The organism is Streptomyces sp. NRRL WC-3605 (assembly GCF_001509795.1).
GTDB classification, from domain to species: domain Bacteria; phylum Actinomycetota; class Actinomycetes; order Streptomycetales; family Streptomycetaceae; genus Streptomyces; species Streptomyces viridochromogenes.
The window spans coordinates 1-55,763 of the sequence record NZ_LLZN01000058.1 but is presented as its reverse complement, the minus strand read 5'-3'; the positions used below and the strand labels follow the sequence as shown (position 1 = coordinate 55,763).

Sequence of the window (55,763 nt, the reverse complement as noted above, 5' to 3'; positions counted from 1 at the left end):
TGCCGAGGGTGGGCTACCGGGGCTGCGTCAGCGGCGCGTACGTGCGCCGGCACAACCCCTGGGTGAACTTCACCAGCCTGCCGGCGTCCGTCAACCGGCCCTTCACGGACTTCCCGGAGGACTACTCCGAGCTGCCGACGGTGTCCTTCGTGGTGCCGAACCTCGACAACGACATGCACGACGGGAGCGTCCGCCGGGCCGACACCTGGCTGCGGGACAACCTCGGGGACTACGCCCGCTGGGCGATGACCCACAACAGCCTGCTCGTCGTCACCTGGGACGAGGACGAGGGCGGCGGCGACGAGGACAACCACATCCCGACGGTCGTGGCCGGCGAGCCGGTCCGCCCCGGCGACCACGACCAGCCGAACAACCTGTACGGCCTGTTGCGTACCCTCCTGGACGCCTACGGCCTCGAACCGCTCGGGCACAGCGCCGACGCGAAGCCCCTCGACATCTGGAAGGACTGACGCCCGCGACGGCGTGTCAGGCGTCCTGGAAGCGGATGACCCGTTTCGCGGTCTCCCGCAGCGCGTGCTCGGCGGCGGAGAGCGGCAGCCGCTCCCGGAAGCAGAGGGGGGTGGCGAGGCTCCGCGCCCCGAAGTTCGCCTTGTAGCGGGCCAGCGAGGACCCGGGTGCGGAGTCGCCCATGTCGTACCGGTCGCAGCCCGCCGCGCACGCCTCCTCGATCGCCAGGTGGTGCAGCAGGGCGTTGGCGCGGCAGGGGTGGGCGAGCTCGCGGTCCATGGCGCCCCGCCAGTACTTGGCGTGCCCGGCGTGCCGCAGTACGACGATCGACGCGCAGGGCATCCCCTGGTACCAGGCCACCCAGATGGCGCAGGACTCCCCGAACCGTTCGGCGACGGTGTCGAGCCGGCTGCTGGGGAAGTCGTGCCGTCTGCGCAGCCGGGCCAGCGCCAGTGGTTCGTGCTGCCGGCCGGCCCAGCGTTCGATCGACTTCTCGTACAGGCCGTAGAACACGGGCGCGAGGCGGCCGGTGCGGTCCACCTCCACCTCGACGTCCGTACGCTCGGCCCGGCGCACGTCCCGCCGCACCTGCGTGTGGTAGCCCCGCCGTACGGCCTCGATCCCGCCGGCGAGGTCCACCACCTGGGTCGTCCGCGGCTCGACGCGGAACGCCGCGGGGGCCGCCGCCGCCCACAACTCGCCGTCGCCGGGGCGCAGTCGCAGGCCCACCCGGAGCGCGGGCCGCCGCAGGAGGTCGTGGAGGACGGCCCGCGCCTTCTCCGGTCCGGCGTCCCCCTGCACGACGGGCCCGCCGATCCCCCATCCGGCCGGCCAGGACTCCGTCGCGTCGAGCCGACCGGGCCGGTGCCGGCCGGCGAGCGGGACCACGATCCGGGTGCCGTCGCCGAACTCGTAGAGCCGGCCGGCGTCGCGGTGGTGTCCGGTGGCGCACAGGCAGTCGAGCCAGGTGGGCGTCTGCGTGACACGGCAGTGCGGGTCCTGTGCCGCCACCTCCCACCAGACGTCCCGGGGGACGGGGGTGATGATACGGGCCGGGCCGGCACGGACGCCGGAGTGGGTGGGCACGTCGGCCTCCTCGGGGACGGACGTCGTGGTCAGGGCGCCGGGCGGGCTGCCACCTCGTCGAGCACGGGCACCACGTTGTCGGCGACCCAGCGGTGGCTGCGGCCGTAGCGGGCCGACTTGCGGGCGTTGCCGGCGACGTGCCAGAGCCAGGTGAGCAGGGTGAGCGCGACCTGCCCGCGCGGGTCCGGGCCGAGCGCGCCGGCCTCGGAGAGCAGCAGGCGGTCCCCGGGCGGCAGGGTGCCGGCTCGGACGACGTCGGCGACGAGGTGCCCGAACTGCCGGCGCTCCCGCTGGTGCCGCAGGGTGAGGACGAAGGTGTGGCAGTCGAGCACGCAGGGGCCGTCCGGGTCGGCGCCCGCCCAGTCGATCAGCCCGCGCACCGCACCGGCGCCGTCCGTCAGCACGTTGCCGGGGTGGAAGTCGCCGTGGGTCCATCCGACGAGCAGCCGACGGCCGGCGAGGTCGTGGGCCAGGCGCTCCCGCAGCGCGCCGAGGGCCGCCGCGCCCGGCCCCCGGCGGCACCAGGGGATCTCGTCGGCGAGCACGGCCACCCGGGTGTCGACCCAGTCGCCGCCCCAATCCGCCGCCCGGGCGCCGCGCCCGGTGGCGCGGTGCAGCCGGCGGATCTCGGCGAGCGCGGACAGGGCGACCGCGCGGCCCAGGTGCGGGGAGCGGCGCAGCAGCGTGTCGGCGGGGACGCCGGGGAGGCGGCTCTCCACGACGAGGGAGGGACGCGGCCCCTCCAGGCGGCACAGTTCGAGGGCGGGGAGCAGTCGCCGCCAGTCGCCGAGACGCTCGTCCGCGGCGAGGCGCCGCACGGTGGCGCACTCGTCCGTGAGGGAGTCCACCGCCCGCGCGCTGCGCGGGTGTTTCACCAGGGCGGGCGGGTCGCCGTCGAGCTCGAACACGAGGAGGTCGGAGAAGGTCCGGCGGGCGCCTCGGGGGTGCCCCGCGCCGAGCGAGTCGGCGAGGGCGAGCGCCGTCCGGGTGTCGGCCGGGCGCGTCAGGAGTCCGGCGGGCCGCAGGGGCAGCACGCCCCGCAGTGCCCGGGTGAGCGTCATCCGGCCCCCTTCCGGCCGGTCGGCGGGCCTCTCCTACGGGCGCCGGGACGGGCGCAGCGTGTCGCTGAACGGCGTCTCGGGCCGCTGGAGGCGTTCGCCGTCCAGGGTGATGTCGACGGCCTCGTTGTAGAACGCGAGCAGTCCCTTCACGGGGGCCACGGCCGCCAGTGGCGCGTCGTAGCTCCAGAGGACGTTCGCGGGGACCTCGCCCTCGCCGTGCCAGGTCCAGTACCGGGCCGTGCCCTTGTACGGGCATCCCGTGCTGTGGTCGGTGGGCTCGAAGAGGTCCAGGCGGACGTCCTCGCGGGGCAGGTAGTAGCGGGTGGGCAGCCCGGTCTCGAAGAGCAGCACGGGGCGCCGGCTGTCGGCGACGACGGTCCCCTCGATCTCGACGCGGACGTGGCGGCCGCTGGGCAGGGCGTCGACGCGTTTGTGCGGGTCGCGCGGGTGGATGAAGATCTCTTCCTCCTCCTCGAACCAGTGGTCGAGTCCGGTGCCCCGGCGCCGGAACCACTCGAAGGAGATGTGCCCCGCGAGGTCGGCGGCCGGGAACGTCCAGGCCGCGTTCTCCAGGACGTCACCGCCGGCCAGGAGGTCGTAGAAGACCTGCGATCCCGTGTGCCGGCCCGGTGTGGGGGCGCTCGCGGGGCGCAGGAGGTCCGTGCGGACCTCCTCGCGCGGGAAGGAATAGCAGGGGACGGGGACATCGGGTTCCCAGACGAGGACCGGGTGCCTGCTGTCGACGACCGTGACGTCGGCCTTGAGGCCGCGGACCCAGCGCTCGCTCGGCTCCCACAGGAGGCCCTCCGGGGTCGTCCGCACGGACCGCTCGGTCGGGAACAGAGGCATGCCCACTCTCCTTCGGCTCCTCTTCGGAGCGTACTCCCGGCCCGCCCGGTCAGCAGGGCGGGCCGGGCGCGCGGCCGGAGGGTCACTTCGCGAACGGCCCCTCCAGCGCCGCCCATTGCAGCAGCATGATCGTCTTGGCGTCGGCGATCTCCCCGGTGCGGATCATCTTCAGGGCCCGGCGGAAGGGCAGTTCGACGATCTCGATGTCCTCGCCCTCCTCCTCCAGTCCCCCGCCCTCGTGGGTGCGGGTCGACGGCCCGTACTCGGCGGCGTAGAAGCTGACGCGTTCGGTGACCGAGCCGGGGCTCATGTAGACGTCGAAGACGTGCTGGACCGCGCCGATGGTGTGCCCGGTCTCCTCGACCACCTCGCGGCGCACGGCGATCTCCGGGTGCTCGTCGTCCTCGTCGAGCAGTCCGCCCGGGGTCTCGACCAGCATGCCGTCGGGGTGCCCGTTGACGTAGACGGGGAAGCGGAACTGGCGGGTGAGCAGGACGGTCTCGCGCCCGGTGTCGTACAGCAGCATGGTGGCCCCGTTGCCCCGGTCGTGGGTCTCGCGCTGCTGGGTGCTCCAGGTGCCGTCGGCGTGCCGGAAGTCGAAGGTGGTGGTGCGTTCGACGTACCAGTGGCTGGACAGCAGCTGCACGTCGCGGACCCGGACCCGGGGGTTGCCGGTGAGGTCCCGGCCGGCCCGGTCGAGCCCGGTGCGGCCGCGGCGGTCGGGGGTGTCGATGCCGGCGGTCATCGGGCACCGGCCGGGTGGCTGAGCGAGTTGGTCATGGGGCGATTCCACCATCCCGGCCGGGCCCGCGCGGGTCACCCGACGAGGTCCACGTCCTCCGGGCCCGGTTCGGTGCCGGCGGCTCCGGCGGCCCGGCGGCGGGCGTCCGGGTCGGTCCGGGCGTCGTAGCGCGTCAGGCCCGGCAGTGCGGCGGCGAGCAGGCCCACGGCGGCGACGCAGGCGAGCCCGCCGCCCCAGATCGCCGGACGGGCACCGGTCCAGCCGGCCATCGCGCCCGCGCGCACCTGGCCCAGCTGGGGGCCGACGCTGTACGAGAGGACCTCGATCCCGGCGAGCCGGCCGCGCAGCCGGTCGGGGATGGTCTGGTTCCAGATGGTCGAGCGGCCCAGGCCGCTGAGCATGTCGCCCGCTCCCGCGAGGGCCAGGAACACCAGAACCAGCCACACGTTCGACGTCCAGCCGGCCGCCGTCATGGCCAGCCCCCAGCCGGCGGCGCCGAACACCACCAGCAGGCCGTGCCGGGAGCTGCGGGAGACCCAGCCGCTGGTCAGGCTGAGCAGCAGCGACCCGACGGCGCCCGCGGAGTACATCAGGCCCAGCGCCCACTCGGCGTCGAGCTCGTCCGCGAGGAAGGGGAAGATCGTGTTGGGGAAGGCGAAGACCATCGCGGCCAGGTCCACCGTGTAGGTGCCCAGCAGGACCGGCCGGGACCACGCGTACCGCGCCCCTTCGGCGATGCCGCGCAGCGACGGCCTCGCCGCGTGCTCGGCGGGCGGCACCGGTGAGAGCAGCCGGCACATCAGCACGGAGAGCAGGAAGCAGCCGACCGTGGTCGCGTAGGCCGGGACGTTGCCCGCGTAGGCCACCACCAGGCCGGCCAGGGCGGGTCCGGCGATCGCGCCGGCCTGCCAGCGCAGGGCGTTCAGCGCGGCCGCGGCGGCGAGCTGGTCGTGCGGGACGATCCTGGCCAGCAGCGAGTCGAGCGCGGGGCGCTGGAGTCCGGCGAGTGCCGCGACTCCGGCGGCCACCAGGTACAGCGGCCACAGCATGGGGTGCGGCAGCAGCGCGTTGGCCAGCAGTACGACGGCGAGCAGGCCCAGCCCCGCCTCGGTCAGCACGATGACCTTGCGGCGGTCCACGGCGTCCGCGAGCGCCCCGCCGTACAGGCCGAACACGACCAGGGGAACGAGTTCGACGGCGCCCATCGCGCCGACCGCGAGCGGTGAGCCGGTCAGTTCCTTGATCTGCAGCGGCAGCGCGATCAGCGCCATGACGCTGCCGAGGTAGGTGACCAGCCCCTGCACCCACAGCAGGCGGAAGTCCCGGGAGGAACGCCAGGGAGCCAGGTCGGGCAGCACCGCGAGAAGTCTTGCGATCATGACCGGCGGCTCGCCGGCGTCCGCTCCGGCTGCCCGGACATGGTGTCCCCCCAGGAATGATCAAAGGCCGCTTCCGGACGAGTCCGAAACCGGCCTTTGTCTGCGACTCTCACGAGTCGGGACGACAGGATTTGAACCTGCGACCCCTTGACCCCCAGTCAAGTGCGCTACCAAGCTGCGCCACGTCCCGGTGCCTGCCGCGCGGAGCACCGCGCGCTCGGGCGGACAGCACTTTACCCCACGGGGTCCCCCGCGCCGAAGCGGGCGCCCGTGTCGGACGGGCGGGGAGGGACAATCGGGCGCATGGGCAGCACATCACCGGAACGAGGACAGGCAGCGGCGCGGGACCGGGACGCCGAGGGCCGGGCACGGAACGCACGGCCCCGGGACGGGCTGGGGCGGCCGCTGCCGTACGGCGCCGACGGGGTGGCCCGGCAGCCGGAGGGGGTCGTGCGCACGCCCGCGGAGACGGTCGCCGAGGCGCAGGAGCTGCTGGACGCGGGGAAGCCGTTCCACGCGCACGAGGTGTTCGAGGACGCCTGGAAGTCGGGGCCCGAGGACGAGCGGGCTCTGTGGCGGGGGCTGGCGCAGCTCGCCGTGGGGCTCACGCACGCGGCCCGCGGAAACGTGACCGGCGGGGCGCGGCTGCTGCGGCGCGGGGCCGGGGCCGTGGAGGAGTGGGCGGCGCGCGCCAGGATGGAGCGGACGCACGGACTGGACCCGGCGGCCCTCGCGGTGTGGGCGCGGGAGCTCGCGGACGACGTGGAGCGGGACGGCCGCCCCGTGGACGCGCGGGAGCGGGCGCCGAGGCTGCGGGGAGCGGCGTGAGGTGCGGACCGGACGCGGTGCCGGGGCTGCGGGGAGCGGCGTGAAGGGCGGGCCGGACGCGGTGCCGGGGCTGCGGGGAGCGGCGTGAAGGGCGGGCCGGACGCGGTGTCGGGGCTGCCGGCGGTGTGCGGCAGACTCGGGGCGTGCGAACCATTCATGTGATCGGCATCGGCGCGGGTGACCCCGAGCAGCTGACGCTCCAGGCGGTCAGGGCGCTGCGGGACACGGACGTGTTCTTCATCCTCGACAAGGGCGAGGTGAAGTCGGACCTCACGGGGCTGCGCAGGGACCTGCTGGACGCGCATGTCCCGGAGGGAACGTACCGGGTCGTCGAGGCGCGGGACCCCGAGCGGGACCGCTCGGCCGGCGGCGCCGCGTACTCCCCCGCGGTCGGCGACTGGCGCAGCGCGCGGGCCGGGATCTACGCGCGGCTGATCGCCGAGGAGCTGGACGAGGACGAGACGGGCGCCTTCCTGGTGTGGGGCGATCCCGCGCTGTACGACAGCACGCTCGCGATCCTGGAGGAGGTGCTGGCCTCGGGGGCGGTCGACTTCGCGTACGACGTCGTGCCCGGCATCAGCAGTGTCTCCTCGCTGGCCGCCCGGCACCGCACGGGCCTGAACCGGGTCGCGCGGCCGGTGCAGATCACCACCGGGCGGCGGCTGGCCGAGGGGTTCCCGCAGGGCGTGGACGACGTGGTGGTGATGCTCGACGCGCACCAGGGCTTCCGGCGGTACGCCGGTGAGGACATCGACATCTTCTGGGGCGCCTATCTGGGCACGCCCGACGAGATCCTGGTCTCGGGCCCGATCGCCGAGGCCGCGCCCGAGATCGAGCGGCTGCGGGCGGAGGCCCGGGAGCGCAAGGGCTGGATCATGGACACCTATCTGCTGCGCAGGAACCCGCGGGAGCGGTAGAGCACCCGGCGCGTGTGCGGTCAGTCCCATGATCGATACTCTCCCGTCGTCGGTTCGGGGAGGGGCTCGGGGAGGGGACGGTCATGGAGCACGGCAGCGGGCGCGGGCGACGGGTCGCGGGAGGGATCGCGGGGGTGGTGGCGGTCGCCGTCCTGATGGTCGGCTGCTCGTCCGACGACTCCGGCGACACCGGCGACACCGGCGGGTCCGAGTTCGACCGGGCGTGGCAGGAGAACTACTGCCGGCAGCTGGGAGCCTGGCAGCGCGTCAGGAACTCCGCCGAGCACGGAGCCGGCTCCGACGCCGCCGAGGAGGCCGGGGATGCGGTGGTCACCGCCGCGCGGCGGCTGTCCAGCGCCTCGTACGAGGGGGCCGGTGACGGCGCGACCATGCTCGACGTCACCGTCGCGGCGCTGCGCGGCGACGGCGCCGCCGAGGGCCGGGCGGTGGAGTACTGCGCCACGGCCGGTTTCGAGACGCTGACCCGCTGACGGTCACCCGGTCCGGCCGCCCAGCCCGAGCCGTTCCAGGACTCCCCGCACGTCCGGTACAGCCTCCACCCCCTCCGGGAGCACGGGGCGGCGTACGACCACCACGGGGAGGCCGAGCCGGCGGGCCGCCGTGAGTTTGGGCGCGGTCGCCGAGCCACCGCTGTCCTTGGTGACGAGCACGTCGACGCGGTGGTCGCGCAGCAGGTCCGTCTCGCCGGACACGGTGAACGGGCCGCGGGCCAGCAGTACTTCGGTGTGCGCGGGCAGGGGCGGCCCGGGCGGTTCGACGCAGCGGACGACGAAGCGCAGGCCGTCCAGGTGGGCGAAGGCGGCCAGGCCCAGGCGGCCGGTGGTCAGCAGCACCCGGGGGCCGAGGTCCGGCAGGAGCGCGGCGGCCCCGGCGAGCGAGGCGGCCTCGTGCCAGCGGTCGCCGGGCTCAGGGCGCCAGCCGGGGCGGCGCAGCACCACGGCCGGGACTCCGGTGGCGCGGGCGGCGCGCATCGCGTTGTCGGTGATCGACACGGCGAAGGGGTGGGTGGCGTCGACGACGGTGTCGACGTGTTCGGCGCGCAGCCAGGCGGCCAGGCCGTCGGCGCCGCCGAAGCCCCCGACGCGTACGTCCCCCGCGACCGCGCCGGGGCGGGACACACGTCCGGCGAGCGAGGTGGTCACGCGCACGCCGGGGTGCGCCGCGAGGGCGGCGGCGAGTTCGCGGGCCTCGGTGGTTCCGCCGAGGACCAGGATGTGGCGGGGGGACATGGGGCGAGCGTACGAGGTGGGCGGCCGGGGCCGGTCGGCGCCCTGACGCCGGACGAACACTATGAACACAACGGCCGGACCGTGGTGGGCGCGCCCGCCCGCTCCCTAGCATCGCCGCGCACGCCTGGACGAGGCGTCGTGGACGAGGGCGAGGGAGCAGCGTCGTGGACTGGACGAGAACCCAGGCAGTGATCCGCAGATCGGTCCCGGTGGCGGCGGCCCGGCGCACGACGCTCGCCGCCGTGCTGGCGGGGACCCTCGCCGCCGGACTGCTGGCGGGAGCCTCCCAGGCGCGCGGGGAGACCGCCGGGCCGGTACGCGCCGCGTGCCCGGACGAACTCGCCGGGCGGGCCGACTGCTACACCGGCCAGGACGCGAACGGCGCCTACTACGCGCTCGCGGTGCCCACCGACTGGAACGGTTCACTGGTGGTGCACGCGCACGGCGGGCCCGACCTCGGCGCCGAGTCGGACCCGGCGCGCAGTCTGGACGACCTGGGCCGCTGGTCGGTGATGGTGAAGGAGGGGTACGCCTGGGCGGGCTCGTCGTACCGGCGGGGCGGGTACGGGACGCGGATGGCGGCCGCCGACACGGAGAGCGCGCGCCGGGTGTTCGTCGGCGCGTTCGGCAGACCCCGGCGCACCTTCGTGCACGGCCAGTCGTGGGGCGGCGACGTCGCCGCGAAGGTCGTGGAGAGGTACGGCCGCCGGGGCGGGGCGTACGACGGGGCGCTGCTCACCAACGGGGTGCTCGGCGGCGGGTCGCGCGGCTACGACTACCGGGTCGACCTGCGCGTCGTCCATCAGTACTACTGCGGCAACCACCCGCGCCCGAGCGAGCCGCAGTACCCGCTGTGGCAGGGGCTGCGGGCCGGGTCGACCATGACGTCGGCGGGGCTGCGCGCCCGGCTCCAGGAGTGCACCGGGTACGCCTCCGCGCCGGCCGAGCGCACGGCCCTCCAGCAGCGCAACCTCGACGACATCCTGGCGGTCACCGGCATCCCGGAGCGCACGCTGGAGTCCCATCTGCGGTTCGCCACCTTCACGTTCCGCGACATCGTGCACGAACGCCTCGGCGGCCGGAACCCGTTCGGGAACCGGGGGGTGCGCTACTCCGGTTCGCACGACGACGCGGCGCTGAACGCCGGCGTCGAACGCTTCTCCCCCGACCCGACGGCGGTGCGCGACCTGTCGTACGACAGCGATCTGACGGGGCGGGTCGGGGTGCCGGTGCTGACGCTGCACGCGATCGACGACCCCACGGCGTTCGTCGAGCACGAGGCGGCCTACCGGGACACCCTCCGGGGCGCCGGACGGGACCGGTTCCTGGTGCAGTCGTTCACACGGGAACACGAGCACAGCGCGCTGAGCGACGCCGAGTACGCCACCTCCGTCACGGCGCTGGACGCCTGGGTGCGCACGGGGCGCAGGCCGACGCCCCGGTCCCTGGCGGCGTCGTGCGAGGAGTTCGACCGGACGTACGGCACGGGCTGCTTCTACGATCCGGCGTTCCGTCCCGCGCCGTACGCCTCCCGGGTGGAGCCGCGTCCGGGCGGTCTGCGGTGGCCGGCGATGACGGCGGCGCAGGAGCGGGCGTGGAGCAGGGTCGAGGGGGTCGGGATCGCCCCTTGAGCCTCCCGAGCCGCCTGAACCCGGGGGCGGGCGTCAGCGCAGCAGCAGCTGGAGCCCGCCCACGACCGTCGCCGCGATCACCAGCTGTTCGAACAGCCGCTGGTTGATCCGTGTGACGGCCCAGGTGCCGAGCAGCGCGCCGGGGACGACGAACAGCACCAGCGCGGCGTCGAGCAGCAGCGAGGAGCGGTCGATCAGGCCGAGTCCGGCGCTGAACGGGACCTTGGAGGTGTTGACGATGAGGAAGAAGAAGGCGGAGGTGCCGAGGAAGCCGAGCTTGCGGAAGCCGGCCGACAGCAGGTACATCGACATCACGGGGCCGCCCGCGTTGGCGACCATCGTGGTGAAGCCGCCGAGGACCCCGTAGGAGCGGGCCTTGAGCCGGCCGGAGCGGGTGGTGACGGCGTCGGGGTCGTCCTCCCGCCCGGCGGCACGGCGGCGCCACACGGTCACGGCGGCCATCATCAGCAGGATCGCGCCGATCGAGGTGCGGACGACGCCGTCGTCGGCCCACACGAGGAACAGTGTGCCGAGGACGACGCCGGCCGCGACCGCCGGGAACAGACGCCAGAGCGTGGGCCAGTGGGCGTGCCGCCGGTAGGTGAGGACGGCGAGCACGTCCCCGGCGATCAGGATCGGCAGCAGGACGCCGGTGGAGGCGCGTGCGGGCAGTACGGCGGCGAAGACCGCCAGACTGACCGTGTTGGCGCCGCTCACGGCGGTCTTGGAGAAGCCGACCAGGAGGGCCGCGCCGGCGAGTGCGGCGAACTCCCAGCCCGTTATGTGCCACAGCGTCATCGTGTCCATGCGGGGACCGATGTTATGTGCGGACATCAGGTCCTGGTAGGCCCGTCTCGTCTGCCGGGAGATCGCCGGCGGGTGCCCGCCCGGTGCGTCAGTGCCGTTCGACCAGCACCGCGCTGCCCTGGCCGACGCCGACGCACATCGTGGCGAGGCCGCGCTCGGCGCCCGTGCGACGCATCCGGTGCAGGAGGGTGGTGAGGATGCGGGCGCCGGAGCAGCCCAGCGGGTGGCCGAGGGCGATGGCGCCGCCGCTCGCGTTGACCAGGTCCGGGTCGATGCCGAGGGCGTCGACGCTGGCGAGCGCCTGCGCGGCGAACGCCTCGTTGAACTCGGCCTCCTGGAGATCGGCGACGGTCCAGCCGGCCCGGTCGAGGACCTTGCGCGTGGCGGGGACCGGTCCGATGCCCATGACGTCGGGGTGGACGCCCGCCGAGCCGCCGGCGACATAGCGGCCGAGGGACTCCAGGCCGAGGTCGTTCAGGGCCTCCTCGCTGACCAGGAGGAGACCGGCCGCGCCGTCGTTCATCGGGGAGGCGTTGCCCGCGGTGACGGTGCCGCCGGCGCGGAAGACGGGCTTGAGCCGGGACAGCTTCTCGAGGGAGGTGTCCTCGCGGACGCACTCGTCGCTGTCGACGAGCACGCCGTCGGGGCGCTCGACCGGCAGGATCTCGTCGTCGAAGTGCCCGTTCTTACGGGCCTCGGCGGCCCGCTGGTGGCTGCGGAGCGCGAACTCGTCCTGCCGTTCGCGGGAGACACCGTGGCGGCGGGCGACCTCCTCGGCGGTCTCGCCCATGGACAGCAGGCCGTGCAGGTCCTTCATGGCCGGGTTGACCAGCCGCCAGCCCAGGCGGGTGTCGACGGTCTCGATGCGGTGGGGCAGCGCCTCGTCGGGGCGGGGCAGGACGAAGGGGGCGCGGCTCATGGACTCGGAGCCGCCGGCGAGCACGATGTCGGCCTCGCCCGCCGCGATGGTGCGGGCGGCCGTCGTCACCGCCTCCAGGCCGGAGGCGCACAGCCGGTTCACGGTGGCGCCCGGCACCGAGTCGGGCAGTCCGGCCAGCAGGGCGGCCATCCGGGCCACGTTGCGGTTGTCCTCGCCGGCCTGGTTGGCGGCGCCCCAGTAGACGTCGTCGACACGTGCGGGGTCCAGCGCGGGGACGTCGGCGACGATCCCGCGGATCACGGCTGCGGCGAGGTCGTCGGGGCGGACGGACGACAGGGCGCCGCGCAGCTTGCCGATGGGGGTGCGGCGGGCGGCCGCGAAGTGGACGGGACGCACGACTGGACTCCTGACCGGGCGGGTGGATCGGCACTCCGTTAATTAGCACCGCTAGTTTTGGACTATAGACCGACTCCCGCCCCGCTGGGAAGATACGCCGCCCCGGGGACGAGGGGCCACGGCGGCGACCGGCCCGGCCACCGGGCACCGCACGTTTTGCACCGGTTCGCACGGGGCACCCGCGCACGCATGGAGTGGCGCGGCACCGCTGTGACGGACGGCGCCGCACCGCTCCTGCAGCCCTCGACCACGCCAGAGAGGGGCTCGACATGACCGTGGTCTCCAGCACGCTTCCGGAGCCGGCCCGCCAGATCGCCGGTGCCGCCCTCCAGGACACCCTCGTCGATCTGCTCGGGCTGTCGCTGATCGGGAAGCAGGCGCACTGGGCCATCGTCGGCCCGCGCTTCCGCTCGATCCACCTCCAGCTCGACGAGGTGGTGACGCTGGCCCGGACGCACGCCGACACGGTCGCCGAGCGCAGCTCCGCGATCGGGGTGGCACCCGACGGCCGTCCGGAGACCATCGCCGCGGCCTTCGCGCTGCCCGGCCCCGAGGCGGGCTGGCTGCGCGACACCCAGGTCGTGCAGCTGGTCGTGGACGCTCTCGGCTCGGCCGTCACGCGGCTGCGCGAGCGGGTCGCGGCGACCGCCGAGCCGGACCCGGTGACGCAGGACCTGCTCATCACCATCACCGGCGACCTGGAGAAGGAACGCTGGATGTTCGACGCCGAGAACTGGCCGGACGACGGCTGAGACACCCGGCGGACCACCCGGCCGGCACCACCCGACGCGAAGGGAGAGGAAACCCCGTGACCGACGCCCTCGAACTCGACGCACTGTGGCAGGAGTTCCACCGCGTGGTGAACATGACCTCGCAGGAGCTCGCCGCCTGGCTGCGGGTCAGCGAAGCGGGTGAGACGGCCGAACCGCTGCCGGACGAGGCAGGCACCCCGGTCGGGCAGCATGTCCTCGCGATCCTCCAGAAGCGCCGCACCGACCTCACGGACGACGACGTGCGGGTCATGTACGACGTCGTGGACACCGTGTCCGAGCGCGCCGATCCGGAGAACGAGCCGGAGCCGGAGCAGACCCGCCAACGGCACCGGCTCATGACCATCGGGCACGACCCGCTGAAGGGGTGAGGCCGGAGGGACGTCAGCCGATCGACGGGGTCACCCGATCGGGCCGTGGCCGATGGTGGGCCCGTGGGGCCGGTGATGGGCTGAGCGGGACACGCGTCCCGTCCCCAGGAGGCACTCCCGATGACCCGTCGTACCGTCCGACTCGCCCGCGTCCTGTCCACGGCCCTGACGGCGGGCACCCTGCTCGCCACCGCCGCCTGCGCCCAGGACGGGGGCCGGGAGACCGGGGCCTCCGGCGTCAGCGCGTCGCCCGCGGCGGCCCGGCAGCAGACGGAGTCGCCGACGGGCTCGCCCACCGGCTCGCCGAGCGGCACCCTGTCCGAGTCCGGCGCCGAGACCGCGCTGATCACCGCGGCGGACATCGAGGACGACTGGACCCAGGTGAAGGACACGGAGGCGGAGAACTGGCACGACGGTCTGCTGATCGGCAAGGTCGACGTCTCCGACTTCGTGTCCGCCAAGGCCGACGCGGCCGACTGCCAGCGGCTGATGGACTCGCTGTTCGACGACGACCTGCTGGGCAAGCCGTCGGGGGCGAACGCGCTGCGCGGCTTCACCCAGGACGACTCGCGCCTGCTGTACCAGGTCGCCGCATACGACCGGACGGACGTCCAGGACTCCCTGGACTGGATGGCCGGACTTCCGCAGGAGTGCGACCAGTTCACGATGACCGAGAACGGCGAGGAGCGGACCGTCCAGGTCACCGAGAGCGACCTGCCCACGGTGGGCGACGCCCGTGAGGGCGTGCGGGTGTCGGTGCGCGGGCCGGTCGACGGCACCGAGGCGACGCTGACCCTGAGCGTGGCCGCGGTCCGGGTGGGCGACAACGCGATCACCGTCACGGCGGGCGGTCTCGACGACGATGAGGACGACTCGGTGGAGTCGGCGGTGAAGCTGGGCACGCAGCGGCTCCAGGACGTCCTGGCCGGCAAGTCCCCGGCGGCCTCGCCCAGCCAGTTCGACTGACGCGTCGGCGGCACCCCGCCCGCGCGCCGACGACCGTACCGGCTGTGCCGATTCCCGGGACAACGTGATCAACGGGGCGGCACAATGGCGGTGATGGCCGGTTTCGGTCGTGCGTGCGAGGAGAGGACGAGTCGTGAGCGATGGCCACACCCCGTCGGGCGGGTCGGCGAGGCTGAACACCGGTGTGGCGCACAACGCGCGCGTGTGGAACTACTGGATCGGCGGCAAGGACAACTACGAGGTCGACCAGCAGGTGGGCGAGCACGTGGCCGGGATGTTCCCGGTCATCCGTGACATCGCGCGCGCGGACCGCGACTTCCTCGGCCGGGCGGTGCGCTTCGTGGCCGGGGAGCGCGGCGTACGGCAGTTCCTCGACATCGGCACCGGGCTGCCGACGGCCGACAACACCCACGAGATCGCCCAGCGCATCGCGCCCGAGTCCCGGATCGTGTACGTCGACAACGACCCGATCGTGCTGGTGCACGCCCGGACGCTGCTGACCGGCACCCGGGACGGCGTCACCGCGTACATCGACGCCGACGTGCACGACCCGGACGCCATCGTCGAACGGGCCTCGCGGACGCTGGACTTCACCGAGCCGGTCGCCGTGATGATGCTGGGCATCCTCAACTTCGTGCTGGACTACGACCAGGCCCGTGACATCGTGCGGCGCGTCATGGCCGCGACCCCCTCCGGCAGCCTGCTGGTGCTGACGCACCCCACCTTCGACGCGGAGCTCGGCGGCGAGGGCCAGATCCCGGCGATGAAGTTCTGGAACGAGAACGCCACCCCGCCGATCACGGCCCGCAGCGGCGAGGACATCGCCGCCTTCTTCGAGGGACTGGAGCTGCTGGAGCCGGGCATGGTGTCCTGCGCCCGGTGGCGGGCCGACGGCTCCCCCGCCCCGGTGCCGCAGTACGGCGCGGTGGCCGTGAAGCCCTGACGCCCCCACGCACCGCCCGCCCGGCGGCCGAGCTCGTCGAGGAGACCGTATGACCACCCTTGCCGACCCCGTCCCGGGAGGGCGTCCCGGGGACGTCGAACGGGCCACCGCGCTCGGCGGCGAGCTGGCCGGGCGGGGTGTGCACGGGGTCGTGCTGGCGTACGTGGACACGGCCGGGATCGGCCGGGTGAAGACGGTCCCCACCGCCAAGCTGCCCTCGGCGGCGGCCTGGGGCGTCGGGATGTCCCCGGTGTTCGACACGTTCCTCGCGGACGACTCCGTCGTGACCACGGACGTCCTCGGCTCCCCGGACGGCGATCTGCGTCTCTACCCGGACCTGACGGCCCTGGTGGAGCTGGCCGCCCAGCCCGGCTGGGCCTGGGCGCCGGTCGACCGGACGACCCAGGAGGGCGAACCGCATCCGGCGTGCGCCCGCACGTTCCTGCGGCGCACGGTCCGCGAGGCCGCCGAGCGGCACGGGGTGACGTTCCGGGCGAGTATCGAGATCGAGTGCTCCTTCGCCCAGCCGCCGGGCGCCGACGGGGCCTTCGTGCCCGCGGTCACGGGTCCGGCGTACGGCGCCACCCGGCAGGTGGAGCTGAGCGACTGCGCGGCGGAGCTGCTGGCGGCGCTGGCCCGGCAGGGCGTCGAGGCCGAGCAGTTCCACCCCGAATACGCGGCCGGGCAGTTCGAGCTGTCGGTGGCGGCGCTGGACCCGGTCGCCGCGGCCGACCACAGCGTGCTGGTGCGGCAGACGGTCCGCGCGGTGGCCCGGCGCCACGGGTTCGCGGTGTCCTTCGCGCCCGCCGTGCTCGGGCAGGGCGTCGGCAACGGCGGCCATGTCCACCTCTCCGTCTGGCGCGACGGCGTCAATCTGCACGCGGGCGGCGACCGCCGGTACGGCCTGCGCCCCGAGGCGGAGTCCTTCGCCGCCGGCGTGCTCCGCCGGCTCCCGGCCCTGACCGCGGTGACCGCGCCGAGCCCGGCGAGCTATCTGCGGCTGCGGCCCTCGCAGTGGGCCGGGGTGTTCACGGCGTGGGGCCGCGAGACCCGGGAGGCCGGGCTGCGGCTGGTGACCGGCACGGTCGGCCGGCGCGAGCGGACCGCCAACATCGAGGTCAAGCCGGTCGACCTGGCCGCCAACCCGTATCTCGCGCTGGGCTGTCTGATCGCCGCCGGTCTGGACGGCATGGCGTCGGACGCGCGGCTGCCCGAGGAGGTCACCGGCGACCCCGCGCACCTGAGCACGCGGGAGGCGGCGGCGCTCGGGGTGCGGCGGCTGCCCGTCTCGCTGGGCGAGGCCGTCGGGGAGTTCCGCGCGGACGTGGTGCTGCGCGACGCGCTCGGGCCGGTCCTCGCCGACGCCGTGACCGCGGTACGGGAGGGCGAGAGCGCCCGGGTCGCCGGGCTGGACGACGACGGGGTCGCCGCCGCCTACCGGTGGGTGTACTGACGTGGGCGGCACCGGGCCGGTCCACGAGGCGCTCGCGGAGCTGCCGCTGGTCGACCACCACTGCCACGGGGTGGTCACCACGGACCTGGACCGCGCCGCGTTCGAGTCCCTGCTCACCGAGGGCGGGCCCGCCACCGCGTGGTCCGCGTTCGACACCCCGGTGGGGGTCGCCGTGCGCCGGGACTGCGCACCCCTGCTCGGCCTGCCCCGCCACGCGCCGGCCGACGCCTACCTTGCCCGGCGTGCCGAGCTGGGCGTGCGGGAGGTGGACCGGCGGTTCCTGCGGGCGGCGGGTGTGGCGGCGCTCTGTGTGGACACCGGCCACACACCGGTGCCGCTCACCACGCCCGCGCGACTCGCGGAGGCGGCGGGGGCGACGGCCCACGAAGTCGTCCGTCTGGAGGCGGTCGCCGAGTCCGTCGCGGCCTCGGGGGTGGAGGCCGACGGGTACGCCGGCGCGTTCCGCACGGCCGTCGAGGAGGCAGTGCGCCGCCCCGGTGTGGTCGCCGTGAAGTCGGTGGCCGCGTACCGCACGGGCTTCGACCTGGATCCGGCGCGCCCCACCGACGCGCTGGTCACCGCCTCGGCCCGGCAGTGGCTGTCGGACGGCGGACGGCTGTCCGACCCGGTACTGACCCGGCATCTGCTGTGGACGGCCGTCGATCTCGGCCTGCCCCTGCAGCTGCACACCGGGTTCGGCGACGGCGACCTGCGGCTGCACAGGGCCGACCCGGCCCTGCTGACGGACTGGCTGCACCTGGTCAGGGGCACGATCCCGGTGCTGCTCCTGCACTGCTGGCCGTACCAGCGCGAGGCCGCCTACCTCGCCGCCGTCTTCGACCACGTGCACCTGGACGTGGGGCTCGCCCTGCACCACGTGGGGCCCGCCCGGGCGCGGGCGGTGCTCGCGGAGGCCCTGGAGATCACCCCGTTCCGCAAACTGCTGTACAGCTCCGACGCCTACGGCCTGGCCGAGTTCCACGCCCTGGGGGCCCTGGCGTTCCGCCGGGGTATGGGGGAACTCCTCCAGGACCGGGTCGACACCGACGACCTGAGCCTGCCGGACGCGCTGCGCATCGCCGCGTGGACGGCCGGCGACAACGCCCGCCGCCTGTACGGTCTCTCCCCCGCCGACCCGTCCGCCGACCCGACCACGACCGAGCGTCCGCACTCCCGGAAAGTATGATCAAGCAATGTCTGACATGACCGAAACCACGCCCGGCTGGCTGTCCACGGACGACCTGGAGCAGGCGCGCGCCCGCATGCCGATCCTGTACGTCGAGGCGGTGCCCGTGCGCGTCGACGACAGTGGCGAGGTCACCAGCATCGGGCTGCTGCTGCGCATCGGACCCGACGGAACGGTCAGCCGGACCCTGGTCTCCGGCCGCGTGCTGCACCACGAGCGCGTCCGTGACGCGCTGCTGCGCCATCTGGAGAAGGACCTCGGACCGGTGGCGCTGCCCCGGGTGCCGACTTCGCTGCAGCCCTTCACCGTGGCCGAGTACTTCCCGACGCAGGGCATCACGCCGTACCACGACCCGCGTCAGCACGCGGTGTCCCTCGCGTACGTCGTCCCGGTCAGCGGCGACTGCCGGCCCCGGCAGGACGCCCTCGACCTGGTCTGGTTCAGCCCCCAGGAGGCCCTGTCGCCGGCGGTGCAGAGCGAGATGCCGGGCGGGCACGGGGTGCTGCTAAAGCAGGCGCTGGCCCATGTGGGATGCGTGGTCTGAGGGGTGCGCCGGTTCGTTTGACGCTGCCGCGCGCGAGGCGCATAGTCGGAGGTATACGTCGTAAATGTACGGCGTTGTGAGCGATCCGGGAGCGGCTGCCCATGACGCGCGGCGAGCCGGTGAGTACACCGTCGACGGTCCTCGTCACCGGCGGTGCGGGGTTCCTCGGCAGCCACGCCTGCGTCGATCTGCTCGACCACGGCTACGAGGTGATCGTGGTCGACGACTACTCGCACAGCAGCCCGCGGGTCATGCAGCGTCTCGAGCGGATCGCCGGCCGGTTCGTCGGCGCGGTGTACGAGCTGGACGTCCGGGACCGCCGGGCCCTGTCGGCCGTCTTCGACCGGCACACCGTGGACGCCGTGGTGCACTGCGCGGGGCTGCGTTCGGTGAGCGCGTCGACGCGCAGGCCCGTGGAGTACTACGACAGCAATGTGGGCGCCACGACGTCCCTGCTGCGGGCCATGGACGACCACGGGGTGCACCGCATGGTCTTCTCCTCCTCGTGCGCGGTCTACGGCGAATCCGGCCGGGGGCCGCTGGACGAGTCGACGCCGGTGCGTCCGGCGAGCCCCTACGCGGCCTCCAAGTGGGCGTGCGAGCAGATACTCGCCGACGTGTGCCGCCGTCGGCCCGACTACACGGTGCTGTGCCTGCGGTACGCCAACCCGGCGGGAGCCCACCCCAGCGGTCTGCTGGGCGCCGACCCGCCCGGTGAGTCCGACAACCTCGTGCCCTCACTGGCCCAGGTGGCCGGCGGCCGGCGTGAGCTGCTGCGGGTGTTCGGCGACGACTATCCGACCCGTGACGGGACCGCGGTCCGCGACTACCTGCACATCATGGACGCGGTCGGCGCGTACCGGCTGGCGCTGGACCACCTCGGCGACGCGCCGGGCATGCACGTGTTCAACCTGGGCCTGGGCGAGGGCCGTTCCGTCCTGGAGGTCGTCGCCGCGTTCTCCCGGGCGACCGGCTGGCGGGTGCCGTACGAGGTCGGGCCCCGCCGTCCCGGTGACGTGGCCGAACTCGTCGCGGACGCGGGCTCGGTGACGCGCGCCTGGGGCTGGCGGCCGACCCGCGACCTGGACGACATGTGCCGGGACGCCTGGCGGTTCCAGCAGCTCAATCCGTACGGGTACGGGGAGACAAGGCGGACGCCGTCTCCACCAGGGCGATGTGACTGAACGCCTGGGGCGCGTTGCCGAGCTGGCGGCCGGCGTCCGGGTCCCACTGCTCGGCGAGCAGACCGACGTCGTTGCGGATGGCGAGGACCCGCTCGAACGCCTCGCGGGCCTGCCCGGTCCGGCCTGTCGCGGCGAGCGCGTCGGCGTACCAGAGCGAGCAGGCGACGAAGGTGCCCTCGGGGCCCTGCCCGGCGTCCGGGCCGGGGGTGTAGCGCCGTACGAAGCCGCCGTGGCCGAGGGCGCGCATCGCGTCGACCGTCCCGCGCACCCGTCCGTCGGCGGCGGGCAGGAAGCCGAGCCGGGGGATCAGCAGCGCGGACGCGTCCAGGGTGTCGGAGCCGTAGGACTGGGTGAAGGCGTGCCGTGCCGGGTCCCAGCCCTCACGGCAGACCTCGCGGTGCACCTGGTCGCGCATGGCCCGCCAGCGTCCGCGGGCGCCGTCGCGGCCGAGCAGCCGGCCCATCCGCAGGGCGCGGTCGGCGGCCACCCAGGTCATGACCTTGGAGTGCACGAACTGGCGGCGAGGGCTCCGCAGTTGCCACAGCCCCTGGTCGGGTTCGCGCCAGTGCCGCAGCAGATGCCCCATCAGTGCCTCGACCAGGCTCCACACGTGGGCGGGCAGGTCGATTCCGGCCCGCAGGGACAGGCACAGGGCGTCGAGGACCTCGCCGTAGACGTCCAGCTGGTACTGGCCGGCCGCGGAGTTGCCGAAGCGGACGGGCCGTGAGCCCTCGTAGCCGGGCAGCCAGGGCGCCTCGGTCTCGGGCAGCAGGCGCTGGCCGCCCACGCCGTACACGGTCTGCAGGTCGGCGGGGTCGCCCGCGACGGCCCGTACCAGCCAGTCCACCCACGCCGTGGCCTCCTCGCGGTAGCCGTTGCGCAGCAGGCAGGACAGGGTCATGGCGGAGTCCCGGAGCCAGCAGTACCGGTAGTCCCAGTTGAGGTCACCGCCGATACGGCCGGGCAGGGACGTCGTGGGGGCGGCGACGACACCGCCGGTGGGCGCGTGGATGAGTGCCTTCAGGGTGATCAGGGACCGTACGACGGCGTCCCGCCAGGGGCCTTCGTAGCGGCACTGGGCGGTCCAGCGCCGCCAGAAGCCGGCGGTCTCCTTGAGCAGCGTCTCGGCCGGGACGGCCAGCGGCTCGGGCGGTCCGGGCCGGTGGGACGGCGACCACACGAGGGTGAGGGCGAGGCGCCGGCCGGCCGTGACCGTGACGTCGTGGACCGTGCGGTCGTCGGCGCCCGTCCGCTCGACGGGAGGGTCGGTGCCGAGCCAGACGGCGTCCGGGCCGGCGATCGCCACCGCGCAGCCCTCGACGGCACGGATCCAGGGCACGACCCGGCCCTGGTGGAACCGCAGCCGCAGCTCGCTGCGGAGGGTGACGGTCCCGGAGATCCCCTCGACGAGCCGGACGACGCAGGGCAGCCGGGTGCGGGGCGGCATGAAGTCGGTGACCCGCACGGTGCCCGTGGGTGTCGTCCACCACGACTGGAGCAGCAGGGTGTCGCGCCGGTACCGCCGGCGCGTGCAGCGGGTGGCGCCGGGCGGGGCGAGCCGCCAGGAGCCGTTGTCGGGGGTGCCCAGCAGCGCGGCCAGTGAGGCGGGCGAGTCGAACCGGGGCAGGCACAGCCAGTCGACGGAGCCGTCCAGGCCGACGAGCGCCGCTGTCTCCAGATCGCTGATCAGGGCGTAGTCCTCGATGGGTGCGCTCATGACGGTCACTCGTCCATGGGTTTACGTCACCCGTTTACGACGTATATGTACATGCTACGCGTCCGCTCGGCCCCGGCAACCGGGTCCGATCACCCCGGTTCGCGTACGTCTACCCCGTAACCGTACGGTGGCCTGGAGTGACGGCGAGGAGGCCGGCGATGGCGAAGGAGCCCGGAGCGGGGCCGGCGCGGCGCGCGAGCGACCGGGGCCGCTACGGAAGGCTCAACCGCGAGCGCGTCCTCGGCGCGGCCCTGCGGTTGGTCGACCGGGAGGGCCTGTCCGCCCTGAGCATGCGGCGGCTCGGCAGCGAGCTCGGCGTCGAGGCGATGGCGTTGTACCGGTACGCCGCCTCCAAGGACGCCCTGCTGGACGGCCTGGTGGAGGCCCTGCACGCGGAGCTGGAGGACCGGCTGACCGACGGGGAGGCGGCGGACGACTGGCGGGCCGAGCTGCGCCGGGTGGCGCTGGCGACGTACGAGGTGTGCCTGGACCACCCGCAGGTGGTGCCGCTGCTCTCCACACGGATGCTGACGGTGCCGCTCGCCCGTCGCCCGCGGGCGACGCTGCGTCACCACGAGCGGGTGCTCGCGCTGTTCGAGCAGGCCGGGTTCGGCACGGACGGCTCCGCGCGGCTCTTCCGCGCCTTCACGGGCTGGGTGCTCGGCTACGTGTCGGTGGAGCTCCAGGCCATGGTGGACAACCCGCAGGAGACGGAGTCCGGGTTCCGGCTCGGCCTTCACCACATGGACCCGCAGGAGCTGCCGCGGCTGCGCGCCACCGCCCCGGCCCTGGCCGACCGGGCCGGACCGCGCGACCTGACGGACGGCCTGGACGCGCTGGTGGACCGCTTCACGCGCTCGGAGTGAGTCGGCACCACCCCTTCCCACTCTCGGGGTCCCTCACGCGTGCGCTCAACTCTGTTGCTCAAGCGCTTACTTCATGTCTTGACGAAAGTGGTCCATACCTTTAGGTTCACGGGTCAACCAGAGCAGCGCATGCCGCGTTCGGCCTTCACGAACTGAACGCGGCACGACCCGCACACCCCCCACGAAGGGCCACCCGCATGCCCGGATTCCCTGAGTCTTCGCCCCCTGCCCCACGCCGTCCGCGCAGATTTGGCGTGGCAGCGCTCGTCACCGTGGCCGCCGCCTCCCTGCTCACCTCGGCACCCGCGCCGGCGAGCGCCGCCGCAGCGCTCCCCACCGGGTTCGTCACCGTCATGAACGCCGCGAGCGGCCGCTGTCTGGACGCCAGGGCGGCCGCCACCGCCAACGGCACCGTCGTGCAGCAGTACGCCTGCAACAGCACGGCGGCCCAGCAGTGGAGTCTCACCGCCGGCGACGACGGTTATGTCCGCATCGGCAACCGGAACGCCACCGGCCAGGTCGTGGACGTCGCCGACGTCTCCAGCGCCGACGGCGCGCCCGTGCACCTGTGGGCCTACGGCGGCGGCGCCAACCAGCAGTGGCTGCCGGTCGACCTGGGCGGCGGCGCCTACCGGTTCGTCAACCGGCACAGCGGCAAGTGCCTGGACGACCCGGGCGCCTCGCTCGCGAACAGCGTGCAGTTCGTGCAGTACACGTGCAACGGCAGCGCCGCCCAGCGGTTCCAGGTCGTGCCCGTGAACCAGTCGACGGCGGCCCCGGACCTCGGGCCGAACGTCGCCGTGTTCGACCCGTCGATGTCCGCCTCCGCCATCCAGAGCAAGCTGAACTCGATCTTCCAGCAGCAGGAGACCAACCAGTTCGGCTCCCAGCGGCAGGCGGTGCTGTTCAAGCCGGGCTCCTACGACGCGGACGTCAACGTCGGCTTCTACACGCAGGTCTCGGGTCTCGGCCTCACCCCCGACGCGGTCACCGTCAACGGGGCGGTGCACGCCGAGGCCGACTGGTTCCCGCCGCAGAACGCCACCCAGAACTTCTGGCGCGGCGCCGAGAACCTGTCGGTCAACCCGGCGGGCGGCCGCGACCGCTGGGCGGTGTCGCAGGCGGCCCCGTACCGCCGGATGCATCTGCGCGGCGACATCGCCCTGGACGACGGCGGCTGGGCCAGCGGCGGCCTGTTCGCCGACACCAAGGTCGACGGACGGGTCGACTCCGGCAGCCAGCAGCAGTGGCTGACCCGCAACTCCCAGGTCGGCAGCTGGACCGGCTCCAACTGGAACATGGTCTTCGTCGGCAGTCAGGGCGTTCCGAACACGACGTTCCCGGCGCCGCCGTACACCACGGTCGCGCAGTCGCCGGTGACCCGCGAGAAGCCGTTCCTGTACGTCGACGGCGACAACGCCTACAAGGTGTTCGTGCCCGCCGTCCGGTCCGGCTCCTCCGGCGTCAGCTGGGCGAACGGGGCACCCTCCGGGACCTCGCTGTCGTTGGACACCTTCCACATCGTCAAGCCGGGCGCAAGCGCCGCCTCGATCAACGCCGCGCTGGCCGCGGGCAAGAACCTGCTCGTCACGCCGGGGGTCTACCACCTCGACCAGACGCTCCAGGTGAACCGCCCCGGCACAGTCGTCCTCGGCCTGGGCCTCGCCACGTTCGTCCCGGACAACGGCGTCACCGCGATGAAGGTCGCCGACGTCGACGGGGTCAAGGTCGCGGGCCTCCTGTTCGACGCGGGCACCACCAACTCGCCCACGCTCATGGAGGTCGGCCCGGCGAACTCGTCCGCGTCGCACGACGCCGACCCGACCTCGCTGCACGACGTGTACTTCCGGGTCGGCGGCGCGGCCGTCGGCAAGGCGACCACCAGCCTGGTGATCAACAGCGACGACGTCATCGGCGACCACATGTGGATCTGGCGCGGCGACCACGGCAACGGCATCGGATGGAACAGCAACACCGGTGACACCGGCCTGATCGTCAACGGCGACGACGTCACGGCGTACGGCCTGTTCGTCGAGCACTACCAGAAGTACCAGACCATCTGGAACGGCAACGGCGGCCGGACGTACTTCTACCAGAACGAGATGCCGTACGACCCGCCCAACCAGGCGGCCTGGATGAACGGTTCCACGCAGGGCTACGCCGCCTACAAGGTCGCCGACTCCGTCACCAGCCACCAGGCGTGGGGCCTCGGCAGCTACTGCTTCTTCAACGTCAACCCGAGCGTCACCGCCGAACGGGCCATCGAGGCGCCGAACCGGCCGGGGGTGCGCTTCACGAGCATGGTGACGGTCTCCCTCGGCGGCACCGGCACCATCCGGCACGTCGTCAACAGCACGGGCGGCCCGTCCAACGCGGCGACGAACGTGGCGAACCTGCCCAGCTATCCGTAGAGGGCGACCGCTCAGGTCCGCGCCGGACACACGAAGGAGCCGGACACACGAAGAAGGGCTTCCGCGGGTGTGAACCCGTGGAAGCCCTTCCGCACCGTCGGGACGACAGGATTTGAACCTGCGACCCCTTGACCCCCAGTCAAGTGCGCTACCAAGCTGCGCCACGTCCCGGTGCCCCGCTGACCTGGGGTTTCCCCCGGCCGAACGTGCAGGGAAACTCTACCGCACTCGGGTCGGTGGTCGCGCACCCGTTTACGGGCCCAGAGGGTGTCAGACACCCCCTGGGCCCGGGGCCGCCGGCGCGTCCGCCCGGACCAGGCCGCGGATCGCGCGCACGCAGAGCAGCGAGGTCGCCACGACGAAGCTCATGCATCCCGCCGCGAGCAGCACGTGCCCGGACCCGAAGGCCCCGGCGGCCGGGCCCGCCAGGGACTGGCCGACCGGCATCATCGCCAGGGAGCCCGCCACGTCGTAGGCGTGGATGCGGTTGAGGACGTCCGCCGGGACCTGGGTCTGCACGCTCGTCGCCCACATCACGCTCCAGAACGCCATGCCGACACCGGCCACGGCCGCTCCGGCCGCCATGGCCGGGACAGGCAGGCCGGCGCCGACCGTCACCGGGAAGGCGGCGAAGGCGAAGACGCCGAACGCGCCGGCGCGCAGCATGCGGCGCGGGCGCAGCCGCAGGGCGAGCAGGCCGCCGAGCACGGTGCCCGCGCCGAGGGCGGAGTTGACCAGGCCGTAGGAGCGGGCCCCGTGGTGCTGGACGATCTCCGTCGCCACCAGCGGGATCGTCGGGCCCCACACGGTGATCATGTAGACGCACCAGACGGCGATGACGCCCCACAGCCAGGCGCGGGACCTGAACTCCCGCCAGCCCTCCACCAGATCGGCCCGGAAGGCCCGGCCGCCGGTCAGGGCGCGGGCGGCGCCCGAGCGGACGCGTGGGGGCAGGCGCAGCAGCAGGAGGCAGACGGCACTCACCGTGTAGGTGGTGGCGTGGGCGGCGAACACCCCGCCGGGTGAGGCGAATCCGACGAGGACGCCCGCGAGGGCGGGGCCGGCCAGCTGGGCCACGGCCTCGGCGACGCGGATGGCGCCGTTCGCGCCCTGCACGTCGGCGGCGAGGCGGGGCACGGTGCCGGCGACGCCGGGCTGGAACACGGCGCCCGCGACGCCGTTGACGAAGCCGATCGCGCAGATCTGCCAGAGCACGACGTGCCCGGAGAAGAAGAGCGCGGCGGCCAGGGACTGGGTGCAGACGCGGACCAGGTCGGCGCCGATCATCAGCCGGCGGGTGTCGAAGCGGTCGGCGACGACCCCGCCGAAGACGATCAGCCCGGCGAACGCGGCGGACGTCGAGGCCAGGGCGAGACCGACGGCACCGGCGCCGTAGCCCTGCTGCAGCAGGCCCGCCGCGAGCGCCACGGGCAGCATGGTGTCACCGAGCTGGGCCACGGCCCGTGCCCCGAAGAACAGGGCGAAGTCGCGTGACCACACCGGTCTCGGCCGGTCCGTGCCCGTCCCGGCGCCGGGCGACGGGTTCCGCGTCCCGTCCTGGGCTCCGCCCGGCGGTGTCCGCGGCGGCGTCCCGCGCATCCCCACGATCCCTCCCCGTCCCCTCGTGAGGAGTGCGGGCCGCGGCCCCCTCCGCCCCGGCTGCCCCCTCGCCTCCGGATGATCGCACGCGGGAGCGGCGACGTGGAGAGCGATCTCATTCGCCTCGGGGCAGTCCCAGCTCCGGGTAGGCGTCCAGCAGTCGGGTGGGGGCTGCCTGGCGCCAGGAGTCGGCGAGGACGGCGCGCAGTTCGTCCTCGTCGTCGAGGGCGGCGATCCGGGCCCGCACCCAGGCGAACTGGGCCTCGTGGTCGGCGATCCAGAACTTGTCCGGTTCGGCGAGGACCAGTTCGTCGCGTTCCTCCTTGGGGCAGCGCACCGCGAGGGAGGTCTCGTCCTCGGGCAGGGTGGCGAACATCTTGCCCGCGACCCGGAACGTGGGCATGCTCCAGGCGATCTTCTCCGTGGTGTCCGGGAGGGACAGGGCGATACGGCGTACGTCTTCGGCGTCCGGCATAGCCGGAACCGTAGCGGCCGGCACTGACACTCACCTGGTGGGAGCGGGAACGCCCAGGCGTTTGTAGTAGATCGTCGTGGGACGCGGCTCTCCTTGCGGGCTCGTCGCGTAGTCGGGGATGACGCCGGCACGTGTCCAGCCGGACGAGCCGTACAGGCGTTCGGCGGGGCTGCCGGTCTCGGTGTCCAGGTGGAGCAGGGTGATCCCGGCGTCGGCGGCGGCCGTCTCGGCGGCCGTCAGCAGGGTGCGGCCCAGGCCCCGGCCGCGGGCCCGGGGGTGCACCATCAGGTTGACGACCTCGGCGCGGTGCCGGCTGTTGGGCTTGTCGGCGAAAGCCAGGCTCACCGTCCCGTCGATTCCTCCGCCGTCGTACACCGTCCACACCGCCAGAAGTCCTCGGTCCACCGCGTCGACGCGCCCCGTCCACCAGGTCTCGGCCGCGGCGAGGTCCAGGGAGTCGAGGAAGCCGACGGAGGACCCGGCCGCCACGGTGTCCACCAGGAGTGCCGCCAGGTCCCGGGCGCACGCGCGCAGCCGGGTGCCGTCCAGGCGTGTCACGGTCACGGCAGCACCACCGCCAGCAGGTAGCGGACCTCGCCGGGGCCCGGGCACCGGAACCGCGTGGCCCCCCACACCCGGGTCCGCAGGCAGTCCCCCGCCTCCAGCCGGTGCCCGCTCTCCTGCACGGTCACCTCCAGCACTCCGTCCAGCACCCACAGGTGCTGCTCCAGTCCCGGTACGGGCGGCCGGTCGTAGGCGATGTCGGCGCCCGCGCCGAGCCGTCCCTCCACCAGTTCCGCCCGCAGCCCGGCGTGCGGCGGCGACACGGACCGCCGTACGAAACCGGAGGGGCGGTCCTGCCACACCTGCTGGTCGGCCGCCCGCACCACCGGGGCGGGGGCCGACTCGACCTCGCCGAGGAGGCGGGACATGGTGCGGCCGTACACATGGCAGAGCCGGTTGAGCAGGGCCGCCGTGGGGCTGGTCTCCGCGCGCTCGGCGCGGGAGAGGGTCGAGCGGCTGATCCCGCTGCGGTCCGCAAGTTCGCCAAGGGACCAGCCGCGCTCGGCCCGCAGTTCGGCGAGCCGCGCGGCCAGCCTGGTGTCGACCGTGTCGACGGTCCTGCCGGTCGCCGTCTGTCTCATGTCCGGGACGCTATCCCGCGAATGGGACGGCGGTGTTACGAAAGGCTCACTCCCCCGCCGCCGCGCCGAGGGCGTCGAGAACCGGGCTGATCAGGGGGTGCTCCTCCGCTCCGCGCCGTACGGCGGCGAAGACCCGGCGGGTGGGCGCGACCCCGTCCACGGGGCGCACGACGACCCCGGTGAGGTCCATGCCGCGCAGCGCCGAGCGCGGGACGAGCGCCACCCCGGCGTCGGCCGAGGCGAGGGCGACGACCGCGCGGAAGTCGTCGGAGGAATGGTCGAGGCGGGGCTGGAACCCGGCGCTCTCGCAGGCCAGGACCACCACGTCGTGGCAGGGGTTGCCGGGGTACGGGCCGATCCAGGTGTCCTTGGCCAGCTCCGCGAGCGGGACGACGTCGGCGCCGGCCAGTCGGTGGCCGACGGGGACGACCGCGTCGAAGGGCTCCGCGTACAGCGGCACATGGGCGAGCCGGGGGTCGTCGGCGGGTGCTCCCCGGTACTCGACGGCCACCGCGACGTCGATCTGCCGGTCCAGCAGCATCGGAAGGCTGGCGTCGCCCTCCGCGTCCAGGACGCGCAGACGGATGCCGGGGGACGTCCGGGCGAGGTGGGCCACCGCCGGTGCGACGACCAGGGCGATGCCGGTGGCGAAGGAGGCGACGGTGACCGTGCCGGCCGCGCCCGAGCTGTAGGCCGCGAGCTCGGCCTCGGCCCGCTCCAGCTGGGCGAGGACGGCGTTGGTGTGGCTGAGCAGGATCTCGCCGGCCGGGGTCAGCCGTACGCCTTTGGCGCCGCGCTCCACCAGCCGGTGGCCCGTCTCCTGCTCCAGGGCCGTGAGCTGCTGGGACACCGCCGACGGGGTGAGGTACAGCGCGGCGGCCGCCGCCGTCACGGTGCGGTGGTCGGCCACCGCACGGAGGATGTGGAGCCGCCGCGCTTCGATCATGGGATCGATTATCGCAAGATGTCGGGTGCGCGCCGGACGCCGGTCTTCCGGCGCGCACCGGGTGTCCGGCCTCAGCCCTCCAGTTCCGCGCGGGCGGAGACGAAGGCGTCGACGGCGCGGTTCACGTCGTCCGTCGAGTGCGCGGCGGACAGCTGGACGCGGATGCGGGCCTGGCCCTGGGGCACGACCGGGTACGAGAAGCCGATCACGTACACGCCGCGCTCGAGCAGCAGCTCCGCCAGCCGGCCCGCCTTGGAGGCGTCGCCGATCATCACGGGCGCGATGGCGTGGTCGCCGGGGAGGATCTCGAAGCCCTCCTCGCTCATCCGGCGGCGGAACAGCTGCGTGTTCTCACGCAGCCGCACCCGCAGGTCGTCCGCCGACTCCAGCAGGTCCAGGACCTTCAGGGAGGCCGCCGCGATCACCGGGGCGAGGGTGTTGGAGAACAGGTAGGGCCGGGAGCGCTGGCGCAGCAGGGCGACGATCTCGGCGCGGGCGGCCACATAGCCGCCGGACGCGCCGCCGAGGGCCTTGCCGAGGGTGCCGGTGATGATGTCGACGCGGTCCATGACGCCGTGCAGCTCGGGGGTGCCGCGGCCGCCGGGGCCGACGAAGCCGACGGCGTGCGAGTCGTCGACCATGACCATGGCGTCGTAGCGGTCGGCGAGGTCGCAGATCTCGCGCAGCGGCGCCACATAGCCGTCCATCGAGAACACGCCGTCGGTGACGATCAGCTTGCGGCGCGCGTCGGAGGCGTCCTTCAACTGGGCTTCCAGGTCCGCCATGTCGCGGTTGGCGTAGCGGAAGCGGCGGGCCTTCGACAGGCGGATGCCGTCGATGATGGAGGCGTGGTTGAGGGCGTCGGAGATCACCGCGTCCTCCGGGCCGAGCAGGGTCTCGAAGACACCGCCGTTGGCGTCGAAGCAGGAGGAGTACAGGATCGTGTCCTCCTGGCCGAGGAACGCGGAGAGCCTGCCCTCCAGCTGCTTGTGCACCTCCTGCGTGCCGCAGATGAAGCGGACCGAGGCCATGCCGTAGCCCCAGCGGTCCAGCGCCTCGTGGGCGGCGGCGATCACGTCGGGGTGGTCGGCGAGGCCGAGGTAGTTGTTGGCGCAGAAGTTGAGGACCTCGCCGGGGCGGCCGCCCGCGGTGACGTTGACGGTCGCGGACTGCGGGGTGTCGATCACCCGCTCCGGCTTGTGCAGGCCGGCCGCGCGGATCTCGTCGAGGGTGGCGCGGAGGTCGTCGCGCACGGAGTCGAACATGGGACAGGCTCCTAGGGGGTTACGCGGTCCAGTCGAGGATGACCTTGCCGCCGCGGCCACTGGCGGCGTCCGCGAACGCCGCCTCGTGGTCGCGGTAGCCGTAGCGGCCGGTGATGACGGGGGCGAGGTCGAGGCCGCCCTCCAGGAGCACCGACATCGCGTACCAGGTCTCGAACATCTCCCGGCCGTAGATGCCCTTGATGGTGATCATCGAGGTGACGATCCGGGCCCAGTCGACCGGGAACTCCTCGGCGGGCAGACCGAGCATGGCGATCCGGCCGCCGTGCGTCATGTTGGCGATCATGTCGCGCATCGCGACGGGGTTGCCGGACATCTCCAGGCCGATGTCGAAGCCCTCGCGCAGGCCGAGCGCGCGCTGGCCGTCGGCGATCGTGGAGCCGGCGACGTTCAGGGCGAGGCTGACGCCGATCTTGCGGGCCAGCTCCAGGCGCTCCTCGCTGACGTCGGTGATCACGACGTTGCGGGCGCCGGCGTGCTTGGCCACCGCGGCGGCCATCAGCCCGATCGGCCCGGCACCGGTGATCAGGACGTCCTCACCGACCAGCGGGAACGACAGCGCGGTGTGCACGGCGTTGCCGAACGGGTCGAAGATCGCGGCCACGTCGAGGTCGACGGGGACCCGGTGCACCCACACGTTGGCGGCGGGCAGGGCCACGTACTCCGCGAAGGCGCCGTCGCGTCCGACGCCGAGGCCGACCGTGGCCCGGCACAGGTGACGGCGCCCGGCCAGGCAGTTGCGGCACTTGCCGCACACCAGGTGCCCCTCGCCGCTGACCCGGTCGCCGGGCTTGATGTCGGCGACGTCCCGGCCGGTCTCCACGACCTCGCCGACGAACTCGTGGCCGACGACGAGCGGGGTGCGGATCGACTGCTGCGCCCAGCCGTCCCAGGAGCGGATGTGCAGGTCGGTGCCGCAGATGCCGGTGCGCAGCACCTTGATCAGTACGTCGCCGGGCCCGACGGAGGGCTCCGGGACGTCCGCGAGCCAGAGTCCGGGCTCCGCCTTCTCCTTGACCAGCGCCTTCACGCTACGGCTCCTGAGGGTGAGTCCCGGACGCGGGCGTGCCGAGAAGGCCCGGGCCCGGGAAGAGGGGTGGAATCGCGTAGCAATCTGCCGCACCGCGGCCCGCCGGTCCATCGAGGATTTCTTAAGCGGCGCCACAGCTCTTCTTCACGCCCCTCCTCGGGGCCTGCTACAGGCGGGAGACCTGGTAGTGCGCGAGGGCCCAGCCGTCCCGCTGCCGCCGCGCCAGGACGGCGAGCTTGACGGTGACCGGGTCGCGGTCGGTGAACGTGAACTCGGCGTCCAGGTACCCGAGCACCAGGTCGTCCGCGTACCGCCGGGTCTCCAGGATCCGGTAGCCGGCCCGCATCCCGAGGGGCTGGGAGGCGTAGTACGCGGCCACGGCGTCCCGCCCCACCCCGTAGGGGTGCAGGCCCTGGAAGATGGCGTCCTCGGTGAAGAGGGCGGCCACGTCCTGCGGCCGGTGGGCGTCCACGGCCGTCCGCCAGCGCTCCAGCAGCTCGCGCAGGACCGTCTCGTCATCGGTGGTGGCACTCATGGCCCCATCCTTTCCCGGTATGCCGTCGGCCGCTCAGTGACCGGCGCTCATACCGCCGTCGACGTGCAGGATCTCGCCGGTGACGAAGGGCGCCGACTCCAGGTAGAGCACGGCGTCGACGACGTCACCCATCTCGCCCATCCGTCCGACCGGGTGGAGGGCGGAGAGGAACTCGTGCGTCTCGTCGGGGTGCATCGGCGTCTTGATGGTGCCGGGCGACACGGCGTTGACGCGGATGCCTCGGGTCGCGTACTCCACGGCGAGGGACTTGGTCGCGGCCTGGATGCCGCCCTTGCTCAGCGAGGCCAGGACGGACGGGACGCGGGAGTCGGCGTTGTCCACCAGGCTGGTGGTGATGCTGACGACGTGCCCGCCGCCCTGGGCCAGCAGATGCGGCACGGCCCGCTGGGTGAGGTGGAAGACGCCGTCCAGGTTGATCCCGGTCACGGCGGCGTAGTCCTCGGCGGTGTAGTCCGTGAACGGCTTGGCGACGAAGATCCCCGCGTTGTTGACCACGGTGTCGATCCGGCCGAACCGCTCGATGGCGGCGGTGACGACGCGCTCCGCGGTGGCCGGGTCGGCGATGTCGCCCTGCACGGTCAGTACGGCGGGGTCGTCGGAGGGGGCGATGGTGCGCGAGGTCGCGACGACCGCGTACCCGAGCTTGCGGTAGCCCTCGACGACGGCGGCCCCGATGCCCTGGGAGGCGCCGGTGACGATCGCGACCTTCTGGATGCCTGCGCTCATGATGTCCAGCCTTCCGGTGGTTGACCGATCACTAGCCGACCGGTCGCCTATTTGGAAGGTAAGGCGGGCACACGACTGCGTCAAAGGTTCGGGGGCCCTTTCGCGGGACCCGTTTCCTCCCGTCTGGGAGGCTCAGGCTTCCAGCGCGGGCCGGCCGGGGACCGCGTGCGGATCGTCGGCCGGCAGCCAGGCGTCCGGGGCGTGCACGCCGAGGTCCCCCACGCCCTCGCTCAGGGCGTCCACCACGCCCAGCACACCCGCTCGGTCCTCGCTCGCCCGCCACACCAGGGACCACGTCCAGTACACCTTCGGCCCGACGACCTCACGGCGGACCAGGTCGGGCGGCAGCGGACTCACCTGCCCCTTCGGCGAGTTCAGCACGGGCCGGGTGCAGCGGCGTACGTGGTCGAAGAACGCGGGACCGGTGATCGCCCCGTCGGAGATGCGCACCGCGCGGGCCCCGACGTCCTCGGTCAGCCGCTCGGCGTACCGGTTCCACGACGCCCACGAGGTGAGGTCGCCGTCGATGAGGACGTCGGTGTCCCCGGCCGCCACCTCCGCGGTGTCCGTCCCCTTGGCGACGGCGTACAGACGGTCGGCCCCGATGAGCCGGGCCCGCAGCCCGAGCCGTTCGAGGTCCTCGGACGGCACCCAGCACACGGCGAGGTCCAGGCTCCCGTCGGCCACCCGGGCCGCCTGCGTGTGCGACGGCGCCACCCAGGCGTCGATGCGCAGCCGGGCGACCGGGGCGGTGCGCGCGGTCAGGTCCGCCGGGAGCCAGTTGACGTACCCGAGCCGGACGGACTCCGAGCCCGACAGCCGGCGGGCCCGGCGTTTGAGCTCGTCCGCGCGCTCCAGCAGGTCACGGGTGGCGGGCAGCAGCGCGGCGCCCGCGGGGGTGAGGGAGACCGAGCGCCGGTCGCGGTCGAACAGCCGCACCCCGAGGTCCCGTTCGAGCGCCTTGATCTGCTGCGAGAGGGACGGCCCCGCGATCAGCAGACGCTCGGCGGCACGACCGAAGTTCAGTTCCTCGGCGACGGCGACGAAGTACCGCAGCTGACGCAGCTCCACGCCGGTCATGCTACGCGCACTGGGAGGCCGCGCCTCCCAGCAGCGAGGACGCCGGTAGTGGCGGGGGCGCGCGGGGGTGCCCATGCTGGAAACGGCCGCCCGCACTCCGAGAGGACGAGAGCCATGCGCGAGTTCCTGGTCGAACTGATCACCACGATTCCCGACGGCACCGGTCAGGACGAGGTCGACCGGCGGCGCGCCGCGGAAGCCGTCCGCGCCGCGGAACTGGCCGCCACCGGTCACCTCGCCCGCCTGTGGCGTCCGGTCGGCGAGCGGCGCAGCATCGGCGTGTGGCGGGCCGCCGACGAGGAGGAGCTGCGCGCGAAGGTGCTCGGCACGCTTCCGCTGTGGCCGTGGATGACGGCGGCCGTCACCCCGCTGGAGCCCCATCCGAACGATCCGGGCAGCCGGTGACGGCCCTCGCCGTGCCGCGGACCGGTCCGTAGCGGTCCGCGGCGGCGGAAGGCCCCGCCGTCACCCGATCCCGGCGACAATCGAGGCAGGACACCCGACCGCCGGTGCCGGGCACACGCCCGGGCGCCCCGGCGGGCCGACCGACCAGGAGCCGCTCATGAACACCGCACGGGACCTCGCGATCGTCGCCCTGGATCTGGCGCGGGACCAGCGCGTGGAGCAGGGCGAGCTGTCCCTGGCGCTTGCGGCGGCCGAGGTGTTCGACCTCCTCGACGCCGGGGCCCTGACCCTCGCCGAGGACCGGATGGCCCCGAACGCGCAGGCCCCCACGGGTGACCGGCTGCTCGACGAGGCGGCCACCGCTCTCGTACGGCAGGAACCGTACGAGTCGGTCGAGGACTGGCTGTGGCGCCGGGGGCGCGGCCTGTCCGCGGCGTACGTCGAGGACCTGGAGCAGACGGGGACCATGTCCAAGTCGCGGGGGTTCCGTCTTCCGCTGCGCGCCGCGCGGACGGTGCCGGGCGACCCGGCGGCCCGGCAGCGGGCCGAGGATCGCTGGACGTCGCACGAACCGCTGCTCGCCGCCCTGGGCGCCGCCGCCGGCATCGGCTCCGGGCCGGCGGACGGGCCGGCGGCATCCGGCGACGGGGAGGCTTCGGACGGCACGGACGCGCTCACCGACGACACGTCCGCGGCCGTGCTGGCCGCGCTCGGCAACGCGGTGATGGAGCTGGAGGCCGTACGCCAGCGGCGCGCGATCGAGGACGCCGCCTTCGACAACGTGTGGCGGGGCTTCTAGTGCTGTGACCGGAAAGGTTCACCGGCTCGCGCGTGTTCCGCTGGTCCCGTCCGGCACGCGGCGCCTGGCACCTCACCTCGCCGCATGGTCGGGGCGTCCGCGTACGCCCAGGTGAGGGAGCGGGCGGGAGCTCGGGGCTCGGGCTCGGGTCACAGCAAGGGCAGTCCGTCCGCGCGCCGTCGCTCCAGGCGGGCCACCAGGTCCACGGCCGACGCCTTGATGGTCTCCAGCCCGGCCCTCCCCCAAGGCCGCGGATCCATGTCGACGACGCACACGGTGCCGAGCACCATGCCGGTGGAGTCGATCAGCGGGGCGCCCAGGTACGAGCGGACGCCGAACTCGTCGACGATCGGGTTCCCGGCGAACCGGGGGTAGTCGCGGACGTCCTCCAGCACCAGCGCCTTGCGGCGGACGACCACATGGGGGCAGAACCCACGGTCGCGCCCGAGGTACCGGCCGAGTCGCGGCTTGCTGTCACCGGCGCGCGCGAGGTCGACGGCGGGCCGCACGTGCAGCCCGGCGAAGAACTGCCGGCTCTCCCCCACGAAGTTGACCATGGCGTACGGTGCCGCGGTGAGCTCGGCGAGATGGCCCGCGAACACGTCCAGGGCCGGATCGGGGTGGTCCCCGAGGCCCATGTCGAGCAACCGCTGGGCGCGGGCGGGGGCCTCCTTGTCCTCCGGGGTGAGCAGCAGGCGGGCGACCGGGTGCGGTGGGCCGTAGCTCATGGGCGGGTTCCGTCGCTGTGGACGCGGGTCATATGCGGCTCCGTGCGGGTGTGTGCGGGTGTCACCTGTGGGCGCCGTGGCTCGGTGCGGGGGCCGGCGCGTGGGCGAGGAGGTGCCGGACCAGGGTCAGCAGGGTCTGGACGCCCGAACTGGAGATCCGGGCGTCGCACCGGACGACCGGGACCTCCGGGTCGAGGTCGATGGCGGCCCGGACCTCCTCCGGGTCGTAGCGGTAGCCGCCGTCGAACTCGTTGATGGCGACGATGAATCCGAGGCCCCGCTGCTCGAAGAAGTCCACGGCGGCGAAGCAGTCCTCCAGGCGCCGGGTGTCGGCGAGGATGACCGCGCCGAGCGCGCCCTCGGAGAGCTCGTCCCACATGAACCAGAAGCGCTCCTGTCCGGGGGTGCCGAAGAGGTACAGGACGTGTTCCGGGTCGAGGGTGATGCGGCCGAAGTCCATGGCGACCGTCGTCTCGACCTTGTTCTCCACGCCCTCCAGGCTGTCGGTCGCGGCACTGACGGTCGTGAGCAGCTCCTCTGTGCTGAGCGGCGCGATCTCGCTCACCGCGCCGACGAAGGTGGTCTTGCCTGCCCCGAACCCTCCCGCCACCAGGATTTTCAACGCGGTGGGGAACGGATCAGAGCTGTCGTCGTAGTCCATCGAGCACTGCCTCCAGAAGAGCCCGGTCTGTCGGGTTGTGGTGGAACTCGGGGGGCTTGGTGGTGAGCGCCCCGCAGTCGACGAGGTCCGACAGCAGCACCTTGGTGACCGCCGCCGGCAGCTTCAGGTGGGCGGCGACCTCGGCGATCGAGACCGGGGCACGGCACAGGTCGAGGGCCTGTTCGTGCTCGGGGCCCAGATAGCCGAGGGGGGTCGCCCCGGTGGCCATCACCTGTGACATGAGGTCGAGCGCGACGGTGGGCCGGGTGCGGCCGTTGCTGACCGTGAAGGGGCGCACCAGCCGTCCGGCCGCGTCGTCGAGCCAGGGCCCGTCGCCGGCCGCCGTCACGTTCAAGGCCTCAGCGCCGAGGGGTCGACGGCGTGCTGCCGGGGTGCGGTGACGAGGTACGGGCGGACGCTCTTGACGAGCATCGCCATCTCGTAGCCCAGCACCGCCGCGTCGGCCTCCCGGCCGGCCAGGACGGCCAGGCAGGTGCCGGAGCCGGCCGTGGTGACGAACAGCAGGGCGGAGTCGAGCTCGACGACGACCTGGCGGACGTCGCCGCCGTCTCCGAACCGGACGCCGGCACTGCGGCCGAGGGAGTACAGGCCGGAGGCGAGGGCCGCCATGTGGTCGGCGCTGTCCGGGTCGAGCCCGTGGACCGATTTCACGAGCCCGTCGCAGGACAGGAGGACCGCGCTGGAGGTGTGCGGCACGCGCTGCACGAGGCCGCTCATCAGCCAGTCGAGGTCGGACACATGGGCGGTCGGCGCTTCGCTCGCCATGATGGATCGACTCCTTGAGGTACGAAGGTCTGCGGGAGCGCTGAGTGCGTGGGTGGGGATCCGGGCGGACGGCGGGTGGGTCAGGGACGTGGTCATCCGGCCGGTGCGCTCCCGTCGGGCCAAGTGGGCTGGTCGGTACCGGACGGCTGTCCGGGATCGGCGTCGGCCGTCGGGACCGGGCCGGTGGGTGACGTGCCCGCGCCCATGGAGGGTGGGCCCATGGGCGAGGCGGCACCCATGGGTGGGACGCCCATGGGCTCGATGTCCAGGGAGGAGGCGCCCAGGATGGACGTGTCCCTGGGGGACGTCTCGGTGGGGGACGCGTCCATGGGTGTCTCCTCCATGGACGGCAGGCTGGTCATGTGGGGCAGGACTGTGTGTCCTGAACCCATGTGTGCCACGGGGAGGTGGTGGCTTGTGTCCATGTGGGCCGCGGACGTGTGCGTCGACTCCATGTGCTGCTGGGTCTCGGCGAGTCCGATGCCGCGCTGGAAGGCGGCCATCAGTCCCGGGTCGTGCCCGGCGACCTGGTCGGACTCCTGGCGGGCCACCGGACCGTCCCGCAGTTGCGGCGCGATGTGCTCCTGGGCGCGGCGTCGGGGCAGTTGGGGTTTGCCCATGGTGCCGCGGACGGTACCGGTGCGCGGGGTGAGCGGTCCGACGCTGTTCTCGGCGAGCTGGCGGCGGTCGGCGTCGCTGATGCCGGGCATCGCCTCCGCCGGGTTGGCCCGCCCCTGGTGGGCGCTGCGCACGGGCAGCGGAGGTCCTTCGCCCTTGGCGGGTGCCGGGACGGTGCCGCGCGTGCCGGTGCGCTGCCGCGTCTGACGCGGGGCCGTCCGGTCGGGCTGGGACGCGCCCCGTGTGCCGTCCGCGGGCGTCTCCGGGTCGGGCCGCCGGTGCTGCGGTGGCCTCGGCGCCGCCTGCCGTGCGCCCGGCTGCGGCGGCAGCGGTACGGGGGTGGCCGCAACGGCGGGCCGGCCACCCGGTGCCTCCGTCATGCGGGGTTCCTGGGCCCGGGGCGCGCCGGCGGGGGCGCCGGGCTCCGCGCCGAGCAGTCCCTGCGGGACGACGAGGACGGCCTGGACGCCGCCGTAGATGTTGGTCTGCAGACGCACGTGGATGCCGTGCCGCTTGGCGAGCTGCGAGACGACGAACAGGCCGATGCGCCCGTCCGACAGCAGGCTGGCGACGTTGACCTGGTCGGGGTCGGCGAGCAGGGCGTTCATGCGGGCCTGTTCGCCGACGGGCATGCCGAGTCCGCGGTCCTCGACCTCGACGGCCAGTCCGGACGTCACCAGGTTGGCCCGCAGCAGCACTTGGGTGTGCGGGGCGGAGAACACCGTGGCGTTCTCGACCAGTTCGGCCAGGAGGTGGATGACGTCGGCGACGGCGTGGCCGCGCAGGGTGCCGTCGATCGGCGGCACCAGTTTCACTCGGGAGTACTGCTCGACCTCGGCGATGGCCGAGCGCAGCACCTCGGTCATCGGGACGGGGTTGCTCCACTGCCGCCGGGAGACGGCGCCGCCGAGCACGGCGAGGTTCTCGGCGTGCCGCCGGATGCGGGTGGCGAGGTGGTCGACGTGGAAGAGCCCCTTGAGGAGGTCCGGGTCCTCCATCTCGTTCTCGAGCTCGTCGAGGATGGAGATCTCCCGGTGCACCAGCGACTGGAGGCGCCGGGCGAGGTTGACGAAGACCTCCAGCTTCTGTTCGCTGCCGGCCTGGCTCGACAACTGGGAGGCCTGCACGACGGCGTGGATCGCGCCGTCGTGGGCGCGGGCCAGGTCGGCGGCGAGGAGGTCGAAGTCGTCGGCGTCGTCGGGCGGTCCGTCGCGCGGCGTGCGCTTGGGCGGGCCGTCGCCGCGCCGCAACGCCTCGACGAGGGAGCGCAGTTCGGCCTCGCCCCGGGCGCTGGCGCGGCGCAGGGCACCGACGCGCCGGCTCACGGTCCGGGCCGCGCGGTCGGCGGCGACGGCGGCGATCACGATGCCCGCGAGGGTCACCGAGAGCGCGCCGGCCAGGACGACCCACAGGACCGGGGTCGGCCGTGCTCCGGTGGAGCGCACGACGAACAGCACCGCGGCGCTGCCGCTCAGGGACACCGCCACGGGTGGCAGGACGGCCAGGCGCAGCAGTTGGGGCCGGATCTGGGTCTCGGGCAGCGCGGGTGCGGGACGGGCGGCGGGGCGCCCGTGCCTCCCGCCCTCACGGCGGTCAGCGCGTGTGGCCGGGGCGCGGAGTTGAGACATCGGGGTCCTCGTACTGGTCCGTCGGTCGGGGGCCTGGGGGTGCACGCGGTCTGCGCGGGCCCGGGGCTGTGCGCCTTCTCGTGCCGGTCGACGGAACCGTTGGAATTCGGCTGCGTGTCGCCCGACGGACACTCACAGTAGTCGCCTCCGCATCAAGTGCGGTGGGCAGTTGACAAACTCCCGCAGACGGCGTCCCGCTCTGGTATGAGCGCTCGTACGACAGACCGATAACCGGTCACGACACTCATACGGAAAGCGTCAGCGAGCGATCAGAGCTGGTCAGAAGTGGTCGCCGTCGGCGAGTGCGACCAGCACCAGGCGCGGCCTCCACCTCTCACTGGAGCCACGCCCGCGTACCGCCCCGACCTCCGGCGGGGCACCGAGCGCCCGCCACGCCCCACCGCACGCCCCCAGAGCGTCACCGACGGTGACGGCGCACGCGGCGATCCGGGCGCCCCCGAGCACCTCCATGCGCCCGGCGCGCCCTCCACAACACATGGCAGAGTCAACGGAGTTGCCGAGGGCACGGCTCGCGCAGGTGCCGTACGCGACGCCATGACGCCGTCGTGTCGATCACCACATACACGCGACACCGGGCGCCTGACGCTCCGCCAGGCGCGTTCGCCCCGCACGGGACTTGGCGTACCACCGCGTCCACATCTCACCGGCCGGAGAATTCTCTCGGCCCGGTCGGCCGCGCGTCCGCGGATCATCCACCCGGCCAGAGCAGCGAGTTGCTCAAGGTGCGCTTTTCAATAACCCGTGTCAGCTTTGAGAGAAGGCGTCTCGAAAAGGTGATCGACATGGCCCCCTCTGCGCATTGGGTCTCCCTGAACGAAAGTCCCCCACTGTTCGAGAGCGATCTCGGCAGCATCCAAGTGGTCGACCGACAAGGCCTGTCCATCCTCGACGGCCTGTCGATCAAGCGAGTGATCCTGGGACCGAACGCGATCAGGGAACCTCAATGGAATGTCAACGCCAACCAGCTCGCTTATGTCGTCCGAGGCGAAGTGCTCATATCGATGCTGGGCTCCGGAAACGAATTCTCGTCGTTCGTGGCCGGCGAGGGAAACATGTACCACGTGGAATCCGGAACCGTTTACCACATAGAGAACCTCGGGGCGACCGAGGCCGAGGTCATCATCGCCCTGCGCAGCGATAAGCCCCAGCATTTCTCCCTGCGCGACAGCCTCTCGGCGATGACGGACTCCGTGCTCGGCAACACCTACGGTCTGCCGTCCTCCGCCTTCGACGCGTTCGCGCGGCCGGACGCCCAGCAGATCCTCCCGCGCGGGACGAACTCCTCGGTGAGTCCCACCCAGCGCTTCCCCAACGCCCATCTCTTCGACGTCGAGGGCCAGCACGCGCCGACGACGTACGACTACGGGTCGGCGCGGCTGGCGCGGAAGCAGTTCTGGGCGGCCCTGGAGGACATCTCGATGTACTCCCTGCGGATCAAGGAGAACGGGATGCGGGACGCGCACTGGCATCCCGTGACCGCGGAGATGGGATACGTGGCCAGGGGACGGGCCCGTATGCGCATCCTCGATCCCGACGTCACCCTGGACGAGTACGAACTCGAGCAGGGGGACGTCTATTTCGTGCCGCGCGCCTACCCGCACCACATCGAGGTGCTCGGCGACGACGCGTTCCACTTCCTGATCTTCTTCGACCAGCCGACGCCGGGTGACATCGGCTACCGGACGACGGCCACCGCGTTCTCCCCCGAGGTGATGGCGTCCACCCTCGGCGTGGACGAGCGCAGTCTGCCGGACTTCCCCTTCACCACGGCCGACCCCCTGATCGTCCCGCGGAAGAACCCGACGCCGCCGGCGAAGGAATCCTGATCCGTGCGGGCGACCTCGCCGGCGGCGCCGACACCGACGCGTCTGTCCGCCGTGGCCGTGCTGCTGTCCTTCGCCACAGGAGCCGGTGACGCCTTCGCCTTCGTCCAGCTCGGAAGTGTGTTCACCGCCAACATGACGGGCAGCCTCATCCTGTCCGGCCTGACCAGCCGGCCGGGATACGGGGCCCTGGTCTCGGGAGCGGCCACCGCGCTGGGAGCCTTCCTGATCGCGGTGTATCTGGCCTCCAGGGCGGCGCCGAAGCACCCCAAGGCGCGGTGGAGCCAGATCAGGGCCGTGCTGCTGGCCGTGGTGGCCCTCGATCTGGTGGTGCTGATCCTCCGGTCGGTCCACTCCACCCCGGACACCACGCTCCGGCTGCTGATGCTCGCGGCGTCCGCCGCGGCGATGGGCGCCCAGACCGCCGCCGCCAAACGGTCGGCGCACGGCGCGGGGGTGACCACGACCTTCGTCACCGGCACCCTGACCAGCCTGGCGCAGGACGCCGCCGACGGCAGCACCCGGCACTCGGGCGTCCGCGTGGCCGTGGTGGTGGCGCTGGTCCTGGGTGCCCTGGCGGCCTCCGGGGCCATGGAGATCGACGCCCGGCTCGGCCCCGCCGTGGCGGCGGTCGGCACCGCCGTCGCGATCCTCGCACTCCCCAGGGCAGGGAGCCCCGCACCGTGACGACCGCCCGCCTCGCACCCTCGCCGCCGCGGTCGCGCCGCTCGTCCGCGCGACTGCTCGGCCCGGCCTTCGTCGCGGCCATCGCCTACGTCGACCCCGGCAACCTGGTCACCAACGTCACGGCCGGCGCGCAGTTCGGCACGGCCCTGCTGTGGGTGGTCGTCCTGGCGACGCTGGTCGCGGGGCCCGTGCAGTATCTGGCGGCGAAGCTGGGGGCGACGACCGGCCTCACCCTCCCCCAGCTGGTCGCGAAGCGCTGCTCCACACCCTGGCGTGTGGCGTACTGGCTGCAGGCCGAGGCCGTCGCGATCGCCACGGACGTGGCCGAGGTGATCGGTGCGGCCTTCGCGATGTACCTGCTGTTCGGAGTTCCGCTGCCGGTCGGCGGAGCGATCGCCGCAGTGGTGGGCGGGGTCGTCCTGGCCGCCGGCGACCGTCTGGGCGAGCGGTTCCTGCAGGGGGTGGCCGTCGTCTCCCTCTGCGTCATCGGCGGGGCCTTCCTGTTCTGCCTGACGTACCGCACACCCCCGCTGCACGCCCTGGGGACCGGCATGGTGCCGGCCCTGCCGGGCGACGGGGCCCTGTACCTCGCGGCGGGCATCGTCGGCGCCACGATCATGCCCCACGCCATCCACGTCCACAGCGCCCTCGCGCAGACCCACCGGCGCCTGCGGGCGCACCGCGCCGACGTGATCCTGGCGATGCTCTTCGCCGGGAGCATCAACGCCGCGATGGTCGTGGTCGGCGCCGGTGCCCTGCACGGCCTGAGCGGCGAGGACTTCGGCGACATCGCCCGCGGGCTGTCGGAGCGGGCCGGCGGCGCCGCGCAGACCGCGTTCCTGGTCGCGCTCCTCGTCAGCGGGCTGACCTCCACGGCCGTGGGCACCCAGTCGGGCGAGGTGGTGATGAGCGGGCTGATGCGCCGCCGGATGCCGCGGTCGCTGAGGCGTCTGATCACCGTCCTGCCCGCGGTCGCGCTGCTGGCAGCCGGTGTCTCGCCGGTCGGCGCGCTCATCATGAGCCAGGTGGTGCTCGCGATCGGTCTGCCGCTCGTCCTCGTCCCGCTCGGACTGCTGACCTCCTCCCGCCGTGTGATGGGCGAGCACGTCAACAGCCTTCCGGTGAAGGCCGGTCTGGGAGCGGCCATCGCGGCCGTCACCCTGCTCGACGCGGCCCTGCTCCTGGAGCAGTTCTTCCCCTGAGCCACGAACCCACGGGTCCACCCACTAGTTCTTAGGAGTTGCCATGGCCGGCACAGGCGACACCCCGGAGCCGACCGGACAGCCGCCCGGGACTCCTCCCGCGGCCTCACCCGTCGCACGGTTCCTGCACGAGCTGAGGGAGGCCATCACGCCCCGCGCCGGAATCCTCCTCCTCGGCGTCCTCATCCTGGAATTGGCCTTCGTCGTCTCCTACATCGGTGCCTTCCACTCGCCCAAGCCGCACAAGCTCAGCCTGGCCGTCGTGGCACCGCCGGCGGCGCAGGCACAGGTGATCGACAAGCTGAACGGCATCCCCGGGGAGCCCCTCGCGGGCCGGCCCGCCGACGACGCGGCGCAGGCACGGACGATGGTGCTGGAGCGTCAGGTGGACGCCGCTCTCCTGGTCAGCCCCGCGGCCCCCGCCAACCAGCTGCTGGTGGCCTCCGCCGCCGGCCCGTCGAGCGTCCAGGCGCTGCAGACCCTGTTCCAGAAGGCGGACCCGGCGCGTCCGGTGCGGATCACCGATCTGCGTCCGCCGAACGAGGCGGACGGACGAGGGCTGGCCAGCTTCTATCTGGCGGTCGGCATGGTGGTGGGCGGCTATCTGGGATCCGCCGCGCTGTCCGCGTCGTACGGGGCCAGGCCGGCCACGTCCCACCGAATGCTCATCCGGCTAGGGGCGCTGGCCGGGCTGTCGATCCTTTCGGGGCTCGGCGGTGCGATCATCGTCGATCTGGTCTTCGACGCGCTGCCCGGGCACTTCGGCGCGATCTGGGGGATCGCCGCCCTCACCACCTTCGCCGCGGCGGCGACCGGGATGGCCTTCCAAGTCCTCCTGGGGCCCGCGGGCATCGCCCTGTCGGTGCTGATCTTCGTGGTGCTCGGCAACCCGAGCGCGGGCGGTGTCTATCCGTCGGCGCTGCTGCCGCCCTTCTGGCGGGACCTCGGACCGGCCCTCCCCAACGGCGCCTCGGTGACGCTGATCCGCAACTACTCGTACTTCGGTGGGCACGACACCGCCACGGCCTGGTGGGTCCTGTCCGCCTGGGCGGTGGGCGGCGTCCTGGTCAGCGGGCTCGTCGCCGCGTCCCGGCGCAAGCCGAAGGGCATCGGCGCCCTGGGGACGCCCGCCACGGGGGCGTCCCGGACCGGGACCTGACGGACGCCGCTGCTCCGTCGGCCGGGTCGCCCGCCGCCGTTGTCAGCGCTCCCCGGCGAGGTCGAGACGATCCTTGGCCGCCCCGTCCTCGCCGGCCCGGGGAGGCTGCCAGGTCCGCGGGACCGGCCCCGACACCGTCCGCCACCAGGGCTCCACGGGCACCTCCCCCGCCGGTTCGAACGGCCGGCCGGGCTGCGGGAAGGCCACCGTCTGGCCCGCGTCCCCGGCGGCGTCCCTCATCCACTCCCCCGGCTCCGCCCACGGGTGCGGCGCGAGGTTGAAGGTGCCCCAGTGGATGGGCAGCAGCACCCCGCCCGGGGCGCCTCCCTGCAGATCGAGGTGGCTGCGGACGCCCTGGGCGGGCGTCATGTGGATGTCCGGCCAGAAGTCGGAGTAGGCGCCGACCTGGATCATCGTGGCGTCGAACGGCCCGTGCGCGGCCCCGATGTCCCGGAAGCCGTCGAAGTAGCCGGTGTCACCGCTGTGGTAGATCCGGTGCTCCCGCGAGGCGACGACCCAGGACGCCCAGAGCGTGTGCTGGGTGTTGCGCAGTCCGCGGCCGCAGAAGTGGCGGGCGGGGGTGGCGGTGAGGGTCAGGCCGCCGATCTCGGTCGTCTCGTGCCAGTCCAGTTCGCGGAGCCGGTCGGCGGGGACGCCCCAGTGCTCGAGGTGCGCGCCGACGCCGAGCGGGACGGCGAAGAGGGTGCTGGTCCCGGCCAGCGCCTTGATCGTGGGGAGGTCGAGGTGGTCGTAGTGGTCGTGCGAGATGACGACGACGTCGACCGGGCCGAGCGCGGCGAGCGGGAGCGGCGCGGGGTGCAGCCGCCTGGGCCCGGCGAACGGGAACGGCGAGCAGCGCTCGCCCCACACGGGGTCGAACAGCACACGCCGGCCGTCGATCTCGGCGAGGACGCTGGAGTGGCCCATCCACGTCAGGCGCAGGCCCGTGGCGGGCGGCTTCGCGAGGTCGGCGTAGGTGGTGGCGTGCACCGGCACGGTGCCCTTCGGCACGCGTAGCGGCCGGGTGTCCTTGTCGAAGAAGACCTTCGCGAACTCCAGCATCGAACCGGACGGTCTGGTCCGCGCGGTCCCGCCCGGGTTCTGGAACACGCCGTCGCTGAAGTGCGGCGACCGGCGGATGCGCGCCATGCGCTCACCGCTGGGGTCCACGCCGAAGGCCGTGGGCCGCAGGACGCTCAGCGCGGCGCTCGGGAATCGGGAACCGGCCACGGTACCTCCTGGTGGAGTCGGTGAGGCTTCCATTATGGGCGGCCACACCGACGGTCCCCCGCGATCACGGCCGACAGCCCCTGTCATCCCGAACGCCGGGTCGCCGGCGTTCGTTCCCATGATCCGGCGGCGAACGCGCCCGCATGCGTTGACATGTCCGTGTCCTGGTCGTGATACTGACCCGTCGTTCAGGAGCATGCGGCTCTCCCGGCCGCCCGGGCGCCCCCGTCACCTCGCGGACGACCGCGCAGACCGCCGCCGATCCCGGAGTTCGCATGACCTCGCCCTTCCTGTCCCTCACCTGGACCGACCACGTCACGGGCCGCCAGGGCTTCCTGGTCGTGGACCGGCTGGTGCGCGGAGTCTCCAGCGGCGGACTGCGGATGCGGCCGGGCTGCACGCTGGAGGAGATCGCGGGGCTGGCCGCCGGCATGACCCTCAAGGAGGCCCTGCACTACGACCCGGACGTCCGGTACGTCCCGCTCGGCGGCGCCAAGGGCGGCGTCGACTGCGATCCGCGGGACCCGGAGGCGTACGGCCTGCTGGTGCGCTACCTGCGCGCGATGCGGCCGTACGTCGAGACGCTGTGGACCACGGGCGAGGACCTGGGACTCAGCCAGGACGTCGTCGACCGGGCGGCCCGGGAGGCGGGGCTCGTCTCGTCCGTGCAGGCGGTGTACCCGCTGTTGGACGACGAGGCCGCCGCCCGCCGCCGGCTGGCCGAGGCGTTCGCGGTGGACGTCGACGGCATCGGGCTCGACGAGCTGGTGGGCGGCTGCGGTGTGGCCGAGTCGGTGCTCACCGCGCTGGACCGGGCCGGGGTGCCCCGCTGGCGGACCCGGGTCGCCCTGCAGGGCCTGGGCACGATGGGCGGGGCCACCGCGCGGTTCCTCGCGCGCGCCGGGCTCACCGTGGTGGCCGTCGCCGACATCAAGGGGACCATCGCCAATCCGGCGGGGCTGGACGTGGAGGCGCTGCTGGCGGCCCGGGACGGCCACGCGACGGTGGACCGCGCGGCGTTGCGCCCCGGCGACCGTGAACTGCCGGGGGACGCCTGGCTGTCGACCGAGGCGGAGGTCCTGGTGCCGGCGGCGGTGTCGTACGCGGTGGACGCCGCCAACCAGGGCCGGATCAGCGCCCGCTGGATCGCCGAGGCGGCGAACATGCCCGTCCGCCCGGAGGCGGAAGTGCTGCTGGCCGCGCGGGGGGTCACCGTACTTCCGGACGTGGTCGTCAACTCGGCCACGAACGCCTGGTGGTGGTGGACGCTGTTCGGGGACATCGGCCCGGACGCGGACGAGGCGTTCGCCCACACGCGGCGTGCGATGCGGGCCCTGACCGACCGCACGCTGGCCCGCGCGGAGGCCGACGGCACGACCCCGCGGGCCGCCGCGCACGCCCTCGCGGCGGACCGGCTGCCGGAGATCACGGAACGGTTCGGCTGGCACCGCTGACGGGCGGGACCGCGTACCCGGGCGGCCGCGCGGGGGCGGTGCTGGCCAGGCCGTAGGGTGACGGCGTGGCGAGGGCGAGAGTGCGGTTGAGCGTGGCGGAGCGGCGGGCGGACCTGCTGCGGGCCGCCGTGGAGCAGATAGAGGCGCGGGGTGTGGCGGCGGTCAGGATCGCCGACGTGGCCTCGGCACTCGGGGTGAGCAACGCGCTGGTGCTCTACCACTTCGACACGAAGGAGAAGCTGGTCGCGGCCGCGTTCGCGCACGCCGCCGAGGGCGACCTGGCGCGGCTGCGCGGGATCCTGGGCCGCCGCACGACGGCGGTACGGCGGCTGCGGGCGGCCGTGCGCTGGTACGCGCCGACGGGTCAGGCCAAGGGCTGGCGGCTGTGGATCGAGGGCTGGGCGGCGGCGTTGCGCGACCCGGCGCTGCGGGAGGTCACGCGTGAGCTGGACCGGCAGTGGAAGAGCGCCCTCGCCGGGGTCCTCGCGGAGGGCGCGGCCGCGGGCGAGTTCGGCTGCCCGGACCCGGCGGCGGCGGCGCTGCGCCTGACCGCCCTCCTCGACGGGCTCGCCGTCCAGCTGACGTCGTATCCCGGGGCGCTGTCCCGCGCGCGGGCCCTGGAGTGGGTGGACGAGGCGCTGGCCCGGGAACTGGGCCTGGAACGGACGGCGTTGACGGCCTCACCCCGGTGAGCGGCCGCCCGCGACCGGACCGGTCCCGGACGGCTGCGCTCTCCCCCGGCCGTACGGCCGGGCTCAGGCCACCGACGCGATGCGCATCTTGATGTCGTACGCCGAGAGCGTGCCCTTGGCGGTCACGTGGTCGCCCGAGGACTCGCCCCGCAGACGCCGCCCGATCCACGGCACCAGGTACTCGCGCGCCCACTGGACGTCGTCGCGCCGGATCTCCAGGGTTCCGCGGGGCGGGAGCGGCGGCCAGGGCTGGTCCGGGTCGGCCGGGATCTCCAGTCCGAGGACCTGGCCCGCGCGCAGCGCCACGCGCGTGTGCCCCTCGGGAGAGAGGTGGAGCCGGTCGCTGTCCCAGGCCCGGCGGTCCTGGACGGTCCTCAGGGACCACAGGTCGAGCACCGGGCAGCCGTAGCGGTCGGCGATGGCGCGCACGTGCCCGTTGTAGGTGGCGATCTTGCCGCGCAGGTGCTTCAGCACGGGCACGCCCCGGGTGTCGAAGCCCGTCGTCACCATTACCGTGCCCGCGGCCGAGGCGAGCCGGGCGACGGCGCGTTCGAACCGTTCGGCCACTTCGTCGGGGTCGGTGCCGGGCCGCAGGATGTCGTTGCCGCCCGCGCAGAACGACACCAGGTCCGGGGCGAGTTCGACGGCCCTGGGGACCTGTTCCGCCACGATCTGGTCAAGCAGTCTGCCGCGCACGGCGAGGTTCGTGTACCGGAAGTCGCCCTCGGGACGCCGGTCGGCCAGAAGGACCGCGAACCGGTCGGCCCAGCCGACGAACGCCCCGTCGGGGCCGGGGTCGCCGACGCCCTCGGTGAAGCTGTCCCCCACCGCGACGTACGACCCGATCACTCTTCTGCTGTCACTCTTCGAATCGTCTGCCACGTCGGGACATGATTCACCTTTCGGTGTGACCTACGCGACCGTAGGAAGGGGTTGACGAGCGGTGAGATAAGCCACTGCCAAAGCCTTCACCAAACCCGGAATACGGTTCCTGGCGGGGACGTTGACCGCCGAAACGCCGCGCGCGGACGCTCGGGACAGGCCGAAGGCCGGACCCGGGGATCGGGGTCCGGCCTTCGGTCGCGTGTCAGGCAGGTGGTGCGCATGCGTGTCAGGGAGGTGCGCGCCGTGCGGTGGGCGGTCAGCCGATGGCGACGCCCTTGGAGCGGAGGTAGGCCACCGGGTCCACGTCCGAGCCGTAGTCGGGCGTGGTGCGGATCTCGAAGTGCAGGTGCGGGCCGGTCACGTTGCCGGTCGCGCCGGAGAGGCCGATCTGCTGGCCCGCGGTCACCGTCTGGCCGCTGGAGACGGACAGCGAGGACAGGTGGGCGTACTGGGCGTAGTAACCGTCGGCGAGCCGGATGACGACCTGGTTGCCGTAGGCGCCGCCCCAGCCGGCGGAGACGACGGTGCCGGCGCCGACCGCCTTCAGGGGGGTGCCGGAGGGGGCGGAGAAGTCCACGCCGGTGTGGTAGCCGCTGGACCACATGCTGCCCGCGACCTTGTAGGAGGTCCCGACGGCTGCGGTGGAGACCGGGGCGGTGAAGCCGTTGACGGTGCTCGTCTCGCCGGAGCTCTGCGCGGCCGTGGCGGCCTTCTTCGGCGCGGCGGGCTTCGCGGACGGCTTGGACTGCGCCGTGGACGGGGCCGACGCCTTGGGCGCGGCGGTCGCGGCCTTCTTGTCGATCGAGAGCTTCAGGCCCGGGTGGATGAGCGACGGGTCGCTGCCGACGGCCTCGCGGTTGTCGGCGTAGAGCTTCTTCCAGCCGCCGCGGACGTCCTGCTCGTCGGCGATCCTCGCCAGGTAGTCGCCGCGCTTCACCTCGTAGGTGCGCGTCTTCGGGGCGGAGGTCTTCTGCGCCGGGGCCTTCTCGGCGGCGGTCTGGACGGACCGGACCGCCTTCTCCGGGGCGGACTGGCCGGTCGCGGCGTGGGCGCCGGTGGCCCCGATCAGCGGGAGCGCGAGCGCGGCGCCGCCGGTTCCGGCGACGGCGATCGTGCGGGTGAGGCGCAGGGACTTGGGACGGCGATGCTTACCCTTCGCGGGCATGGTGAATTCCTCTCCGGCGCCTGCGAGGTGAGCTGTCGGGTGCGGGCTGGAGATGCCCGGCCGCGTCGGGACGCGACTTGACCCCAAGCCTGTTCCGGGACCGGAACAGGCGATGTACCTGTGGGTCCCCCGCTCCTGCCGTGTACGGGTGGGTGTGCGCGGATTCCGGTCGGCGGCAGGATTAGGCGTCCGTCCGGATTGGTGGCGAACGTAAGCGAGAAAGACGCATGGGAACAAGTGAGGGGTTCCGTCCGAATGCGTTCGACTTGATCACTTACGGGATTCACCGGTCACCCTGCGTGCATTTCGGAGAGCCTGGCATCGTGAATTCCCATAAAGGGCGGGCTCATTACGTGAACATGACGGGCGACGCACCGTCACCGCTATGACGCTCCTCACGTGACACTGCTCCAGCTTTCCCTATTCCGGAGCGAGTTGGAATGAAGCCGCCAATTCGGACAGAAAGCCTAGATACGACGTCGGCGGATATCCGGCGCATCGAATCCGCACCCCCACCTTCAATGCAGATATACGACGACTTCGTCCGTTTCGGCCCATTGCTTCTGCGCTGTCACCTGTGGACAACTGATTGGCGCACACAGCCATGTCGTATCGTCGGAGGCGCACCTTGCCGGCCGCACCGCCGAGCCGCGCCGGCGGGGCCGACCGGGAGGAGCCCCCGTGACGCAGCAGATCCCGTCGACCGAGCCCGAACTGGCCGGTGTGCGCAACTTCCGCGACGTGGGCGGCCTGCCCACCGTGGACGGACGACGGGTGCGGCACGGCGTGCTGTTCCGCAGCGGCCACCTCGCCCACGCCACCCCCGAGGACGCCGCCTTCCTCGACTCGCTGGGGCTGCACACGATCTTCGACTTCCGCAACGCGGCGGACCAGAGGCTGGAGGGCCCAGACGTCGAGCTGCCGGGCGTCCGCAACGTGAACCTGCCGCTGTCCGACCCGGCGGACGGCGCGGAGTTCTGGAAGATGGTCCGCGACGGCGATCTCGACCAGCTGCGGGAGATCCTGGCGGACGGCAAGGGCGCGGCCCGGATGATCACCTCCTACCGCTCCATCGTCACGGAGCGCACCGGCGAGCACTCCCAGGTGCTGCGCTCCCTGGTGGAGGACAGCGTCCCGGCGCTGATGCACTGCGCGGCCGGCAAGGACAGGGCCGGCCTGTCGATCGCAGTGACGCTGCTCGCCGTCGGCGTCGAGCGGGAGGCGATCGTCGCCGACTACCTGAAGTCCAACGAGAAGCACCGCCGGTACAAGGTGCGGCGCGGCAGCAGCGCCCCCTCCGCCTACTCGCCCGAGGTCATGGAGCTGCTGAGCCCGCTCTTCGACGCGCGGGCGGAGTATCTGCAGGCCGCCTTCGACACGATCGACGAGACATGGGGAGACGCCGACACCTACCTGGAGCAGGGCCTGAGGCTCACCCCCGAGGCGCGGGAGCGCCTGCGGGAGCGGCTGCTCGACTGAGGGCGCGGGGCGCGCCTACTTACCGCCGCCCGCCTCGAAGAGGAAGTAGACGAAGGCGGCGAAGACGTGCCCCACCGCGATGTAGATGATGAGGCGCACCCACAGGGCGCGGGGGAACTTCTCCTCCATGTCGGTCATGGCGTCTCTCCAGGGGTGGGGCCCAGGCACAGGGTGGCCGTGGGGCTCTGCAACAGGGTGTGGACGAACAGGAGCTCGACGCCGCCGTCGTCCTCGGCGGCGAGCCGGTGCGGGGTGAGCGAGTCGAAGTGCGCGCTGTCCCCGGGGGCGAGCCGGTGCGTGGTGTCCCCGAGGCGCAGCCGCAGCCGCCCCTTCAGGACGTGGAGCCACTCCTCTCCGGGGTGCACGCGCACGATGTCGCCCTGCGAGCCGTACGGCACGTGGACGCGCAGGGCCTGCATCCCGCGACCGGAGACTCCGGCCTGCCAGTACGTCCAGCCGCCGGCAGCGGTGGGTTCCATGTCACCGGCGCGTACGACGGCGTCCCGGTCGGGGACCCTCTCGCCGAGCAGCTCGCCGACCGTCGTACCGTAGACGCGGGCGAGTGCCAGCAGCATCGGCAGCGACGGCTGCCGCTGTCCGGTCTCCAGCCGGGAGAGATGGGCGGCCGACAGCCCGGCGGCGCGGGCCGCGCCCTCCAGGGTGAGGGACGCCCGGCGGCGCAGGGCCCGCAGTTGCGGCGCGACGACCGGCAGGGACTCGGCCGGCCCGGTCGCCTCGTCCCCGGGCCGCTTCTCGGGAGAGCTCATGCTCCTATTCAGCCCCAGGCTTGCCTCCGGGGCAAATTTCTTGCCTCAGAGGCAAAGCCGCGGCGTGGGCCGCGCTCACCTGTTGGCGACCGCCTGCTTGATCAGCGTCTTGCCGAAGTCCCACATGAGCCCTCCGCCGCTGTGGGCGTCGTCCATGACGTCCGTGAAGGCGTCGACGAACCGGTCCACCTCGCGTTCGCCGATGATCAGCGGCGGGATCAGCTTGATGACCTCCAGGTGGTCCCCGGAGACCTGGGTGAGGATGCGGTGCCGCCGCAGCAGCGGCACGACGACCATCTGCGCGAAAAGGCCCTTGCGCGCGGCCTGGAGCATCGTCCAGCGGCTGCGCAGCTTGAGCGAGTCGGGACGGCCGAACTCGATGCCGATCATCAGCCCGCGTCCGCGTACGTCGGCCAGCAGCTCGTACTTGTCGGTGAGGGCGGCCAGCCGGGACTTCAGCAGTTCGCCGGTGGCCCGGACGCCTGCGACGATCTGCTCGTCCTCCATGACGGACAGGACGGCGAGCCCGGCCGCCATGGCCTGCGCGTTGGAGCCGAAGCTCGCCGAGTGGACGAGCACCCGGTCCATCGACGAGTAGACCTTCTTGAAGATCCAGTCCTTGCCGATGGTGGCGCCGACCGGCACATAGCCGCCGGAGAGCGCCTTGGCCACGCACACCAGGTCCGGTTCGACGCCCTCCTCGTGCTGGTAGGCGTAGAAGTCGCCGGTACGGCCGAGGCCGGTCTGCACCTCGTCGGCGATGAGCAGCGCCTTGTGCCGGTGCAGCAGCTCCTGGGCGGCCCGCAGATAGCCGGGCGGGGCCTCGTGCACGCCCTTGCCCTGGATCGGTTCGACGATCAGCGCGGCCACGTCGCCCTTCTTCAGCTCCCGCGCCAGGGCGTCGAGGTCGCCGAGCGGGACGGCCGTGTCGGGCAGCAGCGGTGCGAAGCCGTCACGGAAGCCGGACTCGCCGTTCACGGACAGGGAGCCGGTGGTCAGTCCGTGGAAGGCGTGGTCGCAGTACAGCACCCTGGGCCGGCCGGTGACGAACCGCGCGAACTTCAGCGCGGTCTCCACCGCCTCCGTGCCGCTGTTGCCGAAGAACACCCGGTCCAGGTGAGGGCTGTGGGCGAGCAGCTTCTCCGCCAGCAGCCCGGGCAGCGGCTGGCAGTCGAAGCGGGTGAGGTCGGCGAGCTGGGCGTCCAGCACGTCGTGCAGCGCCTTGCGGACGACGGGGTGATGGCGGCCCAGGCCCATCACCCCGAAGCCGGCGAGCATGTCGAGGTAGTCGTCGCCGTCGGCGTCCCAGAAGTAGGCGCCCTCGGCCCGCTCGTACACGTTGTCGAAACCGATGGTGTGCAGCATGCGCGGGAGCTGGTGGTTGAGGTACCGGGTGTGCAGCTCGTAGCGCTCGGCTCCGCGCTCGGCGAGGAGTCTGCCGAGGTCGAACTCGGTGGTCATTCAGCCTTCTCCTTGACTGACGCGACGGGACGGCCCGCGGGGCGGCCGCCGTCGGACGGGTCGGACGAACCGCCCGCGGCCTCCTTCAGGGCCAGGCTCGCGCTGATCCGGCCGGCGACCTCGACGGGCGTGAGACCGATGTCGGCGAGCACCTCGCCCCGCTTGGCGTGCGCGAGGAACTGCTCCGGGATGCCGAACCGCCGCACCGGCACGTCCACGTCGGCGTCGCCGAGCGCGAGCGCCACGGCACCGCCCACCCCGGCCGAGCGGCTGTTGTCCTCGACGACGGCCACCAGCCGGTGCTGGGCGGCCAGCGGCGCGAGCGCCGGGTCCACGGGCTTGACCCAGCGGGGGTCGACGACCGTGCACCCGATGCCGCGTGCTTCGAGCAGCTCGGCCGCCTGGAGGCACACGGGGGCCATCACCCCGACCGCGACGAGGAGGACGTCCTGTTCGGGCCCGCCGCGGTGCAGGACGTCGAGCCCGCCCACCCGGTCGACGGCCGGGATCGACGGTCCGACCGACTCCTTCGGGAAGCGCACCAGCGTCGGGGCGTCGTCCACGGCCACGGCCTCCCGCAGCTGCGCCCTCAGCTGGTCGGCGTCCCGGGGCGCGGCGATCCTGAGACCGGGCACGACCTGGAGGATCGACATGTCCCACATGCCGTTGTGCGAGGGTCCGTCGACGCCGGTCACACCGGCCCGGTCCAGGACGAACGTCACCCCGCAGCGGTGCAGCGCGACGTCCATCAGCAGCTGGTCGAAGGCGCGGTTGAGGAAGGTGGCGTAGACGGCGACGACCGGGTGCAGCCCGCCCGTGGCGAGGCCGGCCGCCGAGACGGCCGCGTGCTGCTCGGCGATCCCGACGTCCCAGACCCGGTCCGGGAACCGCTCCGCGAACCTGCCGAGGCCGACCGGGTGCAGCATGGCCGCGGTGATCGCGACGACGTCCTCGCGCTCCTCGCCGATCCGGACGATCTCGTCGCCGAACACCGACGTCCAGGACGGCCCGCCCGACGGCGCGAGCGGTTCGCAGGTCAGCGGGTCCATCACGCCGACGGTGTGGAAGTGGTCCTCCTCGTGGGCGAGGGCGGGTTCGTAGCCGCGCCCCTTCTCCGTGAGGCAGTGGACCAGCACCGGGCCGTGGAAGCGCTTGGCGCGCCGCAGCGCCGACTCGACGGCGCCGATGTCGTGCCCGTCGATGGGGCCGACGTACTTCAGTCCCAGGTCCTCGAACATGCCCTGGGGCGCGAACGCGTCCTTGAAGCCCTTCTTCGCGCCGTGCAGGGACTCGTAGACCGTGTGCCCGACCAGGGGCGTGCGCAGCAGGACGTCCTTGCCCCAGGCCAGCACCTTCTCGTAGCCGTCGGTGGTGCGCAGGGTCGCCAGGTGGTTGGCGAGGCCGCCGATGGTCGGGGCGTACGAGCGTTCGTTGTCGTTGACGACGATGATCAGCGGGCGGTCCTTGGCGGCCGCGATGTTGTTCAGCGCCTCCCAGGCCATGCCGCCGGTCAGCGCCCCGTCGCCGATGACCGCGACGACGTGCCCCTTCTCCCCCTGCACCTGGCGGGCCTTGGCGAGCCCGTCGGCCCAGCCGAGGGCGGTGGAGGCGTGGCTGTTCTCCACGATGTCGTGCTCGGACTCCTCCCGGGCGGGGTAGCCCGACAGGCCCCCCTTGCCGCGCAGCTTGGAGAAGTCCTGACGTCCTGTCAGCAGCTTGTGCACATAGCTCTGGTGGCCGGTGTCCCACACGATGCGGTCGACCGGTGACTCGAAGACCCGGTGGAGCGCGACGGACAGCTCCACCACCCCCAGGTTGGGCCCGAGGTGCCCGCCGGTCCTCGCGACCGCGTGCACCAGGAACTCCCTGATCTCGTCGGACAGTTCACCGAGTTCCGCCTCGGACAGCGCCTTCAGGTCACGTGGTCCCCGGATGCTCTCCAGAATCGTCATGCTCGGGCCCCCTCTCGGTCCGTGCCGTGCTTCAACTCACCGTCACTGCCGGTTTCCCCGTGCCGGTGGGGACGCCCGCTGCGGCCCCGTCCTGTTCCATCTGCTCGGCGATCTTCATCGCCTCCTCGATGAGGGTCTCGACGATCTTGGACTCGGGGACGGTCTTGATGACCTCGCCCTTGACGAAGATCTGCCCCTTGCCGTTGCCGGAGGCGACACCCAGGTCGGCCTCGCGGGCCTCGCCGGGGCCGTTGACGACACACCCCATGACCGCCACCCGCAGCGGCACCTCCATGCCGTCCAGGCCCGCGGTGACCTCCTCGGCCAGCTTGTAGACGTCGACCTGCGCCCGGCCGCACGACGGGCAGGAGACGATCTCCAGCCGCCGCTCCCGCAGTCCGAGCGACTGCAGGATCTGCATGCCGACCTTGACCTCTTCCGCGGGCGGAGCGCTCAACGACACCCGGATGGTGTCGCCGATGCCCTGGGAGAGGAGCGCACCGAACGCCACCGCGCTCTTGATGGTGCCCTGGAAGGCGGGGCCGGCCTCGGTCACGCCGAGGTGCAGCGGGTAGTCGCACTGGGCGGCGAGCTGCTTGTACGCCTCGATCATGAC

57 protein-coding genes, 2 tRNA genes and 1 riboswitch (1 of these 60 running past the window's edge) are annotated in these 55,763 nt (G+C 73.1%); of the genes, 24 read left to right on the top strand and 35 right to left on the bottom strand.

From position 1 onward, the window contains the following. Positions 1–470, top strand: partial view of an alkaline phosphatase family protein gene (locus tag ADL34_RS18600; RefSeq protein ID WP_234375047.1) — the 3' portion only. The gene continues 415 nt to the left of window position 1, outside the view; the window shows 470 of its 885 coding nt (coding positions 416–885); its start codon lies beyond the left edge, outside the window; it ends in the stop codon at positions 468–470. Between the two features lie 16 nt (positions 471–486). Here the strand turns inward: ADL34_RS18600 and ADL34_RS18595 are convergent, their stop codons facing one another. The 6 genes from ADL34_RS18595 to ADL34_RS18570 form a co-directional block, all read right to left on the bottom strand. After that, positions 487–1,554 (bottom strand): GNAT family N-acetyltransferase, encoded by a 1,068-nt coding sequence (locus ADL34_RS18595; RefSeq protein WP_062668869.1) that lies wholly within the window; start codon positions 1,552–1,554, stop codon positions 487–489. Positions 1,555–1,583: 29 nt separating this feature from the next. After that, entirely contained in the window at positions 1,584–2,615 is a 1,032-nt protein-coding gene (locus ADL34_RS18590; protein WP_062668868.1) for an aminoglycoside phosphotransferase family protein, read from the bottom strand. Positions 2,616–2,648: 33 nt separating this feature from the next. Then, the gene (locus ADL34_RS18585; protein WP_062668867.1) at positions 2,649–3,464 is read right to left on the bottom strand and encodes a DUF427 domain-containing protein; all 816 of its coding nucleotides are present in this window, start codon (positions 3,462–3,464) and stop codon (positions 2,649–2,651) included. Positions 3,465–3,546: 82 nt separating this feature from the next. Further along, on the bottom strand, positions 3,547–4,209 hold the full coding sequence (locus tag ADL34_RS18580) for an NUDIX domain-containing protein (RefSeq protein WP_062668866.1): 663 nt from the start codon (positions 4,207–4,209) through the stop codon (positions 3,547–3,549). A 71-nt stretch (positions 4,210–4,280) separates the two neighbouring features. Further along, positions 4,281–5,585, bottom strand: a complete 1,305-nt coding sequence (locus ADL34_RS18575) for an MFS transporter (protein ID WP_062668865.1) — start codon at positions 5,583–5,585, stop codon at positions 4,281–4,283. Between the two features lie 116 nt (positions 5,586–5,701). Next, positions 5,702–5,775, bottom strand: a tRNA-Pro gene (locus tag ADL34_RS18570). 113 nt (positions 5,776–5,888) lie between these two features. Between ADL34_RS18570 and ADL34_RS18565 the strand changes: the two genes are divergently transcribed. The 3 genes from ADL34_RS18565 to ADL34_RS18555 all read left to right on the top strand — a co-directional run bounded on the left by ADL34_RS18565 (position 5,889) and on the right by ADL34_RS18555 (position 7,821). Further along, complete coding sequence (locus ADL34_RS18565; RefSeq protein ID WP_062668864.1) at positions 5,889–6,413, top strand: DUF309 domain-containing protein; 525 nt, start codon at positions 5,889–5,891, stop codon at positions 6,411–6,413. A 143-nt stretch (positions 6,414–6,556) separates the two neighbouring features. Further along, entirely contained in the window at positions 6,557–7,330 is a 774-nt protein-coding gene (gene cobF / locus ADL34_RS18560; RefSeq protein WP_062668863.1) for a precorrin-6A synthase (deacetylating), read from the top strand. An 83-nt stretch (positions 7,331–7,413) separates the two neighbouring features. Further along, positions 7,414–7,821, top strand: a complete 408-nt coding sequence (locus tag ADL34_RS18555; RefSeq protein WP_062668862.1) for a hypothetical protein — start codon at positions 7,414–7,416, stop codon at positions 7,819–7,821. Positions 7,822–7,824: 3 nt separating this feature from the next. Here the strand turns inward: ADL34_RS18555 and ADL34_RS18550 are convergent, their stop codons facing one another. Then, positions 7,825–8,580, bottom strand: a complete 756-nt coding sequence (locus ADL34_RS18550; RefSeq protein WP_062668903.1) for a cobalt-precorrin-6A reductase — start codon at positions 8,578–8,580, stop codon at positions 7,825–7,827. A gap of 188 nt (positions 8,581–8,768) precedes the next feature. On the opposite strand from ADL34_RS18550, the gene ADL34_RS18545 reads away from it, so the two are divergent. After that, positions 8,769–10,211: a hypothetical protein gene (locus tag ADL34_RS18545; RefSeq protein WP_062668861.1), complete on the top strand. Its 1,443-nt coding sequence runs from the start codon at positions 8,769–8,771 to the stop codon at positions 10,209–10,211. Between the two features lie 33 nt (positions 10,212–10,244). On the opposite strand, the gene ADL34_RS18540 is transcribed toward ADL34_RS18545, so the two are convergent. Beyond that, positions 10,245–11,018, bottom strand: a complete 774-nt coding sequence (locus ADL34_RS18540) for a sulfite exporter TauE/SafE family protein (RefSeq protein WP_062668860.1) — start codon at positions 11,016–11,018, stop codon at positions 10,245–10,247. Positions 11,019–11,106: 88 nt separating this feature from the next. Next, positions 11,107–12,294 carry a thiolase family protein gene (locus ADL34_RS18535; protein ID WP_062668859.1) on the bottom strand — a complete coding sequence of 396 codons (1,188 nt, stop codon included), beginning with the start codon at positions 12,292–12,294 and terminating at the stop codon, positions 11,107–11,109. A 269-nt stretch (positions 12,295–12,563) separates the two neighbouring features. Between ADL34_RS18535 and ADL34_RS18530 the strand changes: the two genes are divergently transcribed. From ADL34_RS18530 to galE, 8 genes are all read left to right on the top strand, one after another. Beyond that, positions 12,564–13,046 (top strand): Dps family protein, encoded by a 483-nt coding sequence (locus tag ADL34_RS18530; RefSeq protein WP_062668858.1) that lies wholly within the window; start codon positions 12,564–12,566, stop codon positions 13,044–13,046. Positions 13,047–13,102: 56 nt separating this feature from the next. Then, the gene (locus ADL34_RS18525) at positions 13,103–13,435 is read left to right on the top strand and encodes a DUF3140 domain-containing protein (RefSeq protein ID WP_062668857.1); all 333 of its coding nucleotides are present in this window, start codon (positions 13,103–13,105) and stop codon (positions 13,433–13,435) included. A gap of 120 nt (positions 13,436–13,555) precedes the next feature. After that, positions 13,556–14,401, top strand: coding sequence for a hypothetical protein (locus ADL34_RS18520; protein ID WP_062668856.1), 846 nt, complete (start codon positions 13,556–13,558; stop codon positions 14,399–14,401). 133 nt (positions 14,402–14,534) lie between these two features. Further along, entirely contained in the window at positions 14,535–15,344 is an 810-nt protein-coding gene (locus ADL34_RS18515; protein WP_062668855.1) for an SAM-dependent methyltransferase, read from the top strand. Positions 15,345–15,393: 49 nt separating this feature from the next. After that, positions 15,394–16,797: a glutamine synthetase family protein gene (locus ADL34_RS18510; protein WP_062668854.1), complete on the top strand. Its 1,404-nt coding sequence runs from the start codon at positions 15,394–15,396 to the stop codon at positions 16,795–16,797. 1 nt (position 16,798) lies between these two features. Further along, complete coding sequence (locus tag ADL34_RS18505; protein ID WP_062668853.1) at positions 16,799–17,983, top strand: amidohydrolase family protein; 1,185 nt, start codon at positions 16,799–16,801, stop codon at positions 17,981–17,983. Positions 17,984–17,999: 16 nt separating this feature from the next. Beyond that, on the top strand, positions 18,000–18,527 hold the full coding sequence (locus ADL34_RS18500) for an NUDIX hydrolase family protein (protein ID WP_062668852.1): 528 nt from the start codon (positions 18,000–18,002) through the stop codon (positions 18,525–18,527). A gap of 101 nt (positions 18,528–18,628) precedes the next feature. Continuing rightward, complete coding sequence (gene galE / locus ADL34_RS18495; RefSeq protein ID WP_062668851.1) at positions 18,629–19,711, top strand: UDP-glucose 4-epimerase GalE; 1,083 nt, start codon at positions 18,629–18,631, stop codon at positions 19,709–19,711. On the opposite strand, the gene ADL34_RS18490 is transcribed toward galE, so the two are convergent. Further along, complete coding sequence (locus ADL34_RS18490; RefSeq protein ID WP_062668902.1) at positions 19,650–21,428, bottom strand: glycoside hydrolase family 15 protein; 1,779 nt, start codon at positions 21,426–21,428, stop codon at positions 19,650–19,652. The two genes, galE and ADL34_RS18490, sit on opposite strands and share 62 nt — an antisense overlap. A gap of 158 nt (positions 21,429–21,586) precedes the next feature. Here ADL34_RS18490 and ADL34_RS18485 point away from each other — a divergent pair, with 158 nt between their 5' ends. Continuing rightward, the gene (locus tag ADL34_RS18485) at positions 21,587–22,294 is read left to right on the top strand and encodes a TetR/AcrR family transcriptional regulator (RefSeq protein ID WP_062668850.1); all 708 of its coding nucleotides are present in this window, start codon (positions 21,587–21,589) and stop codon (positions 22,292–22,294) included. Positions 22,295–22,491: 197 nt separating this feature from the next. Next, the gene (locus tag ADL34_RS18480) at positions 22,492–24,705 is read left to right on the top strand and encodes an RICIN domain-containing protein (protein WP_062668849.1); all 2,214 of its coding nucleotides are present in this window, start codon (positions 22,492–22,494) and stop codon (positions 24,703–24,705) included. A 97-nt stretch (positions 24,706–24,802) separates the two neighbouring features. Here the strand turns inward: ADL34_RS18480 and ADL34_RS18475 are convergent. The 11 genes from ADL34_RS18475 to ADL34_RS18425 form a co-directional block, all read right to left on the bottom strand. Then, positions 24,803–24,876 (bottom strand) — tRNA-Pro (locus ADL34_RS18475). 99 nt (positions 24,877–24,975) lie between these two features. Next, positions 24,976–26,304: an MFS transporter gene (locus tag ADL34_RS18470; protein WP_079034217.1), complete on the bottom strand. Its 1,329-nt coding sequence runs from the start codon at positions 26,302–26,304 to the stop codon at positions 24,976–24,978. Between the two features lie 115 nt (positions 26,305–26,419). Beyond that, on the bottom strand, positions 26,420–26,779 hold the full coding sequence (locus ADL34_RS18465; protein WP_062668847.1) for an MmcQ/YjbR family DNA-binding protein: 360 nt from the start codon (positions 26,777–26,779) through the stop codon (positions 26,420–26,422). A gap of 30 nt (positions 26,780–26,809) precedes the next feature. Continuing rightward, positions 26,810–27,343, bottom strand: coding sequence for a GNAT family N-acetyltransferase (locus ADL34_RS18460; RefSeq protein WP_079034216.1), 534 nt, complete (start codon positions 27,341–27,343; stop codon positions 26,810–26,812). Continuing rightward, positions 27,340–27,924, bottom strand: coding sequence for a helix-turn-helix domain-containing protein (locus tag ADL34_RS18455; protein WP_062668846.1), 585 nt, complete (start codon positions 27,922–27,924; stop codon positions 27,340–27,342). Before ADL34_RS18455 ends, ADL34_RS18460 begins: the two co-directional genes overlap by 4 nt. 46 nt (positions 27,925–27,970) lie before the next feature. Further along, positions 27,971–28,870: a LysR family transcriptional regulator gene (locus tag ADL34_RS18450; RefSeq protein WP_062668845.1), complete on the bottom strand. Its 900-nt coding sequence runs from the start codon at positions 28,868–28,870 to the stop codon at positions 27,971–27,973. A 71-nt stretch (positions 28,871–28,941) separates the two neighbouring features. Continuing rightward, complete coding sequence (locus tag ADL34_RS18445) at positions 28,942–30,135, bottom strand: glycine C-acetyltransferase (protein WP_062668844.1); 1,194 nt, start codon at positions 30,133–30,135, stop codon at positions 28,942–28,944. A gap of 19 nt (positions 30,136–30,154) precedes the next feature. Beyond that, positions 30,155–31,183, bottom strand: a complete 1,029-nt coding sequence (gene tdh / locus ADL34_RS18440; RefSeq protein WP_062668843.1) for an L-threonine 3-dehydrogenase — start codon at positions 31,181–31,183, stop codon at positions 30,155–30,157. Between the two features lie 166 nt (positions 31,184–31,349). Continuing rightward, a complete protein-coding gene (locus ADL34_RS18435; protein WP_062668842.1) occupies positions 31,350–31,718 on the bottom strand; it encodes a YybH family protein in 369 nt (122 codons plus the stop codon). A 33-nt stretch (positions 31,719–31,751) separates the two neighbouring features. Continuing rightward, positions 31,752–32,465: an SDR family NAD(P)-dependent oxidoreductase gene (locus tag ADL34_RS18430; protein ID WP_062668841.1), complete on the bottom strand. Its 714-nt coding sequence runs from the start codon at positions 32,463–32,465 to the stop codon at positions 31,752–31,754. A gap of 132 nt (positions 32,466–32,597) precedes the next feature. Continuing rightward, a complete protein-coding gene (locus ADL34_RS18425; protein WP_062668840.1) occupies positions 32,598–33,545 on the bottom strand; it encodes a LysR family transcriptional regulator in 948 nt (315 codons plus the stop codon). A gap of 114 nt (positions 33,546–33,659) precedes the next feature. On the opposite strand from ADL34_RS18425, the gene ADL34_RS18420 reads away from it, so the two are divergent. Together ADL34_RS18420 and ADL34_RS18415 are read left to right on the top strand one after the other, a co-directional pair. Further along, on the top strand, positions 33,660–33,950 hold the full coding sequence (locus ADL34_RS18420) for a muconolactone Delta-isomerase family protein (RefSeq protein WP_062668839.1): 291 nt from the start codon (positions 33,660–33,662) through the stop codon (positions 33,948–33,950). A 157-nt stretch (positions 33,951–34,107) separates the two neighbouring features. Next, positions 34,108–34,749 (top strand): GPP34 family phosphoprotein, encoded by a 642-nt coding sequence (locus ADL34_RS18415; RefSeq protein WP_062668838.1) that lies wholly within the window; start codon positions 34,108–34,110, stop codon positions 34,747–34,749. Positions 34,750–34,898: 149 nt separating this feature from the next. Here ADL34_RS18415 and ADL34_RS18410 read toward each other — a convergent pair whose 3' ends face one another. The 6 genes from ADL34_RS18410 to ADL34_RS18385 all read right to left on the bottom strand — a co-directional run bounded on the left by ADL34_RS18410 (position 34,899) and on the right by ADL34_RS18385 (position 39,641). Then, a complete protein-coding gene (locus ADL34_RS18410) occupies positions 34,899–35,477 on the bottom strand; it encodes a GAF domain-containing protein (protein ID WP_062668837.1) in 579 nt (192 codons plus the stop codon). Positions 35,478–35,538: 61 nt separating this feature from the next. Continuing rightward, on the bottom strand, positions 35,539–36,138 hold the full coding sequence (locus tag ADL34_RS18405; RefSeq protein WP_062668836.1) for a GTP-binding protein: 600 nt from the start codon (positions 36,136–36,138) through the stop codon (positions 35,539–35,541). Next, positions 36,116–36,487, bottom strand: a complete 372-nt coding sequence (locus ADL34_RS18400) for a DUF742 domain-containing protein (RefSeq protein WP_055619132.1) — start codon at positions 36,485–36,487, stop codon at positions 36,116–36,118. Before ADL34_RS18400 ends, ADL34_RS18405 begins: the two co-directional genes overlap by 23 nt. Positions 36,488–36,489: 2 nt before the next feature. Further along, the gene (locus ADL34_RS18395; RefSeq protein ID WP_062668835.1) at positions 36,490–36,924 is read right to left on the bottom strand and encodes a roadblock/LC7 domain-containing protein; all 435 of its coding nucleotides are present in this window, start codon (positions 36,922–36,924) and stop codon (positions 36,490–36,492) included. Between the two features lie 92 nt (positions 36,925–37,016). Beyond that, on the bottom strand, positions 37,017–39,170 hold the full coding sequence (locus tag ADL34_RS18390) for an ATP-binding protein (protein ID WP_062668834.1): 2,154 nt from the start codon (positions 39,168–39,170) through the stop codon (positions 37,017–37,019). Positions 39,171–39,449: 279 nt separating this feature from the next. Further along, positions 39,450–39,641 carry a hypothetical protein gene (locus ADL34_RS18385; RefSeq protein WP_062668833.1) on the bottom strand — a complete coding sequence of 64 codons (192 nt, stop codon included), beginning with the start codon at positions 39,639–39,641 and terminating at the stop codon, positions 39,450–39,452. A gap of 332 nt (positions 39,642–39,973) precedes the next feature. On the opposite strand from ADL34_RS18385, the gene ADL34_RS18380 reads away from it, so the two are divergent. The 4 genes from ADL34_RS18380 to ADL34_RS18365 are packed head-to-tail and all read left to right on the top strand — an operon-like array spanning position 39,974 to position 44,062. Beyond that, entirely contained in the window at positions 39,974–41,017 is a 1,044-nt protein-coding gene (locus ADL34_RS18380; protein ID WP_062668832.1) for a cupin domain-containing protein, read from the top strand. Between the two features lie 3 nt (positions 41,018–41,020). Further along, a complete protein-coding gene (locus ADL34_RS18375) occupies positions 41,021–41,701 on the top strand; it encodes a YoaK family protein (RefSeq protein WP_062668831.1) in 681 nt (226 codons plus the stop codon). Next, entirely contained in the window at positions 41,698–42,903 is a 1,206-nt protein-coding gene (locus ADL34_RS18370; protein ID WP_063892311.1) for an Nramp family divalent metal transporter, read from the top strand. The genes ADL34_RS18375 and ADL34_RS18370 overlap by 4 nt, the downstream gene beginning before the upstream one ends. Before the next feature lie 43 nt (positions 42,904–42,946). After that, positions 42,947–44,062: an ABC transporter permease gene (locus ADL34_RS18365; protein ID WP_107115653.1), complete on the top strand. Its 1,116-nt coding sequence runs from the start codon at positions 42,947–42,949 to the stop codon at positions 44,060–44,062. Between the two features lie 42 nt (positions 44,063–44,104). Here the strand turns inward: ADL34_RS18365 and ADL34_RS18360 are convergent, their stop codons facing one another. After that, on the bottom strand, positions 44,105–45,292 hold the full coding sequence (locus ADL34_RS18360) for an MBL fold metallo-hydrolase (RefSeq protein WP_062668830.1): 1,188 nt from the start codon (positions 45,290–45,292) through the stop codon (positions 44,105–44,107). A gap of 275 nt (positions 45,293–45,567) precedes the next feature. On the opposite strand from ADL34_RS18360, the gene ADL34_RS18355 reads away from it, so the two are divergent. Together ADL34_RS18355 and ADL34_RS18350 are read left to right on the top strand one after the other, a co-directional pair. Further along, entirely contained in the window at positions 45,568–46,746 is a 1,179-nt protein-coding gene (locus ADL34_RS18355; RefSeq protein ID WP_062668829.1) for a Glu/Leu/Phe/Val dehydrogenase dimerization domain-containing protein, read from the top strand. An 80-nt stretch (positions 46,747–46,826) separates the two neighbouring features. Beyond that, on the top strand, positions 46,827–47,438 hold the full coding sequence (locus ADL34_RS18350; protein ID WP_062668828.1) for a TetR/AcrR family transcriptional regulator: 612 nt from the start codon (positions 46,827–46,829) through the stop codon (positions 47,436–47,438). Positions 47,439–47,501: 63 nt separating this feature from the next. Here ADL34_RS18350 and ADL34_RS18345 read toward each other — a convergent pair whose 3' ends face one another. Both ADL34_RS18345 and ADL34_RS18340 read right to left on the bottom strand, forming a co-directional pair. Then, positions 47,502–48,287 (bottom strand): SGNH/GDSL hydrolase family protein, encoded by a 786-nt coding sequence (locus tag ADL34_RS18345; RefSeq protein WP_062668827.1) that lies wholly within the window; start codon positions 48,285–48,287, stop codon positions 47,502–47,504. Positions 48,288–48,579: 292 nt separating this feature from the next. Next, positions 48,580–49,488, bottom strand: coding sequence for a LysM peptidoglycan-binding domain-containing M23 family metallopeptidase (locus ADL34_RS18340; RefSeq protein ID WP_062668826.1), 909 nt, complete (start codon positions 49,486–49,488; stop codon positions 48,580–48,582). A gap of 4 nt (positions 49,489–49,492) precedes the next feature. Further along, positions 49,493–49,653: riboswitch (cyclic di-AMP (ydaO/yuaA leader) on the bottom strand. Positions 49,654–50,169: 516 nt separating this feature from the next. On the opposite strand from ADL34_RS18340, the gene ADL34_RS18335 reads away from it, so the two are divergent. Then, entirely contained in the window at positions 50,170–50,967 is a 798-nt protein-coding gene (locus tag ADL34_RS18335; RefSeq protein WP_062668825.1) for a tyrosine-protein phosphatase, read from the top strand. Between the two features lie 15 nt (positions 50,968–50,982). Here ADL34_RS18335 and ADL34_RS18330 read toward each other — a convergent pair whose 3' ends face one another. From ADL34_RS18330 to ADL34_RS18310, 5 genes are all read right to left on the bottom strand, one after another. Then, positions 50,983–51,105, bottom strand: a complete 123-nt coding sequence (locus tag ADL34_RS18330) for a DUF6126 family protein (protein ID WP_062668824.1) — start codon at positions 51,103–51,105, stop codon at positions 50,983–50,985. Continuing rightward, on the bottom strand, positions 51,102–51,734 hold the full coding sequence (locus ADL34_RS18325; RefSeq protein ID WP_062668823.1) for a helix-turn-helix domain-containing protein: 633 nt from the start codon (positions 51,732–51,734) through the stop codon (positions 51,102–51,104). Before ADL34_RS18325 ends, ADL34_RS18330 begins: the two co-directional genes overlap by 4 nt. Positions 51,735–51,809: 75 nt before the next feature. Beyond that, positions 51,810–53,195 carry an aspartate aminotransferase family protein gene (locus ADL34_RS18320; RefSeq protein WP_062668822.1) on the bottom strand — a complete coding sequence of 462 codons (1,386 nt, stop codon included), beginning with the start codon at positions 53,193–53,195 and terminating at the stop codon, positions 51,810–51,812. Continuing rightward, entirely contained in the window at positions 53,192–55,147 is a 1,956-nt protein-coding gene (gene dxs / locus ADL34_RS18315) for a 1-deoxy-D-xylulose-5-phosphate synthase (RefSeq protein ID WP_062668821.1), read from the bottom strand. The genes ADL34_RS18320 and dxs overlap by 4 nt, the downstream gene beginning before the upstream one ends. Positions 55,148–55,178: 31 nt before the next feature. Beyond that, a partial coding sequence (locus ADL34_RS18310; RefSeq protein ID WP_159038935.1) for a flavodoxin-dependent (E)-4-hydroxy-3-methylbut-2-enyl-diphosphate synthase occupies positions 55,179–55,763 on the bottom strand: 585 nt, incomplete at its 5' end.

Coding starts and splice junctions, on each gene's coding strand:
- ADL34_RS18390 (WP_062668834.1), bottom strand. CDS start 39,170: ATGTCTCAACTCCGCGCCCCGGCCACACGCGCTGACCGCCGTGAGGGC.
- ADL34_RS18540 (WP_062668860.1), bottom strand. CDS start 11,018: ATGGACACGATGACGCTGTGGCACATAACGGGCTGGGAGTTCGCCGCA.
- ADL34_RS18330 (WP_062668824.1), bottom strand. CDS start 51,105: ATGACCGACATGGAGGAGAAGTTCCCCCGCGCCCTGTGGGTGCGCCTC.
- ADL34_RS18415 (WP_062668838.1), top strand. CDS start 34,108: ATGAACACCGCACGGGACCTCGCGATCGTCGCCCTGGATCTGGCGCGG.
- ADL34_RS18395 (WP_062668835.1), bottom strand. CDS start 36,924: ATGGCGAGCGAAGCGCCGACCGCCCATGTGTCCGACCTCGACTGGCTG.
- ADL34_RS18355 (WP_062668829.1), top strand. CDS start 45,568: ATGACCTCGCCCTTCCTGTCCCTCACCTGGACCGACCACGTCACGGGC.
- ADL34_RS18450 (WP_062668845.1), bottom strand. CDS start 28,870: ATGATCGAAGCGCGGCGGCTCCACATCCTCCGTGCGGTGGCCGACCAC.
- ADL34_RS18380 (WP_062668832.1), top strand. CDS start 39,974: ATGGCCCCCTCTGCGCATTGGGTCTCCCTGAACGAAAGTCCCCCACTG.
- ADL34_RS18465 (WP_062668847.1), bottom strand. CDS start 26,779: ATGCCGGACGCCGAAGACGTACGCCGTATCGCCCTGTCCCTCCCGGAC.
- ADL34_RS18405 (WP_062668836.1), bottom strand. CDS start 36,138: ATGGACTACGACGACAGCTCTGATCCGTTCCCCACCGCGTTGAAAATC.
- ADL34_RS18520 (WP_062668856.1), top strand. CDS start 13,556: ATGACCCGTCGTACCGTCCGACTCGCCCGCGTCCTGTCCACGGCCCTG.
- ADL34_RS18325 (WP_062668823.1), bottom strand. CDS start 51,734: ATGAGCTCTCCCGAGAAGCGGCCCGGGGACGAGGCGACCGGGCCGGCC.
- ADL34_RS18500 (WP_062668852.1), top strand. CDS start 18,000: ATGACCGAAACCACGCCCGGCTGGCTGTCCACGGACGACCTGGAGCAG.
- ADL34_RS18435 (WP_062668842.1), bottom strand. CDS start 31,718: ATGAGTGCCACCACCGATGACGAGACGGTCCTGCGCGAGCTGCTGGAG.
- ADL34_RS18585 (WP_062668867.1), bottom strand. CDS start 3,464: ATGCCTCTGTTCCCGACCGAGCGGTCCGTGCGGACGACCCCGGAGGGC.
- ADL34_RS18420 (WP_062668839.1), top strand. CDS start 33,660: ATGCGCGAGTTCCTGGTCGAACTGATCACCACGATTCCCGACGGCACC.
- ADL34_RS18470 (WP_079034217.1), bottom strand. CDS start 26,304: ATGCGCGGGACGCCGCCGCGGACACCGCCGGGCGGAGCCCAGGACGGG.
- ADL34_RS18430 (WP_062668841.1), bottom strand. CDS start 32,465: ATGAGCGCAGGCATCCAGAAGGTCGCGATCGTCACCGGCGCCTCCCAG.
- ADL34_RS18530 (WP_062668858.1), top strand. CDS start 12,564: ATGACCGTGGTCTCCAGCACGCTTCCGGAGCCGGCCCGCCAGATCGCC.
- ADL34_RS18510 (WP_062668854.1), top strand. CDS start 15,394: ATGACCACCCTTGCCGACCCCGTCCCGGGAGGGCGTCCCGGGGACGTC.
- ADL34_RS18445 (WP_062668844.1), bottom strand. CDS start 30,135: ATGTTCGACTCCGTGCGCGACGACCTCCGCGCCACCCTCGACGAGATC.
- ADL34_RS18480 (WP_062668849.1), top strand. CDS start 22,492: ATGCCCGGATTCCCTGAGTCTTCGCCCCCTGCCCCACGCCGTCCGCGC.
- ADL34_RS18490 (WP_062668902.1), bottom strand. CDS start 21,428: ATGAGCGCACCCATCGAGGACTACGCCCTGATCAGCGATCTGGAGACA.
- ADL34_RS18455 (WP_062668846.1), bottom strand. CDS start 27,924: ATGAGACAGACGGCGACCGGCAGGACCGTCGACACGGTCGACACCAGG.
- dxs (WP_062668821.1), bottom strand. CDS start 55,147: ATGACGATTCTGGAGAGCATCCGGGGACCACGTGACCTGAAGGCGCTG.
- ADL34_RS18320 (WP_062668822.1), bottom strand. CDS start 53,195: ATGACCACCGAGTTCGACCTCGGCAGACTCCTCGCCGAGCGCGGAGCC.
- ADL34_RS18550 (WP_062668903.1), bottom strand. CDS start 8,580: ATGTCCCCCCGCCACATCCTGGTCCTCGGCGGAACCACCGAGGCCCGC.
- ADL34_RS18340 (WP_062668826.1), bottom strand. CDS start 49,488: ATGCCCGCGAAGGGTAAGCATCGCCGTCCCAAGTCCCTGCGCCTCACC.
- ADL34_RS18575 (WP_062668865.1), bottom strand. CDS start 5,585: ATGATCGCAAGACTTCTCGCGGTGCTGCCCGACCTGGCTCCCTGGCGT.
- galE (WP_062668851.1), top strand. CDS start 18,629: ATGACGCGCGGCGAGCCGGTGAGTACACCGTCGACGGTCCTCGTCACC.
- ADL34_RS18485 (WP_062668850.1), top strand. CDS start 21,587: ATGGCGAAGGAGCCCGGAGCGGGGCCGGCGCGGCGCGCGAGCGACCGG.
- ADL34_RS18385 (WP_062668833.1), bottom strand. CDS start 39,641: ATGGAGGTGCTCGGGGGCGCCCGGATCGCCGCGTGCGCCGTCACCGTC.
- ADL34_RS18410 (WP_062668837.1), bottom strand. CDS start 35,477: ATGAGCTACGGCCCACCGCACCCGGTCGCCCGCCTGCTGCTCACCCCG.
- ADL34_RS18590 (WP_062668868.1), bottom strand. CDS start 2,615: ATGACGCTCACCCGGGCACTGCGGGGCGTGCTGCCCCTGCGGCCCGCC.
- ADL34_RS18425 (WP_062668840.1), bottom strand. CDS start 33,545: ATGACCGGCGTGGAGCTGCGTCAGCTGCGGTACTTCGTCGCCGTCGCC.
- ADL34_RS18580 (WP_062668866.1), bottom strand. CDS start 4,209: ATGACCGCCGGCATCGACACCCCCGACCGCCGCGGCCGCACCGGGCTC.
- ADL34_RS18555 (WP_062668862.1), top strand. CDS start 7,414: ATGGAGCACGGCAGCGGGCGCGGGCGACGGGTCGCGGGAGGGATCGCG.
- ADL34_RS18565 (WP_062668864.1), top strand. CDS start 5,889: ATGGGCAGCACATCACCGGAACGAGGACAGGCAGCGGCGCGGGACCGG.
- ADL34_RS18365 (WP_107115653.1), top strand. CDS start 42,947: ATGGCCGGCACAGGCGACACCCCGGAGCCGACCGGACAGCCGCCCGGG.